Below are 57,671 nucleotides of genomic sequence, written 5' to 3' on the forward strand. Positions count from 1 at the left end.
CAGCGTTCATCCTGAGCCAGGATCAAACTCTCCAATAAAGTTAGTTTGTCTAGCATCTAAAATAAAAATTGACGTTTCACGTTGTTTGTTTCGTTCAGTTTTCAAAGAACTTGTCCGCCGCTTCAGAAGCGACTTCATCATATTAACATCTTAATTTTTCGATGTCAACTAAGTTTTAAAATTTCTTTTTTGTCGTTTTCTGCGTTTCCGCATCAGCGACGTTTATTAATATACCATCACAACTTTTAAATAACAAGTGTTTTTTTATAAAAATATAAAAAAAATTATCTACCCTACTTTCTTCTATAGAAGTAACTATTATCCTTACTACTGAAAATAGTTATTCTAATTGTATGCTAATACACTCCGTTCAACCAAATTGTATTTCACAATACCTTCCCAAATTTTCATTCTCTTCTATATTAAAGCTTATAATCATTATCCTTCTATAAAATAACTATACAAATTAGCCTTAAGAAAAAATCCCGTCTACATTAAACAGCCACTCGCGCGCATTATCCCCTTCCTTCTCATTCAAAAATTTACCCCCTACAAATTAACAACATTCCAATCCTAATACAAACTTAAGGATATTGTTAGAATTTTTTTACATTTAATTAATGAAAAATATCCATTTTTTGTTATATAGTAAGAAAGGACGCACTCAACTATAAATAAACCAATGGAGGAATTATTTTATGGATAGGTTAACAAAGTTTTCATTAAAAAACCGAGCTGCCATTATCATCATGATTTTTCTCATTTCCATACTCGGTGTTTATTCCGGCTCTAAATTACCTATGGAATTTTTACCGAGTATCGACAATCCAGCAATTACCGTCACAACCTTATCTCAAGGACTCGACGCTGAAACGATGACAAAGGATGTAACTGATCCTCTCGAAAAACAATTTCGCAATTTAGAACACGTCGACACCATTACTTCTTCTACATACGAGGGATTATCACGTATCGACATTGCGTATACATCAAAAGCAAACATGAAAGATGCAGCACGCGAAGTCGAAAAAGCCGTCAATACAATTAAATTACCTAAAGATGTAACCAAGCCCGTAGTTAGTCAATTAAACACTTCTATGATTCCACTCGCTCAAATTACTATCCAGAAACAAAACGGTTTTTCAAAAGCAGATGAAAAACAAATTGAAAAAGAAATCGTACCACAACTCGAAAACATTGATGGTGTTGCCAACGTTATGTTTTTCGGAAAATCCACCTCTGAATTATCTATCGTACTTGATCCGAACCAATTAAAAAACAAAAACGTAACATCACAGCAGGTACTAACTGTTTTACAAGGAAAAGAAACTTCTACTCCAGCTGGGGCAATTACTGTTAATCAGGAAGAATACAACCTCCGCGTCATTGGGGACATAAAAAATGTAAATGACATTAAAAACATCACTGTGGCACCCCAAGTGAAATTGCAAGACATTGCTCAAATTGAAATCAAACAACACTACGATACAATCTCACATATAAACGGAGAAGAAGGCACAGGATTAATCATCATGAAAGAACCGAGTAAAAATGCAGTTGCCATTGGAAAAGAGATTGATAAAAAAGTTAAAGAGATAGATAAGGAATATAAAGATCAATTTTCCATTAAACTTTTGGCTTCAACCCATGAACAAGTTGAAAATGCTGTTACTAGCATGGGAAAAGAAGTAATACTTGGAGCAATCGCTGCAACTCTAATTATCTTAATCTTTTTACGTAACTTCCGAACAACACTCATCGCTGTTGTCAGTATTCCATTATCCATTTTATTAACACTCTTTTTACTACATCAATCTAACATTACGCTTAACATTTTAACCCTCGGTGGTTTAGCTGTTGCGGTTGGACGTCTCGTCGATGATAGTATCGTTGTCATCGAGAATATTTTCCGCCGTTTACAAAAAGATTCTTTCTCTAAAGATATCATTCTCGATGCAACGAAAGAAGTCGCAGTCGCAATTACTTCTTCTACTTTAACAACGGTCGCTGTTTTTTTACCTATCGGCCTCGTATCAGGAGCAATCGGAAAATTAATGTTACCTATGGTATTAGCAGTTGTATATTCTATATTATCATCCTTAATCGTTGCACTAACAGTTGTTCCACTTATGGCTTTTTTACTACTCAAAAAAACAAAGCATCGAAAGCCAAGTTCTTCATCACGATATGTCGCTACATTAAAGTGGGCTCTTTCTCATAAATTCATTATTCTACTTACTGCATTTTTATTATTTGTAGGATCAATTGCAGCTTATATATTACTACCGAAAGCAAACATAAAATCTGAAGACGACACAATGTTATCTATTAACATGACATTTCCAGCCCATTATAATGCTGAATCTCAAAAACAAAAAGCATTTGATTTTGAAAAAAAATTACTTTCTAATTCAGATATAACAGACGTTATTTTACGAATGGGATCTAGCGCAGAAGATGCACAATGGGGGCAAACAACTAAAAATAACCTCGCTAGTATATTCGTAGTCTTTAAAAAAGGTTCTGATATTGATCAATATATTAAAGAGTTAAAAAAGGAAAATAAAACTTTTGAGCCTGCTGAACTTGATTATATAAAAACAAGTTATTCAAGCTCTGGCGGCGGCAATAACTTACAATTTAACGTAACAGCTACTAACGAAGCGGATTTAAAAGAGGCGGCTACTATCGTTGAAACAAAACTAAAAAGCATGGATGATCTTTCTAAAGTAAAAACAAATTTAGAAGACTCTAAGAAAGAATGGCAAATTCATATTGATCAAACAAAGGCTGAACAACTAGGTTTAACACCAGAAATAGCTGCGCAACAAGTAGCATTCCTTATGAAGAAATCACCTATTGGCGAAATTACAATTAATAATGAAAAAGCTACTATTATGATAGAACACAAAAAAGAAAACATTAATAAACAAGAAGATATTTTAAATACAAACATACTATCACCTATTAATGGACCACTACCTTTAAAAGACATCGCAACTATTTCAGAAAAACAAACACAAACAGAAATTTTCCATAAAGACGGAAAAGAAACAATCCAAATTACAGCCGAAGCTTCAAATGAAGATTTGAGTAAAGTAAACACAGCAGTAAATAAAGCGATGACTGACTTAGATTTACCTGGTGGTGCAAAAGTAAATATCGCAGGAGCTACTGAATCTATGCAAGAGAATTTTACAGATTTATTCAAAATTATGGGGATTGCAATCGGGATCGTATATTTAATTATGGTTATCACCTTCGGGCAAGCACGTGCTCCTTTTGCAATCCTATTCTCCTTACCATTAGCTGCTGTCGGTGGTATTTTAGGATTAATCATTTCACGAACACCTGTTGATGTAAATTCCTTGATCGGCGCATTAATGTTAATCGGGATTGTTGTTACAAACGCTATTGTATTAATAGAAAGAGTCCAACAAAATCGGGAACATGGAATGGAAACTAGAGAAGCCTTACTTGAAGCAGGTTCTACTAGACTACGCCCAATTATTATGACAGCTATTACAACAATCGTTGCTATGCTCCCACTCCTATTTGGCCAATCCCAAGCAGGAAGTATGGTATCAAAAAGTTTAGCCGTCGTTGTCATCGGCGGTTTGGCAGTCTCAACTGCTCTTACATTAGTAGTCGTTCCAGTTATGTGTGAACTATTAGATAAAATCGGGAGAAAAAGACGCTCCCGTAGGAAAATAAGCACTTCTACAGAAACACCTGATATTTAAAAACAAAAGGCGTTATCTTCACAAATGAAGATAACGCCTTTTCTCTATTTAGTCATATAATCCATCATTTTTTCCACATATTGCTCTATAGGTTTACTAGAATCCACAATAAGGTATTCATTATTTGAAGGTCTTTTACTACCATTTAACCACTTTTTAAAACCTACTTCCGACTCCACCTTTTCAATTTGACTGATCATACGCTTACGTGTTTGCAGTCTCCTATTAATCTCTTCCATATCATTAAGATAACACTCAATATATTTATATTTCACACCATGTTTATTTGATAGTTCAATCCCTTTTTCAACCATTCCCTCATATAAACACGGACTATCCAATATAACACTATGCCCTTGTTCTAAATAAGAATCAATCAATACCCATTCGGCATCATACGCAAGCCCACCAACAATCGTTGATTCAATTCCTTTTACTTTTAATGATTTTAACAACGCGGATTTCAAAACATCATGATCTATAATTACAGCACCTGTTAATTTCGCTATATACTTAGAAACTGTCGATTTTCCTGACCCAGGAAAACCTGACATTTGCAGAAAAAACAAATTAAAGCTCCTCTCTAAATTACATCTGTTCTTCTTTATAATTAATCACAAATTCAACAATCATTACATCCATTCCTTCTATATTAAAATACAAAAGAACCCCCTACCTATAAATAGAGAGTTCTTCTTTATAATTTATGCCGCTTTTACCTTTTTCGTTGTTTTACTTTTTCTTTTCGTTCCTGTAAAGCGCTTGTGTAATATAGATGCTATCAAGCGTGAAATAACATTGAATAGTAATACCATAATAATTAATACAGCTGCAGATTTTGTCGCAATCAACTTCGCATCTGGAATAACTCCTTCAGAATTTAATTTCCAAATGTGAACCGCTAATGTTTCAGCTGGTCTAAACGGATTTAAAGGATGCGCAGGACTTGAGAAATCCGCTGCTGAATTTAAAATCGGGGATGTTAAACCCGCTGTGTAAATTAATGCTGCCGCTTCCCCAAATATACGACCCGCCGCTAAAATAATCCCTGTAATAATTTGTGGTAATGACGATGGGATAATAATACGAGCGATTGTTTGCCACTTCGTTGCACCTAATCCAAGACTTGCCTCTTTTACATTCTGAGGAACTTCTGAAATCGCATTTTCACAAACACGCGTTAAACCTGGTAAATTTAAAATAGTTAAAGCAAGAGCACCACCCATTACTGTGTATCCCCAACCTGTCATTGTAACGAACACTAACAAACCAAATAAACCAACAACAATAGAAGGTAAAGACGCCATCGTCTCTATACATAGACGAACAAAATTTAAAAAACGTCCTTGTTTTGCGTACTCCGCTAAATATATTCCAGCACCTAATCCAAGAGGAATAGATATAATAAGCGTTATAACAAGCATGTAGAAGGAATTGAATAACTGCGGACCAATCCCACCACCAGCTCTTGTATTGCTTGGTTCTCCAAACAAGAAATTAGGATCCCAAAATCCCCATCCCTTTTGTAAAATCTCAAATACTAAGAACACTAGCAAAGCTACAACTAAAGCCGCAACCGCATAAAAGATACCCGTCCAAACTTTATTTACCGTTCTTGCATTCATTATTATCGCTCACCTCTTTGCCCAATCGCTCGAATTACTAAAATAAACAGGAATGAAATAACAAGTAAAATCATCGCTAAAGTCCATAGCGCATTGTTCCAAGCAGTTCCGTTCAATGTATTCGTCATGTCCATTGTTAAAATACCAGTTAACGTCGCTGTCGGACTATATATTCCTTCTGGTAATTTAATCGTATTCCCGATTACCATTTGAACCGCTAACGCTTCACCGAAAGCACGCGCTAAGCCTAAAACAACACCTGTTAAAATCCCTTTTTTCGCAGCAGGAACAATCACTCGGCTAATCGCTTGCCATTTCGTTGATCCTAGACCATAAGAAGCTTCTAAATAATCAAATGGAACAGAACGTATTGCATCAGAAGCGATACTAGCAATAGTAGGTAAAATCATAATACTTAATACAACAATACCTGCAATTAAACTAAAGCCTACTCCCCCAAACGAATCACGTAATAGTGGTACTAAAATCGTAACACCTAATAATCCGTATACAACCGAAGGAATACCAACTAACAATTCTAGAACAGGCTTCAATACTTTATTTCCAAACTTTGGCGAAATTAAATTCATGAATATAGCAAGAGCTATAGCAATTGGTGCACTAATAATAACCGCGCCTAACGAAACCACCGTTGAACCTACAATGAAAATTAAAGCCCCGAAGGATCCTTGCTCAGCATTTGGATTCCATTTTGTCGATGTTAACATCTCAGTAAATGAGATACCACTTTGTGTAAAAGATTGAATACCTTTCCCACAAATAAACGCAATAATAGCTAATGTAATTAAAACAATAAAAATACCACAAAACGTAACAAGTGATCTTCCTATATATTCACTTTTCACGTAATTAATTTGTTTTTTCCCCTTCATCACAGGACAGACCCCACTTCACAGATTGAAATGAACAGGACTGGCCTTGCAGCCAGCCCCATAAAATTTTATTACTTATTTAATTTAGACATTGGAATGTAGCCCATATCTTCTACTTGTTTTTCAAAATCTTTACCTTTTACATAATCGATGTAAGCTTTCGTCGCTTCCTTCGCTTCACCTTTTGTTACCATATATTCGTAAGACCAGAATGGATATTTACCAGACGCGATGTTTTCAACTTTCGGTTCAGCACCATCAATTTTGACTGTTTGTAGTGCGCCTTTTTTCTCGCCCACCATGTAAGACATTGCTAAATAGCTCACCGAACCAGGAGTAGAGTTAATCGCTTGCTCTACTGCACCGTTAGAATCTTGTGTTGTACCAGTTCCATCATTAATTTTCGCGTCTTTCATAATCGTTTTTTCAAATGTAGCACGTGTACCAGATGAAGCTGGACGATTAATTACATTGATTTTTTCATCTTTTCCGCCAACTTCTTTCCAATTTGTTACTTTTCCAGTGAAGATATCTTGTACTTGTTGCATTGTTAAGTTATCAACTTTTACATCTTTATTTACGACAAGAGCGAATGCAATACCCGCTACCTTGTTATCTACTAATTCTTTCGCCTTTTCAGCATCTTTTATTTTATCTCCGGACGGAACATCTGAATTACCAATTTGTACTGCACCAGATGCTACTTGGTTAATCCCAGTTCCACTACCGCCACCTTGAACTTGAATAGAAACTTTTGAATTTTTCTCCATGAATTTCTTTCCAGCTTCCTCCGCAAGAGGTAGAAGAGCTGTAGAACCAGCCGCTGCAATCGTACCTGATAATTCTTGTTTTGTATTATCGCTTCCTTTAGCAGTGTCTTTACTAGTTGTATCTTCTGCTTTCCCACAACCAACTAATGCTCCTGCTACCACTAAAGCTGCTAAAGAAAATTTAATACCTTTTTTCATAACCATGTCTTGTACCCCCATTTGGATTATCACTTTTCGAATTCATTTTCTTTCGAACACAAATTCATTGTAGGACAACAATATTATGTGAGTGTTAAGCAATTTTTAATTTTAAGTAAATGACGATAATAATCCTTAAAAGCTAGAAATCCCAACATTTATAGTTAAATAACCAAACAAAAACCACACTAACTACGCTGCAATGTAAATATATTCTTAACAATGTAAATTCAATGTAAATGTTTTTCTCTCTTTTTCCCTTTTCGTTAAAGTTACATTTACAATTCCGCTGTATTTTGTAATTTTTACACACCTAATTCATGCACATTAAAAATAATTTCAGTAATATTTTTTAGTACAACTAAATAAATTGGAACAATTCTAAAAATAAATGAATATTTTTAAAGTACTAATTGACAACATAATCCAATGTAGTCTACTATATTACTAACAAAAAGTTTACCTTAGGAAACTTTTTAAACTCAAACTAAAAATATAGAGATGAGGTAACTTTTATGGTATCGGCTAATATAAAACCACTTTCCGAATTTAAAATAGGAGAGTTTGTACAAATTGAGAAGATACAATTAGAAGGAACTATGAAACGACGCTTATTAGATTTGGGATTTATCCCGGGGGCGACGATTAAAGTATTGCAACGCAGTCCACTTGGAGATCCGGTCGCTTATCAAGTGAGCAACACAACTATTGCACTGCGTAAAGAAGAAAGCTCCCTTATTTTCGGGGTATTAATAGGAGATGATTTCAGATGAGCAAACATCGTATCGCTTTAGCTGGTAACCCGAATACAGGGAAAAGTACATTATTTAATACTTTAACAGGCTTAAAACAACATACTGGAAACTGGACGGGAAAAACTGTTTTAAAAGCTGAAGGAGAATATGAACATAACGGAAGTAATTATACATTAATAGATTTACCGGGAACTTACTCACTATACTCAAATTCCGCAGACGAAGAAGTAGCGAGGGATTATATTATATTTGAAAAACCAGAAGTAACTGTAGTTGTTATAGACGCAACTGCTATGGAAAGAAATTTAAATTTAGCACTTCAAGTGATGGAGATGACAAATAATGTAGTCATTTGCATTAACTTAATTGATGAAGCCGAGAAAAAAGGCATCGTTATTGATGAAAAGAAATTAGCAAAATCACTTGGTGTGCCTGTCGTTAAAATTTCAGCACGTAACCGAGTAGGTATTGGTCATTTGCTAAATGTTATTGCAAAAGTAGCAAATAAAAAACTAATTCCAACACCAATTAAAATTACTTACAGCGAAAAAATCGAAAATATGATTCAGGAATTAGAACCACAAATTTATAAAGTGTTCGGTGATACGTATCCAGCACGTTGGATTGCGTTACGTATATTAGATGGAGATAAAAATTTCTTAACTACACTTCAAAAACACCATAATGAACCACTTGTAAGGGAGGTCGTAATTAATGGAATCTCACTCAGCCAGTAAAGCTCTTCCATTAGACTATATTATTCAACATGCACAAACACTTTCAAAAGAAGATATACGAGATGATATAGTCGGAGATATTTACCGAACATCTGCAAGCATATGTAAAGAATCTGTCCAATATACAAATACTGATAAATTATATCGTTCCGAAAAACTAGATAAAATTTTCACATCTCCAATCTGGGGATTCCCAATTATGCTCGGTATTTTATCTATTATTTTTTATCTTACAATTGCAGGCGCTAACGTACCATCTGATATGATTGCCGAATTCTTCGGATGGGCCGAAGGATATTTAACATCTTGGTTCCAAGCAGCGCATGCACCTAAATGGTTACATGGCATTTTAATACTTGGTTTGTTCCGTGGTATCGGTGCTGTTATTAGCGTTATGTTACCACCTATGGCAATCTTTTTCCCTATGTTCGCGCTATTAGAAAACTATGGATACTTACCACGTGTCGCGTTTAATATGGACCGCTTATTCAAACGATCCGGTGCACACGGGAAACAATCTTTAACAATGGCAATGGGATTTGGTTGTAATGCAGCAGCCATTATGTCAACACGTATCATTGAATCACCACGTGAACGTATGCTAGCAATTTTAACGAACAACTTCGTTCCTTGTAACGGTCGCTGGCCTATGTTAATTTTAATGGCTTCACTATTTATGGCTGCTGGTTATACAGGCAGTATGCAAACATTGGTTACTGCTGGCGTTGTAGTTGGAATGGTTGTACTTGGTGTTATTATGACATTAACTGTTTCTTGGGTACTATCAAAAACAGCCTTAAAAGGGGTTCCAACTCACTACACACTTGAGTTACCTCCGTACCGCAAGCCAAAAGTTTGGAATACAATTGTTCGCGCAACACTCGATAAATCAATCTACGTTTTAAAACGAGCTATAGTTGTTGCTGCCCCTGCAGCTGCATTAACTTGGTTACTTGCTAACATTTTTATCGGTGACACAAGCTTACTTATGTATTTTGTAAATTTCCTAGATCCATTTGCTAAAATGTTAGGACTTGACGGGTTTATTCTAGCTGCATTCATTCTTGGACTACCTGCTAATGAAATTGTAATCCCAATTTTATTAATGTCTTACTTATCAACTGGGGCTTTAACTGAAATAGATGATTTTAATCAAATTAAAAATCTATTCCTAGAAAATGGTTGGACTTGGTTAACAGCGTTAAACACAATGTTGTTCTCACTTCTTCATTTCCCGTGCGGAACAACACTGGTTAACATATACAAAGAAACAAAAAGTGCAAAATGGACATTCTTATCGTTTGCAATCCCTACCGTTATCGCCATTGTTGTTACATTCCTCTCTACACAATTGGTACATTGGTTAGGGCTTGTATAAAACAAAGCATACATAGAAGGCATCCCCCTTCACATATGCTTTGTCCGAAAGAAACCTGAAAATCATTCAGGTTTCTTTTTTTGTACATCAGTATTCCACGGCTGCGCTCCATACGTTGTGAGTTTTTTATGAATGAAATATATAGCCCCCGGCAGCACCGCCATTAATATCGTGCAACTAATTCCTAATCCAGTAAACAACTTTCATCACCTTATTTCACTCTTTTCGGTAAAGCTGAACCTGAATGTTCAATTGTTGGATGAACGTGAACAGTAATTTCAGCATTACTAAAGTAATTTTCGCCTTGATCCCAATCCTTACTTATTTTTGTCCATTCTTTATAATTATGTCTCTTATACACTTCCCCTAACTCTAATACATCTACCTTATATTTTTTTTGAACAAGCTTAATCGATTTTTGAATACGCTCCTCCATTTCTTCCGATATATCCTTCTCTAAACGTTTTTCATTCAAAACCTTTTTATGATCACTAAAGTGCAACTCAGCTATTGTACCTTCCAGAAATAAATGAATATTAAATTTCGGTTTTGTAGCATTCGTTGTGGATACTTTAATTTTTCGACGTAACTTATGAATTTCATATGTAATAAGTTGATCCTTTTTACGAATGGTAAAAAAACCTCCAATTTTTTTACCTATTATATAATTCATCCCTAATGTTTCTTCCCCACTCAAATTGCCTACACACTTATTATCCTTTCCACGAAACAATGCTGCACCGTTCATTTGTACCCCTTGTTTTGTTAGTTCAAGAATAGGTAATACAAAACTTCGGTTAGAGATCATCTTTTCCTGCACCTCACCAATTCTTGCAGCCTCAATCATTTGGGCATTTTTTGGAGGGTGTTCAGCTAACATATCAATATACTGCGCCGGTAAATTTTCAGGCTTGGCACTTTGTTTTAAAATAGCTTCGGCATTTTTATTAGAAACGAACAAACGAATATTTCTTCTCATCTCATGATCGCGAATATATACATCTAACGTATTTTGTAAAATGTATGGATGTGAAAGTAATTCTTCAGAGAAAATAATCACTTGTATATGAGGGAAAAATAATGTACGACTAATTTTTTTGGCGATTATTCTTATTTGTTCAAATACACTATCTGCTTTTGCACTAACATTAATATAATTTTCGCTATCCCCACCCCCTTGTCCACCCTGTTGAGACAATTTACTAGGGAGTACCATCTGATAGGTTCCTTTCATAATTGGATTCGCTTTCTTCTCCTTTACGATATCGTAAGCCGCTCCTACTACAAATCCTCTTTCTTCTATCTCTTCTAACTCAGAACACCCACTCATAAATCCAGTTAAAGCCATAACCATTATAATTTTAAGAAGGTGTTTCATTTCCACCATTCCTTCTTTTTATTTTATATACAATTAAAACGAGCAAAGGCGCTAACACAACAAACCCCATATCTATCCAAGCTAAATAAGTCCCATAACTTGACAAAGCATTTAAACTACTAGGTATCATATTCACCATAAAAATAATAGGGGCACTTACGAAAATAAAAATATGTTTCTTCACTTTCGGAAACATAGCACAAAACAATAAAGATGCGACATCATAATACATTGCTGTAGTGTTATAAATAGTAATAATCCAAGTCGTAAAAAAAATCGCATCAAACCTTTCTAAAAATCCTCCACCAATTTCAATTTCTTTCCCTAATTCAATTGTTGGATATGTCAATCCACGTGTTGTCATATAAGTAAAAACACTAATACAAGTTACATAAATTAAAATGTATGACAGCACGTTTACCATCACCGCTTTCGCGACTGCCATTGGCGCTTTTTTCGCTGTCTTATCATTCAGCAAAACCGCATAAAATAACGCTACTTCAAATCCAATAAACGTAAAAATAGAATTTTTAACTCCAACAGCATATTGACTTACTTTCGTTTGAAAAGCTGGTAGTAAATTATTTATTTCCATTAAATTTATATTCAATAAAGAAAGAAGTACTATCGCAATTAAAACAATAGGTAAGAATAAAACATTTAACCTTAATAAGGCTGCTCTTGATCCTGCTATTCCATAAATAACAACTAATAAGAAGAAGAAAGACAGTAGTTGTATTGGTGTATCACTAAATAAATACGTTTGAGAAATAACTGAAATCATTCGCGATTCATATGCTGTCAAAGCAGCAAACGTTAATACTAAAATACTACTAATTGTGTATGCAACAGGCTTCGTCAAATGCGCACTCGTATATTGAACAAAATTTTGTTTTGGAAATAAGATAGCCACTCTCGTCACAAACCAACCTAAAACCGCGCAGATCAATCCACCCAAAAGCAAGATAATCCAACCGTCCGAAAATAAAGTTTGGTTAGCGATATCTCTTGGCATAGACAATGCCCCTATACCAATAATGGTCGATGATACCGCAAACCCAATTTCACGAGATCCAATCTCTTCATCGCCATACTCAAATGGTTTCACTTATTTTCGCTCCTTTGGACGTATTGTAGAATCTTTTGTTTGTAAGTACTCTGGTCTATCTTTCAACATCGATTTTGGCATGCGAATAAATTCTTCTTTCCAATCTTTATAAAATGCAGGAGCAATTGGAGTTGTATACGGTATACCAACACTTGTTAAATTTGTAATATGAATAGCAAGTGCGATCAGAGCTAGAATGATCCCATACAGCCCAAAAGCCGTTGCAGCTAATACAAAGACGAAAAGTAAAATTCGGAACGTAATCGTAATACTATATACAGGAAGCGAAAACGTAGCAATCGCAGTAACTGCAATAATAATAACTAAAAACGGATTTACAATCCCTGCATTTACCGCAGCTTCTCCAATTACAAGACCTCCTACAATCCCTATCGTTTGTCCCATCGGTTTCGGCAATCGGATTCCAGCTTCTCGTATTAATTCCATAGTCAAGGCCATCATTAACGTTTCAATATATGCAGGAAACGGAACACCTTCCCTCGCACCTGCAATTGAATAAGCCAGTTTAGAAGGAATAAGTCCTTGATGATAAGATACAAGTGCTACATACATAGCTGGTAACAAAACCGCAATTATGCCTGAACCCATACGTAAAAATCTTAATAACGTTCCAATCACCCAGCGCTCGTAATGATCTTCTACAGATTGAAAAATATCAACAAACACAAGTGGTGCAATAAGAGCAAACGGGGATCCGTCTACTAAAATGGCCGCCTTCCCTTTCGCTAATGAGGCTATAATATTATCAGGCCTCTCTGTATTCAAAAACTGTGGAAATGGGGATAAATTATTATCCTGAATTAATTGTTCAATCGTACCTGTTTCCAAAACGACATCTGTCACTATTGATTGAAGACGGCGATCTAACTCTTTTACAATGTGAGGATTAATAATATCTTCTATATATACTAGGGTTACTTCTTTCTGCGATCGCTTCCCCATAATATAAGATTGGAACCTCAACTTTGGATCGCGTAAACTGCGTCGGATTAACATTTTATTCACATTAATATCTTCATTTAATCCAACTCTCGGTCCGCGTATTAAATCTTCTGTCACTGGTGGTTCTAAACTTCGCTTCTCCCAGGCCCTACTATTAATAACGATAGCGGTTTGAATATTATCAATTAATATAACTGTATCTCCCGCTAATATCGCATTCATAATATCTGGAAACTTCGTCTTTACACCCACTTCTGCGATAGAAATAAAACGATCCAATAACGTTTGAACAACAGCTTCCTCATTTATAATTTCTTCGTATTGCAGTGTGCGAATGACATATTTATAAACATTATCCTTATCTGTCAATCCACATAAAAACACAACCGCACAACGTGTAAAACTCCCAGCAAGAGCAACTTCTCTAATTGTTAAATCATTAGGTGAACCTAACTCATCCCTAATTTCTTTCATAACTTCAAATAAGTTACCTTCAAGCTCTAACAATTTCCCCACCTAGCTTCCTTTTCAACAAGTTTTTAGTTAGATTCCGCTAATAGAAGGAAATATATACAAAAAAAGAGCTATCTCTTTTCAAAGATAGCTCTAATAAAGTAAAACTTTAATCAACCCTCACCAATCGGGCTTTTACGGACAGTTTAATCCCCACCTAACTTCTTTGCTTCCGCTGAATTTTGAGGTGGGGGTCTTACTGCCCGTTAATGCAGGATAAACGAATTACTTTTCTACTATTATAGTGTTTTTCTTTATAAATACACCTTTTGTAAATCCACTAACTACAAACATCACAATTATATTAATTAACAATGCGACTATACCTACATTCAAATCTTTTATATACTGCGGGAAACTCGGAAACATCGTGGCTATAGTTGAACCAGATAAGGTAATATATGCGACCACTAATAGCCCAACTCCCATTCCTGCAATCGCCCCTTGCTTCGTAATAATTTGACGTGGAAACAAGCTACATACAAGTGCAGGGAAAAGTTGTGTAACGATACTGTATCCCATTAATAGAAGTGCTCCTATTGTTTCTCCTCCTTTAAATGTAAATAAAACTGCCACGAGCGTTACTACAGGCACAAATAATTTTGCCATCTTAGCAACTTGTCTATCTGAAGCAGACGGGACTATCGTTCGGTAAATATTTTTTGCTAACAGTGTAGAAGCCGCCATAACAAGCATAGACCCTGGAACCAATGCCGTTAATACTCCCGCACTACCAATAATTCCAATAAACCAAGGATCAAAAGTTTGTAAAGCAAGACGGAATAACGAAAGATCTACATCCGCTCCCTTTAACCCAGGAACTTGCAATATAGCAGCAAATCCTGCAAAAAATACGAAAAGTAAAACTAAAGAATACAATGGCATAATTGCTGCATTTTTACGAAATACTTTTTCATTTTTTGCAGAAAAAGCAGAAGCAAATGTATGAGGCCACATATAAAAACCGAGGGCCGTTAATATAATAGTAGAAACAAACCAAGAAATACTCATTCCTTCTTCAGGTAAAGATAAAAATCCCGGTTTCGCTGCCTCTACAGCCTCAAACATCGGCTGAAATCCTCCATAATAATGATACGGCAAATATATACCTAAAAACATAACGATAAACAGTATCATAATATCCTTCAAAGCAGCCGTCCAAGCCGAACCATGTATACCTGAAACCATTACATATATAGTTATAACAATAGCACCGATCCATACTGCAACAACAGGTGACACCCTTCCGTAAGAAGCTTCTGAAACGATAATTCCCAGTCCTTTTAACTGTAAAACAAGATATGGGATGATGGAAACAACACCAACAATCGAAACAATAAGTCCAAGCGCTTTACTTCTATATTTCTTCGCAAAAAAATCTGACTGTGAAACAAGGTTATGCTCTTTCGCATACTTCCAAATGGGTGGCAATAAAAAATACGATAAAAGATAAGCTAAAGCACCATATCCCAAAATATAAAAGGTAGGTGCTCCTTTACTATATGCCCAGCCGCTTCCCCCTAAAAATGTAAACGTCGTATAAATTTCACCTGCCATAAGGAGAAAAACAAAAATAGTGCCAAATCCTCTTCCTCCAACTGACCATTGTTCTAAATTCATATCTTTTCCATGTTGTGCCCGAATCCCTAAAAATAGTGCGAGAAACAAAAATAAAATAATGATAAGTAATGCAGTCATTTTACATCCTCCTTATTAGCAGGATCAAACACGTACACAAGCCCCATACAAAAAGATGTAATAAACACTGATAATAATACCCAAAATAATAAAAATGGCATCCCTAATACGTAAGGAGTAACTGAATTCGCAAATATTGGCCCAACTACTAAACAAAGAACTGGGATAAGCGCTAGAATGTGTATTTTCTTCATCTCATTCTCCTTTACTTATAAAGTTCATAATGGCTGATACAAAGACTTCCACTCCAATCGGTAATGCATCTTCGTCAATCGTAAAACGAGGGTGATGGTGAGGATATATAATACCTTTCTCTTTATTTCCCGCTCCAATAAAAAAGAATGTCCCCGGTGCCTTTTGTAAAAACGCTGAAAAATCTTCTCCAGCCATCGTCGGCTGTAAACGAACAACTCTATCCCTTCCATAAAGTTGTAATGCCGTTTGTTCAATAAGCTCTGTAGCTTCATAATCATTTACAACTGGTCGATATCCATATTCATATGAAAATGTATATTTCGCTCCGTAAGATTCCGTAATATGCTTCACAATCCGCTCAATCTTCTTCTCTGTTTCACCTCGTAATTCATGTCTTAAACTTCTTACTGTCCCTTCAATCTCAGCTTGCTCTGGTATTACATTATGAGTTGTCCCAGCATGAAATTGCGTAACAGATATTACGAGAGAATCTAATGGATTCGTGAGGCGAGATACAATTTGCTGAAGTTGCGAAACGACTTGTGTTCCGATTGCAATACTATCCACCGTTTCATGAGGGATTCCAGCATGTCCACCTTTTCCCTCTATCTTAATTTTAAAAACATCCGGTGCAGCCATTGCAGGACCATAAATAACACCTATCTTCCCAACCTCTAACGACGCCCAAAGGTGAGCACCAATAATATAATCCACACCTTCCATTACACCTGCAGCAACCATCTCCTCTGCACCACCAGGAAAATTCTCTTCAGCATGTTGGAATAGAAAACGAATCTCCCCTTTAATCTTCTCTCTTTCTTCTACCAACTTATGTACAACCCCAAGTAATATCGCTATATGTCCATCATGACCACATGCATGCATTACACCTTTATATGTAGAAATAAAATCAAACTCATTTTCTTCATGAATAGGAAGAGCATCCATATCGGCTCGAATCGCAACTGTTTTGCCCGGATGTTTACCTACTAGCTTTGCCATCACACTATATTTAGTCGGCCGTGACACTTCTAAATATGGGAATTTCCGAAGTATATCGAACACAAACTGCGATGTTTTCTCTTCTTGAAAAGATAACTCTGGATACTTATGAAAATGCCTTCTCCACTCAACTAACTGATTTTTTGACAAAACAAGTTCCTTTGCAACATCCATTTCTCTTCTCCCCTTCTTCACCAAGTTAAATGTTATTATAACGTGAATCGTTAACTTTTAAAAGAATCTTCTGAATTTTCAGTGTTAATAAACCAAAAAGAAAAAGCCATCCCAAAGATGACTTTTTCATTATTATAAAATAGTAATTGCTTGTTTTCCCATTTGCTCCCAAGCTTTCTCAAATTCTGCTCGCGGAACAGCCAAACGTGGATTATTTTTAAGAGGATCATTTACATATACAAAGTTTTGATCATATCCAATTACTACTGCACTATGCTCATAATATGTAATTTTCACTTCGCCTGAACTCGTATTCCATGTTTCAAAACTACTTTCAGCTAGCGGCTTAAACGTCGTATTAATAATGACCCATACCGGAGAGCCAGAACTAATTACTTTATATATATCTTGCATGTCTCTACCTGTTAAATTAATTACTTTTTCGGGAACATATTTTTCTGCTAAATCAAAGATTGGTTTATTGTATACACCATATCCAGGCTCTGCCTTTGTATAAATATTTCCCACAAATCCCTCGTAAGGATTTCCACGCAAACCATTTTGTTCAAATGGAACACGATGAATTTCGCTAGCAAGTTGCATCTTATCTACTTGTACACCTTTATATTGCAGCAACATAGCTAAACTTGTCACTTCACACCCTCTGGGCAATTCTGGTAATTGTTTAATAAACGGAACATCTTCAATCATAGCTGCTTCTTTCATTTCAGATAGAAACTCTAAGCGTAGAACTTGCGCCTTTTGCATGATTTTATCTTTTCCTATAAAAAATGCAGCAGCAAGTATAATCCCAAAAACAAAAAGATATTTTAACTTTTTCATTATAAACAAAACTCCATTAATTATTATTTTACAGATACACCTCTTATCATTGTACCCTTCTTCTTACTAGTTTGCTAGAAAGATCATGTGAATTATCGCTCATAGAATTAATTATAAAAAATTCTAATTATTTTTAATAAAAAGAAAAATGAATATACATTTACAGAATATTTTGCTAAAATCAAAATTGTTAACATAGTGAAGATATCACCATGTTAACAAACATTCTTAGAGTATTTAGTCATAGTTCGTTTTTTTACATACTCCATTCATTTCATAGCAAATAAACCGAGTGTGTGTTGCATCCCCCACTAATGATTAAAAACTCAGAATAAAACGAAGTTCACACATTCAAGAAAATACGGGGTGAGGGGCATATGAATCAACAAATTGAACAAACAGATTTAAAACGAACAATGAAAAGTAGACACCTATTTATGATTGCACTCGGCGGTGTTATCGGAACCGGGTTATTTATGGGATCTGGTCAAATTGTCCATAATGCCGGACCTGGTGGTGCTATTCTCGCATTTTTAGTCGGTGGATTTGTTATGTATTTAACGATGTTATGTCTTGGTGAATTATCCGTCGCTATGCCAGAAGCAGGTTCATTCCAAAGTTATGCAAGCAAATTCATTTCACCTGGTTTTGGATTTGTTGTCGGTTGGATGTATTGGTTAAATTGGGCTGTTACAGTTGGCGTAGAGTTAACAACTGTAAGTATTTTAATGAAACGCTGGTTTCCAGACGTTTCTTCCTGGATTTGGTGCGTTACATTTGCAGCAGCACTCTTCCTCGTAAACGCTTTATCAGCAAAAGCATATGCAGAAGCAGAGTTTTGGTTCGCAAGTGTAAAAGTCGCAACAATTGTTATTTTCATCGTACTTGGCGGCGCTGTTATGTTCGGTCTACTAGACTTTAATGGAAAGCCAGCTCCAATGCTTCATAATTTCACTGAAAATGGCGGGCTATTTCCAAATGGTGCATTAGCTGTTCTTCTTACGATGATTACAGTAAATTACTCCTTCCAAGGAACAGAATTAATCGGAATCGCTTCAGGCGAAAGTGAAAATCCTGAAAAAACAATTCCAAAAGCAATTAAAAACACAATTTGGCGAACTCTCTTCTTCTTCGTCTTAGCGATATCAGTTGTTGTAGGTTTACTCCCATGGCAAGAGGCTAATCTAGTCGAAAGTCCCTTTGTACTTGTATTTGATGTAGCCGGTGTCCCATATGCAGCAGACATTATGAACTTTGTTATTATTACAGCTGTATTATCCGTTGCTAACTCTGGTCTCTACGCAAATTCTCGTATGCTGTGGGCGATGGCAAAACAAGGAATGGCAAGTCCAGCATTTACGAAATTAACTAAAAAAGGTGTACCGCTAAATGCATTAATTTTCAGCCTAATTTTCGCTAGCCTGTCCTTACTAACAAGTGTATTTGCGGCAGATACTGTCTTTCTAGTTTTAACATCTATTGCAGCAATGGCTGCCGTTGTCGTTTGGATGTCAATCGCCGCTTCACAGTTTTTCTTCCGTAGAAATTTCGTGAAAAACGGTGGCAACATAAATGATTTAAAATATCGTACACCGCTCTATCCACTAGTTCCAATCGTAGCGTTTTCGCTGAATTTCATTACATTTGTTAGTTTGGCTTTCATTCCAGATCAAAGAATTGCTCTTTATTGTGGCATTCCATTTATGATTATTTGTTACATTTTATATCAAGTTAAATATAAAAAAATTGTCACACTTGAACAGCCACGAACTGTCATACAAGAAATAAACTAAATATACAAAATATTCAGCTATCTTTCTTATGATAAGATAGCTTTTTTCTATTTCTTGGATATCCTGGTATAACTTTATTTATCTTAAAATTTTCACAATCACGTTTTTCTCTGGAAAATAGTTTACAATGTAATCAAGTTACAAATGATATTCACCTTAAAAAGTGTGCATTTGTGTCTATTTTTTAACAATATATCAAAAACTATTGCCTTCTATAAATTAATAGGTTTATATTGTTTTATTGGCATAGTTTCAATCCAAGGAGAAAGGAGATTTTCAATCGTGCAACTAAAGAAAGCGTTTTGGAAGTTGGCTTCGCTTCTTCCGTTATCATTACTTCTGTTCCTCGGTGGCTGTGATAAAAAACTCGCAGTATTAAATCCGCAAGGACCTGTTGCAAAAGCACAGTATGATTTAATTGTTTGGTCATTCTTGCTTATGTCATTAATTATCGCAATTGTATTCATTCTGTTTACAGTCATCTTGATTCGTTATCGTGAAAAACCAGAGAATATGGACTATGAGCCACCTGAACAACACGGTAACACATTACTAGAAATTATTTGGACGCTTGTTCCTGTTATTATCGTTATCGCATTATCGATTCCAACAGTAAAAGCAACTTATGCTTCGGAAGAGGTTCCGAAAGAGTCCAAACATATTAAACCAGTTGAAATTTATGTTACATCTGCAAACTGGAAATGGTTATTCAGTTACCCAGAGGAAAAAATTGAAACCGTTAACTATTTAAACATCCCAGCTGGTGTACCAATTCAATTCAAACTGACTTCTGTCGGCCCAATGAATGCTTTCTGGGTACCAGAACTTGGTGGTATGAAGTACACAATGGATGGCATGATTATGGATCTTTATTTACAAGCTGATAAGCCAGGTTCTTACCTAGGCCGTAGTGCGAACTTCTCTGGTGAAGGATTCACACACATGGAGTTCGAAGTTGAAGCAAAAACTAAAGAGAAATATGACAAGTGGGTTAAAGAAGTACAAGAAACTGCTCCTAAACTAACAGAAGCTAAGTACAACGAAATTGTTAAACCTGGTGTAGTTGGTCGTATGACATTCTCTAGTCACCACTTAAGTTATGTAGATCCAAAATCACTTGAATATTGTGATTACAACTACTACAAAAACAAAAAATAATAGCTATTATTCCAACAGATTGGAGTGAACACAGTGAAGCTTGATGAATTCTTTGTCACAGGTGACCCGATTATTTACGGTGCAGACGCTTCTATCGTTCTTGTGACATTAGCAATCATTTTCGTACTAACAAAGTATAAAAAATGGAAATGGCTTTGGGACGAATGGTTAACAACTGTTGACCATAAAAAAATCGGAGCTATGTATATTATTTCTGCGGTTATCATGTTATTCCGTGGTGGTATGGATGGTTTAATGATCCGTGCACAGTTAACATTCCCAGAAACAACTTATTTAAACGCTGAACACTATAACGGGATCTTTACAACACATGGTACAGTAATGATTCTTTTCATGGCAATGCCATTCGTTATGGGATTAATGAACCTTGTAGTACCATTACAAATTGGTGCTCGTGACGTTGCATATCCGTTCTTAAATGCTTTAAGTTTCTGGTTATTCTTTGTCGGAGCAATGTTATTCAACATCGCTTTCGTAATCGGTGGTTCTCCAGACGCCGGGTGGACTTCTTACTTCCCAATGGCAGGTACAGAGTTTACTTCGGGCGTAGGAAATAACTACTACGCAATTGCATTACAGATTTCAGGTCTCGGTACGCTAATGACCGGTATTAACTTCCTTGTTACTATCTTAAAAATGCGTACACCTGGTATGACTTTAATGAGAATGCCAATGTTTACTTGGTCAATCTTAATTACAACAATTATCATTATTTTCGCTTTCCCAGTATTAACAGTTGCTCTTGCATTAATGACATTTGACCGTCTATTCGATGCTCACTTCTTTACGATGGCGAGCGGCGGTATGCCAATGTTATGGGCCAACCTGTTCTGGGTATGGGGTCACCCTGAAGTATATATCGTTATTTTACCGGCATTCGGTATTTTCTCTGAAATCATTAGTACATTCTCACGTAAACGTCTATTCGGTTACAGTGCAATGGTATACTCAATGGTTGCAATTTCTTTACTAAGTTTCGTCGTATGGCTTCACCACTTCTTCACGATGGGTGCAGGTCCAGCGGTTAACTCATTCTTCTCGATTTCGACAATGGCGATTTCGATTCCAACCGGGGTTAAGATCTTTAACTGGTTGTTTACACTGTATAAAGGACGTATTCGTTTTACAGTTCCAATGCTTTGGTCATTGGCATTTATTCCAAACTTCGTAGTCGGTGGGGTTACAGGGGTTATGCTTGGAATGGCAGCAGCTGATTATCAATACCATAACAGCTACTTCCTAATCGCTCACTTCCACTACGTATTAATCGCAGGTACAGTATTCGCTATGCTTGCTGGATTCACATTCTGGTATCCAAAAATGACTGGTCATATGTTAAATGAACGCCTAGGTAAATGGACATTCTGGATCTTTATGAGCGGATTCAACATCTGTTTCTTCCCAATGTACTTCTTAGGTTTAGACGGTATGACTCGTCGTATGTACACTTACTCTGAAAGTCTTGGATGGGGATGGCTAAACCAAATCGCATCTGTTGGTGCGGTAATGATGGGTATCGGCTTCCTACTTCTTTGCTACAACGTAATTTGGAGTGCACGTCACGGTGAACGTGACACAACTGGAGATCCATGGGATGGTCGTACACTTGAATGGGCAACTCACTCTCCTGTACAACATTACAACTTCGCGAAGCTTCCTGAAATTAAAGAAGCTGATGCTTTCTGGTACATGAAAAAACGCGGAGAAACAGTTACACCAGCAGCAGAAGATATTAAACCAATTCACATGCCAAGTAACTCTGGTGTGCCTATTATTGCGTCTGGATTCTTCGGTCTTGCAGGTTTCGCATTAGTATTTAGCTGGTTCTGGCTTGCAGCAATCGGTGGTATTGGTATTTTAGCTTGCTTAATCTATCGTTCATTCGATTATGATGAAGGCTACTATATCAGTGTTGATGAAATTAAAAAAACAGAACATATAGCATGAGGGGTGAAATGACATGGCGGCTTTAGATAAAAGCTTACCTTTGGAATATCAATCCGAACAAAGCAGATTGAATATCCTAGGATTCTGGATTTTTCTCGGGGCTGAAATTATGCTGTTCGCAACACTTTTCGCCTCTTATCTAGTCCTTGCTGGTCGTACGGCAGATGGCCCAACACCAGCGCAATTGTTTGAACTTAAAACGCTTTTAATTCAAACATTACTACTTTTAACAAGTAGTTTTACATGCGGTATCGTAATTCATGAAATGCGTAAGCATAACCAAAAAGCGATGCTTGGATGGTTCGTCCTTACATTACTTTTAGGTGCAGGTTTCCTATTCTTCGAGATCGAAGAGTTCATTATGTACATTGGTGAAGGCGCAACAATTCAAACAAGTGCTTTCTTATCTGGATTCTTCGTTCTTCTTGGAACGCATGGAGCCCACGTAACAGGCGGTATCATTTGGGCAATTTGTGTTATTATCCAAATTTTAAAACGAGGTTTAACACCAGTTACAGCTCGTAAAGTATTCATTATCAGCTTATACTGGCATTTCCTTGATCTTGTTTGGGTCTTTATTTACACACTAGTTTACTTGAACGGGATGGTGGCGTAAATGGCTCAAAACAACAATCAAGCAAACGGACATGCGCATAGCGGATTCCCTTGGTCACACGTTTTCGGATTTATTTTATCGCTTGCATTAACGTTTCTAGCGTTATACGTGGCACTTTACACAACATTGCCACTTTCAACAGTCTTAACAACTATTATCATAATGGCTGTTGCGCAAGCATTGTTACAATTAATTATGTTCATGCATTTAAAAGAAGGAGAAGGAAGAGTTCAAATTCTTACAATGATATACAGTTTCTTCGTTGCAACTGCAACAGTTGGTTTAACTGTATGGATCTTCTTCTCAATGTAATGTACATGAAAAAGACTGCTGAGATTCCTCAGCAGTCTTTTTTTATCCCCTCTATTACATCCACATTACGGAATTAACAGCATAATCATGAAAAATATACTTATTATGACAAATGTTAAGAAAAGTCTTTCTTTATGAAATCGAATCCATATGCGTTGCTTTTCTACCTATTATATGGCTAAATAGGTACTATATTTATTTGAAGGGAGAGAACGCAATGGAACATCATACTTCTGTTCTATCACTTATGGTTGTCGTTGCAATCGCGTTTTTCGTTCCCCTTTTGTTACAACGCTTTAAATTAAAAGCACTTCCTGTGGTCGTTGCAGAAATTATTGCAGGAATCTTTGTAGGTAAAAGTGGGTTTAATATTATTGAGCCAGATATATGGCTTCAAGTTTTATCAACATTAGGATTTATCTTCCTCATGTTCTTAAGCGGTTTAGAAATTGATTTTTCTATCTTTAAACAAAAAGGGAAAAAAAATACGACAAACGAACCAAATACATTTCAGGCAGCAAGCATTATCTTCTTATTTATTTTCATCTTATCTTATGCCCTATCATTACTATTCGTATGGCTAGGATTCGTAGATAATGCAATGTTCATGACTTTAATTATTTCAACTATTTCTTTAGGTGTTGTTGTACCAACATTAAAAGAGAATAACCTAGGAAAAACTGCAATCGGACAAATCATTTTATTAGTTGCTGTTATTGCAGACTTAGTTACAATGATTTTACTCGCTGTTTTCGTCGGATTAAATTCCGAAAGCGGCCAAAGTATGTGGCTCTTACTTATTCTATTCGGTGCCGGTATTGTCATTTACTTTATAGCAAAACGCTTTAAAAACATTCCATACTTAGATAGTTTAAAAGCTGGTAGTGTACAAATTGATACACGAGCTGTTTTTGCACTCATTTTAATCTTAGTTGGGTTATCGGAATCTGTTGGAGCAGAAAATATTTTAGGGGCCTTCTTAGCAGGTGTACTCGTATCGTTATTATCACCAAATGAAGATATGGTGGAAAAACTTGATTCTATCGGCTACGGTTTCTTCATCCCTATTTTCTTCGTAATGGTTGGTGTAAATCTAGAGGTGTGGTCTATTTTCAAAGAACCTTCTAGCATGCTAATGATCCCAATCTTAATTGTAGGACTCTTTATTTCAAAACTCTTACCATCACTCGTCTTAAGAAAATGGTATCCACGTAATATCGTACTTGGAAGTGCAATTTTATTAACATCGACACTTTCTTTAGTTATTGCGGCTGCACAAATTGGTGAAAAACTGGAGATCATCAGTCCAAGTTTATCTGCCTCTCTTATTTTAAGCGCAGTTATTACTTGTATTTTTGCACCTATATTGTTTAAAAAAATGTTCCCAAAAGTAGAAACACCAAAACCAAAAGTAGCTATTATTGGCGCGAGCAGAATTACCCTTCCGTTATCACTAGATTTAAAACGAGAAGATTATGACGTAACGCTATATATGATGCGTCAAAACAAAATAAATGATGAAGAAGCGAAATCGCACGACTTCCCTATCGTGAAATTGGATGACATCACAATCGCATCATTAACTGAACAAACAGCATTTGATGCAGATCGCGTCGTTGTTGCAACAAGTGATGATGAACAAAACTTATTATTGGCAGAACATGCAAAAGAGCTAGGTGTTGAACATGTTATTGCAAGTGTAGAAGATCCACTTCTACAAGAAAAAGCAACGCAAGAACATATCGCTGTATTCTCAACAATTAACTCTACACGTATTTTATTACGTGCGCTTATTGATAAACCTAGTCTCGTTCGCTTAATTACAACAGCAAACGAAACAGTCCGTGAAGTTGAACTACGGAGCAATAAATATAACGGCGTTGCACTTCGTCGCCTTCCGTTTTTAGGTGATGTACTAGTCATTCAAATTTATCGTGGAAATAAAGCATTAATCCCACATGGGGATACAAGACTACAACACGGTGATACATTACTTGTAACAGGCTCAAAAGAACATATCGATACACTAAAAAACATATTAGAATAAAAAAATGCCCCTCACATAATTGAGGGGCATTTTTTCCATTTCATATGGTAAAATGTTACTATCACATATTATGGGGATGGATTACACTATGTCTATTATAACTTTAGCTCTCTTATTATTAGCCGAAATACTCGTTGCCATTATTCTCATCGGTGTTAGTATTGAGATTTGTAGTTACGGATGGAAAAAATCGAATGGAATAAAATATTCTTGCCTCCTACTTTCACTCCTTCTCGGAACTGCTAGCATACTCGGACTTCTCGCCGCACCTGCCTATTTCTTTATACAATTAACAGAAAAAGCGTTATAAGAAAGGATGTTAATATGATTACCTTGAAAAATATTGAGGGATCTGAAACTTACGTATTACGTCAAAAAATTTTACGCCCCAATCAAACATTAGCAGATTGTAAATACCCTTCCGATTATGAAACAGACACCTTCCACTTAGGCGCATTTATAAACGATGAACTAATTAGTATCGCTTCCTTCTCAAAAGAAATATATCCCGACTTACCAACGGGTATTCATTATCGTCTACGAGGAATGGCAACATTACCTGCATTTCGAAACAACCGTGCTGGAAGCTCCTTAATTCAGAAGGCGGAACAAATCTTGCAAGAACGCCAAGCAAATATATTATGGTGTAATGGCCGAATTACTGTAGCTGACTATTACAAACACTTAGGCTTTCAGGAATATGGTGAAATCTTTGAAATTGAACCGATTGGCCTTCATAAAGTACTATATAAAAGAATATGAGAAAAGCTTTCCTCAATATGGGAAAGCCTTTCTTATATTTCAATCTTCTCTTCTTATTTTTTCATATATATGTATATAAACAAACTTGGAACTAAAAAACAAGCAAACATAATAAGTCCTGTCATACTAATTTCCTTTATCGAAATATCTGGTGTTACAACGATACAAATAGCTAAAATCCCAATAATAATACCCACCGGAATGAATAATAGCTTCATAAAATAACGACGCGACACTCCGCCCGTATGCTCATACACTTCCACTGAATTTTTCAGATTTAAAAAGTTAATAATTATTATCCCGCCCATAAATACCATTAATAAATCCGAAACACTTTCATATCCTGCCCCTTGCAAGACATAGCGGTAAAAGACGATAGCTAGTATGACGATATTTTGTAAGATGAAAGCTAATCTAATATGTTTTAACCCTTCAATCATTAAACGTTCATCTTTCACGATTTTCATCCTACCACTCCTTTTCCTCCCAAAACAAATCATTCAACGTTTTATCTACTGCATAACAAATTTTTAAACATAAATCTAAAGATGGATTGTATTTCCCCTTCTCAATTAAACTAATCGTTTGCCTTGTAACGCCTACTTTTTCTGCTAATTGTTGCTGTGTTAAATCTAATTGAACACGCGCGACTTTTATTTTACTTACAGCCATTCATGTTCCTGCTACTAAAAATATAGACAAATGTATATTCTTAGAGTATTCCTGCTTCTACGTGCCCTGCCTCGCTAATCACTTGCTACTACAGTTTGCTGTGACACTTCACAGGCGTAAATTCCGATGTAGCCCACCGTACATATATACAATCTATTTACGTTAGTATTGTATATTTTTTTGCTTGTAAAAGGTTGATTGACGCATTTAAATCTCTATTCTATTACATTGCCACATTCACATGTATATACTCGGTCAGACAGCTTTAAATCCGACTTTTTTTGACCGCAACATGAACACATTTTAGAAGATGGATAGAATCTGTCCACTTGCCGTAGTTCAATTCCATATTCCCTACATTTCGTTAATAACCATGTTTTAAAAGCATAAAAACATTGTTGCGCTACAGCTTTAGATAGATGTTTGTTCTTCATCATACCTTTCACATTCAAATCTTCTACTACAATAAACGTTGGCTTGGTTTTCACCACATCATTTACAATAGACTTTACATACGCTAATCGAATATTTGCTAGCCTAGCATGTAGTTGTTGCACCCTAAGAATATTTTTGTTTATATTCGCTCTTTTATTAGTAACAGGTTGTTCACCTCTCTTTCTTATATTTTCAAATTTGCGTGATAAAGAGCGTTGTTCACGTTTTAACCGTTTTTCTATCTTTTTTACTTGTACTGTTTTATTTATATTTTTGTGAGTTTTTCCATCGCTACGTACAGCGAAGTCTTTAATTCCCAAATCAATTCCTAGACCTACTGTATTGAGAGTTGCATTTGGTTTTACCTCTTTCACTTCACAGAGTATAGACACATAGTATCTTCCTGCTCTTTGATATACTGTACCACTTTTTACAGTTGTATTTTTTGAAATATATCCATACTCTTTTAACCTTATCCAACCAATTGTAGGGACTTTTACTCTATGTCTTTCTACTGTCCAATCTGTTTTGTTGTTTTTCGGAAAGTAGCACTTCACATCTTGCTTCTTCTTTTTTTTATATCGTGGAAACTTAGATAAACCTTTAAAAAACCGCTTAAAAGCTTTATCTCCATTCATAATCGCTTGTTTTACCGCTTTGCTCGACACTTCTTTAATCCACTGGTCACACTCTTTTGTATGAATGTTGTTTAACCATTTGGAAAAGTCATAACCACTAAGAAATTTCCCCTCCGACTCATATACCTCTTTATTTTTAGAGATATACAGGTTATATACATATCGACACACCCCAATAGTTTGACGGATTTTACTAATTTGTTCAGTTGTCGGTTTGATTTCTATTAAATATGCTCTTTTTATAAGTCTTCATCCTCCGACATTTTCTTTTTGTATTTTCTCAACCCATATATTCTACAGCTAAATACATGAATGATAGATATTAAATCCTGAACAAGTTCTTCTTGAATACCCATATATTTCTTATACTGTTCTTCTGTATAATATCTTCTTCCTTTTGGGTTTCGATAAGCAGGTAAAACAACTTGATTGTCCCACCTTTGCAATGTCTTAACAGAGACATTAAGCATTTCTGAAAATTCTTTCGGTTTATATTGTTTCATAATTACTTTTCACTATATATGCCTACTTTTGTCTATGTTTTTGTTTACTGTTTCTTTCTCCTCCACCCTTATTATAATATATATTCCAATAAGTAATTTATATTTTACATTACTAATTTAAGTTTCACTTTATTATACACAAAAAAGGAGCCCCTCATAAGAAGCCCCCTCTCCTATATTATAAGAATAAATGACATCCAAATAAAATTGTAAATAAGTATAGTAACGGATGCACTTCCATCCCTTTCCCTTTCACAATTTTCAAGACTGGATACACTAAAAATCCAATTGCAATTCCATTCGCAATACTAGATGTTAACGGAATACCTATAAAAATTAAAAATGCTGGTAACGCATCTTCAAATTCATTCCAATTAATATCTCGAATGCTTTGTGCCATTAAACTACCTACTATAATTAATGAAGGAGCTGTAATAGCGGCTACACTTGATAAAGAAGCAATAACAGGACTAAAAAATGCCGTTATAATTGTTAGACCAACAACTACAATCCCTGTTAATCCAGTTTTACCACCTGCAGCAATACCTGCTGACGATTCAATCGTCGCTGCTGTTGGGCTTGTTCCAAAGATAGAACCTGTAGTCCCGCCAATTGCATCTGCAATAAACGCTTTACCAAAACGCTTCTCTGTATTGTCTGTAATTAAACCTGCTTGTTTAATTAAACCAAGTAATGCACCTGTTGTATCGAATAAAAGTACAAGTAAAAATGAAAATACAACGCCGTATAATCCGTATTCAATTACATCTGAAAAGGCATTGATTGGGTTTGAAACGATGATACCCTCTGGTAAATGAGGCATCGCCACAATTTTATCAGCAAACTTCAATTGCCCTGTAAAGAAGGCAATAATTCCTGTCACAATCATACTAATAAATAATGCACCGCTCACACGCAATGTCATTAATACCGCCGCTAATATTAAACCAATTAAAGTTAAAATAACAGCTGGAGAATGAAAATCACCAATCGTAACTAAATTAGACGGATGATCCACGATAATTCCAGAAAGGCGCAATCCAATAAAAGCAATAAATAGTCCAATTCCACCTGCAATTGCATGCTTTAAACTATCAGGAATTGCTAAAATTAACTTTTGCCTAAACGAAGTAAAAGATAATAAAAGAAAAATAATCCCCGTTACAAATACAGCTGAAAAGGCAACTACATATGTAATCCCTTCTGTCTTCTGTACAACAGAATAAGCAAAATATGCATTCATTCCCATAGCTGGAGCAATAACAATCGGGTAATTCGCGAAAATCGCCATACCTACTGTTCCAACAACGGTTGCAATAATTGTTGCTGTAAACGCTTGGTCAAATGGTACACCTGCATCAGATAATATTTTTGGATTGATGACAAGAATATACGCAAATGTAAAAAAAGTTGTGATGCCAGCTAAAAACTCTTGCTTCACAGAAGTATTATATTTTTGTAATTGAAACATGCTTATGTACCCTTCCTACACCTGAATTATTATCACACATTCTTTTTCTTACTAGTATGTGAGAAAATATAATACTTAATCTTAACAATCAATAAAAAGAAGAGTCAATATATTCCCTAATAGTTAGAATTTTAAGTTTAAGTCTGACAAGTACAGATGTAGTACAGTTCATTATGATTATTTTTGTAGCATAACAGATAGAAATGTTTTATAATTTGAAATAGTTAAATATTTAGTAAACGCATTCAAATATCGTTCACTCTACAAGGGGGATTCTTCTTATGCAGCACACAAACAAATCTGGAACTTTAAATCGTGGTTTAAAAGAACGACATATTACTTTAATGTCACTGGGCTCAGCTATTGGCGTTGGGCTATTTTTAGGATCCGCTTCCGCCATTAAACTAGCAGGTCCTTCTATTTTGCTAGGCTATATGATTGCCGGTCTCGTTATTTTTTTCATTATGCGAGCGCTTGGGGAAATGGCAATTGAACAACCTGTTGCTGGTTCTTTTAGTAAATATGCATATGATTATATTGGACCACTCGCTGGTTATATTACTGGTTGGAATTACTGGTTCTTATGGGTTGTTACTTGTATGGCTGAAATTACAGCAGCTGGTATTTACATGCAGTACTGGTTCCCAGATATCCCGCGCTGGACTTGGGCATTACTTGCTCTATTATTAATGAGCGCTTTTAACTTCTTATCGGTAAAAGTATTTGGAGAACTTGAGTTTTGGTTTGCTCTCATTAAAATTGTCACAATTATCTGTATGATAGTAGTCGGAGCTGGTATTATTTTATTCGGATTCGGAAACGGTGGTATCGCTACTGGTATTTCAAATCTTTGGTCACATGGTGGCTGGTTCCCAAATGGATTTTCTGGGTTACTACTCTCCATGCAGATGGTACTATTCGCTTATTTAGGCGTTGAATTAATCGGTGTTACAGCTGGTGAGGCTCAAAATCCGAAGAAAACACTCGCAAAGGCAATCGATAACGTATTTTGGAGAATTCTACTCTTTTACGTTGGGGCATTATTCGTTATGATGGCAATTTATCCATGGAACGAACTTGGTGAGAAAGGCAGTCCATTCGTATTAACATTCCAACAAATTGGTATCGCAAAAGCAGCAGGTATTATTAACTTTGTCGTATTAACAGCAGCTCTTTCTTCTTGTAACGGTGGTTTATTTAGTACAGGCCGTATGCTATATACATTAGCTCAGCAGAAAAAAGCTCCTGAAAGATTTGGTCGTTTAAATAAAAATGGCATTCCAAGCCAAGGAATTGTAGCAACTGCTATCGTTTTACTAATTGGTGTTATATTAAACTATCTCGTACCTGCAAAGGTATTTACATGGCTTACTAGCATTTCAACTTTCGGTGCAATTTGGACTTGGGGAATTATATTAGTCGCTCAAATTAAATTCCGTAAAAGCTTGCCTACTCAAAATAAACAAAAGTTATCGTATAAAATGCCTTTATACCCATTAAGCTCATATTTCTCACTCGTTTTCCTTGTATTAGTATTAGGTATAATGGCGTATTCAGAAGATACACGAATTGCATTGATTGTCGGCCCAATTTGGCTTATCGGCTTAGCAATCGTATATTACATGAAAGGGTTTCATAAGATTGATGAAACACCTAACTCAAAAATTAGTTAAGCAAAACATCCCTTCCTTATTACTTGGAAGGGATGTTTTTATATCTATATAAATATTTCTCAACAAATTTCACGGTATTTTTACAATTTTTTAATATTTTTTATGTTTTCCGTCTTTATTTTTACAGAAAAATAAATTACATTATTAAAGCACATATATTTATTATTAGGGGGATTCTTCTATGAAGAATAAAAAATGGATTACATTTTCTTTAGCAACAGCAATTACACTAAGTATAGGGACCTCGTTCATACCGTCTACTTATGCCGAAAGCTCTGTAGACCCAGCTCCTGAAATTGCTGCAAAAGTTGTAAATCAAAACAATGGGAAGAAAGTATTATTCGATAATACACACGGTCAAACTGCTGGGACAGCTGACTGGGTTATTGACGGCGGCTTTTCTGACTTCGGAAACGGCATTGCAAAAAACGGATATCACGTAAAGGAACTTCGTAAATCAACACCTATTACGTACGAAGACTTAAAAGATTACAATGTATTTATCGTTCCAGAAGCTAATATTCCTTACAAAAAATCTGAGCAGGACGCTATGTTACAATATGTAAAAAATGGTGGTAGTATCTTCTTTATTGCTGATCATTACAATGCAGATCGTAATAAAAATCGCTGGGACTCTTCTGAAGTATTTAATGGATATAGACGCGGTGCTTGGGATAATCCAGCAAAAGGAATGTCTAATGAAGAAGCTAATTCACAAGCTATGCAAGGAGTAGAAAGCTCTGATTGGCTCTCTGACAACTTCGGTATTCGCTTCCGCTACAATGCACTTGGTGATGTTTCAGCGAAAACAATTGTATCGCCTGAACAATCTTTCGGAATTACAAAAGGTGTTTCGTCTGTAGCAATGCATGCTGGTTCTACTCTAGCAATTACAAACCCAAAACTAGCAAAAGGACTTGTTTACCTTCCAGAAAATCCATCAAAATGGAATAACGCTGTTGATAGTGGCGTTTATAATGGCGGTGGTATTGCAGAAGGCCCATATGCTGCTATCGCAAAAGTAGGACTTGGAAAAGCTGCCTTTATTGGTGACTCTTCTCCTGTTGAAGATGCTACGCCAAAATACGTTCGTGAAGATTCTGGCCAAACAAAGAAAACTTACGATGGTTATAAAGAAGAAAACGATGCGATTTTATTAGAAAACATCGTAAATTGGTTATCAAATAAAGAGACATTTACAAGTTTAGATCAAGTAAATGGTTTACAACTTGATTCACCTACAGCTCTACAAACATTTGAACAGCCAAGCTTATCAACAGAACCACAACCTGAACCTTGGAGTGCACCAAATGCAGGTTATCAATGGTTTAATACAAATACTTTTAAACCAGGTTCATACGGTTATAACGGTGCGGTAACAACAAGCGACTACGTCGTTACACACCCTAGCATTCTACCAAACAATGAAATTTTCCAAATGAAGATTCAAGTAAATAACTTACTACCTAATACAACGTATAACAACTATTCTTTAGGTATCTTCACTACTGGTGGAACACAAGTGGCTAAAGTACAAAATGCAAACGGCACTTGGCCATCTACTTTCGGATATAGTAGTGCATTTTCTTTCACAACAAACAGCTTAGGCTCTGCTGAGAAAGTTGTAAATGTACAGATTGATTCAAATACAACTGGACAAGCAACGCTTCGTCTACGCCAAAATACAACAACGAAATATAATGAAACTGTAACGATTAATAAGAAATAATAAAAAAGGCAATCCATACATGGATTGCCTTCTTCTCACTTCTCTTCCTTCGAGAAAAACATTCTTGAAATAACGATACCTATACTACCGACGATTAGGAATAACACTGCCCTAATCATCATCGATACCTCTGGTAAGTCAAGTAAGAATAACTTCCCTACTGTTACGACTAAAACGACTAAACCAGCATATAATATTTCATTCATATTTCTATTTCTTCCAAACCAAACCGCAAATAATGCATATACCATCCATAATAACGATACTGATACACTAATTACGCTTCCATCTGCAGATAAAACTTCACCGATTCTCGTAATTGTAATAAATACAATTATCATAAACCAATAGAGCACTATAGAATACATATATTTGCCGAAGCTCGCTAATACTTCTTTCGCTTCTCTCATGCAATAATAGAACGTTCCTATTAAAATAAGATGAGCAACAAAGCCTGCCGAAATAAATTGATCAAACGGGCTAAAAATAGTCTGTATCATTCCAATTGCGTAAACCGTCGCACTAACATACAATTTTATCTGTTGTTTTACTTTAATAGAAGTGACCATGCCGAGGAAACCTTGTAACAATAGTACAATCGCTGCATTCACTAAACTATACTCATATAAAATTGCTAAACTAAATGCTCCCATTGCGAAACCAAATAAGAGATTTGTAAATGTAGAATGTCTATTTTTCCTATATTCACATACGAACATAGCGGCATGCACGAGTGCACTAATAATTAATCCCCATGTTGTAAAATCAGGTATTTTTGAAATAGCTAGTATAAAGAACACTGCATTCGCACTAAATATCGCCAAACGTGGTTCTAGTATAAAACTTCTCTCCGTAAACATATGCCAAAATAATAGTAAATGAATCAAACCATATACAATCGTTAACTGTATTTGCAAGTTCTCTACTAACATTGACATAACAGCAAAGAAAACGAAAAGGACAATGGCAGCAACAGCGTAAGAAATCATATATAAGTATTTATAACGATTTTTCAACGCATACCATAATAAACTAAGTGTTAATACTGTCTCATATCCAAAGAAAATATAAGGATTAGGAGTCGTACTATTTAACAAGAATGGTACGAAGAACGCACCGACCGCTACGAAAATAGTGAGATATTCCGATTGATATCTTTTCGCTAAATAAATCCCTAAAATAACCCATGCAATATTACAGAGAAACGCGACACTTGCCGGAATAAATCCATATAAATAATGTGCTGCAAACGTCGTTAGAACAATCCCGGTAATACTTCCTCCAGCTAATACTAATCCTAACGCTTGCCGCTCTCTTTTAATTTGAATATCTCCTATATAATACAACCCGATAGATAATGCGATACCAAACACAATTCGTATCGCTGGTGTTAATAAACCAGCATCTACCCCTGCTTTAAATAACCAGATCACTCCAAGCAACATAATACCGACAAATACACGCGGTAACCACGTCTGACAAAACTTAATAATATTAAATGGCTCTGGTTTAAAAGCCGATATATCTACTTGTTTTAACTCAGGTTCTTGCAAAGGCTCTTTTATCTTAACTATTTCTTCTTTTGGCTTTTCCTCCATTACCGTTTCAATATATTCTTTCTTGTTCTTACTAACATGTTGCTGAGCGTTTTCTACTTCTATTTCCCTCTGCTTTACTTTTAATTCAGCAAGTGCTTCTTGAATTGTTTCAATTGCCGTTTCGAGTGCTTCTATTTTCTTATCCAAATCCTTCTTCATACGCTCCCCCCTTATTCGTAACTCTCATTGAACCTATATATTACCAATTATCTTTATCATACTCTTAGTCTATTCATTTTCAATAGTATTTTTCCAAAAAAAGAAAGGTGTCTTCCCAAAATAGGAAAACACCTTTTTACTCATTTATTCTTATTTAGAAAAATGCTAACGATAAAACCAAGACACATGCCTACAATAGCTGGAACAATCCACCCAACACCTTCTGTATAAAACGGGATGTATTTTAATGCTGACGTCCACTGATTCATCATTACATTTTTATTTAAAATGTCAATTGCACTAAATATCGCTACAACCAAAACAGTTACTGCATATACGTATGCATACTTTCCAATATACTGATGGAATAACCCTAGAATAATAAGCGTTAACGCAATTGGATAAATAAATCCAAGAATTGGTACTGATACTTTTAAAATTTGCGTTAACCCTAAATTAGCTAAAATCATACTAACAACGCTTACTATAAATGCCCACAATTTATAAGATACTTTCGGAAATGCACTCGCAAAAAATTGACTACAAGACGTAACAAGTCCAATTGAAACACATAAACACGCGATAGTAAAAATAAGACCTAATAAAACGACTCCGCCCTGTCCAAATAATGTAATCATAACTTGTGCTAACACTTTCGCACCGTTATCAAATGTTCCTAATGAGCCACTAATTGCCCCCACATATCCAAGGATGACATAAATAATAGATAATAATAGTCCTGCCCCAATTCCAGCAATACTCATATATTTCGCTAAACCTTTATCATCTTCAATACCCTTTGCACGTAATGCATTTGCAATAACAATTCCAAAGATTAAAGCAGCTAACGCATCCATTGTTAAATATCCATCTAAAAACCCTTGAAACATAGGAGCTTGGCCATAGTTCCCTATTGGTTCTTTCATATCTCCTACTGTTGTAAACATACTCTTTATAAAAATGAGTGCAATCATACATAATAATAACGGCGTCAAGACTTTTCCAAACAACCCCATTAATTTAGATGGGGATAAACTTAACCAGTAAACAATACTAAAGAAAATAACTGTGTAAAACAATAATAATCCGTTTCCTGCTTCAGGGAATAACTGACCTGGCCCCATTTCAAAAGCTAAACTTCCCGCACGGGGTATACCAAGCCCAGGTCCAATAAATACATACACGATACATGGAAAAATAATTGCAAATGAAGAATGAACCCTACCCGCTAACGTTTGAAAACTTCCTGCTTTTGCAATAGAGATAACACCTAATATAGGAAGACCTGTTGCTGATATAATAAACCCTACTAATGAAATCCAAACATGTTCTCCTGCTTCATACCCAAGGAAAGGTGGAAATATCAGATTCCCTGCTCCAAAGAACATAGAGAATAACATAAGGCTAATAAGTAAAATTTCTTTTTTCTGTAACAATTTCATTTCTTTCTCCTTCTTTAATTTCATCTTTTATGAAATCAATTTCACATATAAAAAAGTACAATAACCCGCTTCCTTACAAAGAAAACATAGTCCATAGTCTATCACAAAAGAAACACCCATTCTATAGCTATTCCTCTTTTCCAATTTCTTCTGAAAAATCAACCTTTATTGACTTATAATAGTTAATAAAGTAAAATATTAAATGTACAAAATTATTAACTTTGTTTTTGTTTGTGTCAGGAGGAAAATAACATGGAATCAGCGATACAACTAGAAAGAGAACAACAAAGAAAAAAGAAACATCCTCCAGGTTTATACTTACTCTTCTTTACAGAAATGTGGGAAAGATTTAGTTACTATGGATTACGAGGATTATTAACATTATATTTAACGACAGCTTTAGTAAGCGGTGGTCTTGGGTTTAGTCCCGCATGGGCACTCTCTATTTACGGATTTTATACTGGAGCCTGTTATTTCACACCAATGATTGGTGGATACTTAACAGACCGTTTTCTAGGTAGACGAAAAGCAATCACAATTGGTGGTATAACAATGGCAATCGGTAACCTTACACTATTTGCCTTGCAAAACCAATTAGGCCTATACCTCGGATTAGCGCTTATTATTATCGGTAACGGATTCTTCAAACCGAACATCTCTACACTGGTTGGAGAATTATACGAAGAGAACGATCCAAAACGTGATAGTGCATTTACCATTTTCTATATGGGTATTAACGTCGGTTCATTTTTAGCTCCACTCGTTTGCGGATTTTTATCAGAAAATTTATTCAAAACAACAGTTGATGGCGTTGTACATTACGGATTCCGTTACGGTTTCTTAGCCGCTTCAATCGGAATGATCATTGGACAAATTTTATTTACAACACTATCAAATCGCTTCCTTGGTAATATCGGTAAAAAACCAACTCGCGATTTACAAACAGCTGCTGGACAACCATCAGTAGGAGATACACCATTAACAAAAAAAGAAAAACAACGTACCGCAGTTATCGTCATTTTAACATGCTTCGTTGTCTTCTTCTGGGCTGGCTTTGAACAAGCTGGTAGCTCATTAACATTATATACAAACAAATTTGTAGACCGCTCTGTGTTCGGATGGGAAGTTCCAACATCTTGGTTCCAATCGGTCAATCCATTATTTATTATTTTACTTGCTCCAGTCATTTCTGCATTATGGGCAAAACTTGCAACTCGCAAGCAGGGTGATTTAAAAATCCCAACTAAAATGGGACTTGGTATGATTTTGCTCGGTATTGGTTATATCATTCTCGTTATCGCTACATTAAAAACAGGTAGTGATGAACATAACATTACAGAAAAAGCAAACTTACTGTTTATCGTCTTTACGTATCTTTTCCATACGTTAGGTGAGCTATTCTTATCACCTGTCGGACTATCAATGGTTAGTGCGCTTGCTCCGGTAAAATTAGCATCTTTACTAATGGGTGTATGGCTAGCAAGTTCAGGTATCGCCAACATTTTAGGCGGACAACTTGCAAGCTTCACAACTTCACTTGGATACGCTGAAGTATTCACAGTTATTGGCGCTGTGGCAATTGTACTAGGTTGTGTTTTATTATTAATTTCTAAGAAATTAGTGAAATGGATGGATTAAAAAAGATGAGGAATTTCTCCTCATCTTTTTTTATGCTGTTTTACCTTTTTCAATTGCTTGTTCGTACAGCTCTTTATGTTCTTTATATTCACTTGGTACGAAACTCTTATAGAAGAATGAGAACCAGCTGTCTCCCTTTTTATACCCTTCTTCTCGAATTTCCGCTGCTTTTTTATTCGATTTAAATCCTTCAGTAAACCATTTCTTTAACAATTCATTTCTTTCATACTTAGCAGGAACTTTTAAATCATAGTTTTCAAATGCATACTTATAGCCAGCCTTTTCTACTACCTTTTTTGTAGACTTATAGCCTTTTTCATACGCTGTTTCATATGCCTTCACGTATACTTCTTTCTCTCTATTTCCAGGATTCTTTTCAGCTAGTTCTTTCCCTGTCTTTTCCCCTAACTCAGCTTGCTCTTTTTCAATTTTTTCTGTTCTTTCTTTATTCCCTACTTTGAATCCGTCTGCAAAGTTTACCTTAAACTCTGGAGCAACTTGACTATCGTCCATCGTCTCTTGTGCTAAACCTTGTTCTTTTCCTTTTTCAAAATGCGTTTTCTTCTGCTCTTCTAAAGACCATACGGCTGCATAAGTCGCTTTAAACGCTTGTTTATATGCATCAGATTTTCCAGCTACATGCACTTCTGCATCATTTTTTCCTGCTTTAAAATCAGTTTCTCCATTCTTTTGACCTTCAAGTTGACCTTTTTCCATATCAGCTTGGCGCTGCGCTTCCTCTTGCTTACGTGCCTCTTCAGCTTTTCTTTGTTCCTCGGCTACACGTTGTCTCTCTTCTTCAGCTTTACGCTGTGCTTCTGCATTACGTTGTTTTTCCGCCTCAGCGTTGCGTTGCACTTCTGCAGCACGTTGTTTTTCCGCCTCGGTATTGCGCTGTGCTTCTGCTTGTCTCTCAGCTTCTACAGCACTATTATTATTCTGGCTAGGAGCTGGGCTCGTTGCGCCACTACTAGAAGCTGGTTTATTGTGATAATGATATTCCCCGTACTGTAATCCCCATTTCTCACAATTTGTACGACACGTATGTCCGCCATTAGCATCTGTACGCCCTGGATGTGCATAAGCTGAAATCGGAGCTACCAATAACGCTATACTCGTTGTTAAAAGAAGTTTCTTCACCTGTTGTCTCACTCTTGTTCCTCCCAAAATATAGAATCCTAACTTTATTATACATAAATAGAATAATATTTAAATACAAAACCAAAATATTCTATTATTTCTCAACATTAGTAAAAAAGAAGGTGAACTCTTTAAAGAGTTCACCTTCTTTTTTACTTCTTCGCCTTCGTTCTTACTAAATCACCAGCAACAACATAACGCTTAGAATTATCCTTTACAGATACACATGTAATAAGCGTTATCTCATCTTTCCCATGATCCTCTACAACTTCCCACTTATCAGGAGTCACTTCAGATACACCAGTAACCGCATACTCATATTCATTTTCATTGTCATACAAATAAATTTTATCGCCTTTTTTCAAAGAAGCTATATCACTAAATAAAACACCTTTTTTAGACATGTTATGTCCTGCTAATGCGTAATTTCCTTTTCCCATAACTTGATTCTCTTTTACTGTCGCTGCACCTGATAATAAGTTTTTTTCAGTAGAAGCTTTTAAAACAGGCAGTTCTACTGAAACACTTGGAATCGAAATACGACCAATTACTTGTTTCTTATCTAATGATGCATTCGCTACTTCCGCCAAGTCTGGTTGATTAATTTTGGAAGCATCTACAAATTCCGTCTCATGCTTTTCATAATCCATCTTTTGAACAGCCTGCACATTTTCAGTCTGTTTCTTTTCAGCCTGATATCCATCATAAAATGGCTTTCCAATTAACACGCCACCTACAACAAATAGCAGAATTGCTACTATACTATAAATTCTTTGCTTATTCATACACAGTTCCTTTCCCTTACAAAATCTTACTCTATATAAAATGATAAAATAATATCGCTATATGTACAAGTATTAGCTTGAAAAGAAACCTTCTTGCCGATGCAAGAAGGTTTCTTTTTAAGCTAATTTATTTCTGTATAGTGATACGTGAAATACTGTCATTTGAATAAAGAAAATAGAAAATAGAATATATAATGGGTATCCAGGAAGATATTCATTAATAATAGGCGAAAAAGTTAAAAATCCAACTGCACAAGGTAACACAAACCATAACGATACAAATGTTGTTCGACAAGCTTTATCCGTAATCGCTTTTTCACGTTCATCTTCTAGCGGAAATAATAATGGATACATCCAAAAAGATAAATTCTTATATTTTTTCTTTTGAATTCTATAAAAAATTGTAACTATAATTGCTCCAATAAATAATAAAATGAATGGTACTCCATTAAACCATACTTCAAATGGGAATTTCTCGTTTTTAATTATATCTGCTAACTCTGTAATGACACTATAAAATTCAACAAATGTCCAGCATGCTAAAGCAGTATAAAGCACGTTTATGATATAAGAAAAAACAATTCTATTCATCCTCTTCCCCCTCCTTATTTAAAACAAACACGTCTTCCATCTTTAACTGAAACACATCACAAATCGTAAGTGCTAATAACAACGAAGGAACGTAATCCCCTTTTTCAATTGCAGCAATTGTTTGTCTCGTTACTCCAACCTTTTCTGCTAATACACTTTGCGTAAAGTTAAAACGAGCTCTTAATTCTTTTACTCTGTTTAAAATGGTCAAATTTACCACCTCTCACCATTATTGTATGCTATCCTTAACAAAATGTAAACTCAACTTAACATTATTATTATAAAAAAATCCAACTCTACGTATTGTAAAGTTGGATTACTTGTTAGTTTAAAATTTTAACTTTAACTGTTCTTCTACCCCAGTCATTAGCTTGAGCTGAATTTGGCATTAATAGATCAATGATATGCCCTTTTATTGCACTACCAGTATCTCCAGCAATTGCTGTTCCATATCCTTCTACATATACAGTAGAACCTAATGGGATAACAGATGGATCTACAGCAATTAATTTCATGTTTGGATTTGCAGTTAAATTATGTCCTAACTTAGATTTTACAGTTTCACCCGGTTTATAGCCGTTTTCAGATGGGTCAGCTGTATAAGCGGTTGCTGTTACGTAAAATTCTTTTCCACCTTGAGTTGGTTTCGTATCAGGCTTAGACTCTGTTTCTGTATTTTTTGCTACAGGTTCAGCTGGTTTACTAGCTTTTTCCTGCTTTTGCTTTTCAGCAATTTCTGCTTGTGCTTTCGCTAAAGCTTCTTGCTCTGCTTTTGCAGCCGCTTCTGCTTTTGCACGCTCTTCCGCTGCGATTCTTGCTGCTTCTTGCTCACGAGCAATCGTTTCTTGTACTGTCTTCATATTTGATTCAATTTTAGCTTTCTCTTCCGCTGCTAAATTAAGTTGACTTGCAACTTCATTATATTTAGCTTGAACTGTTTGTAAGTTATCTTGACGTTTTTTCAAGTTATCTTGCAGTTCAGCTTGCGCTTTTGCTAATTTTTGTTTGTCTATTACTAAAGATGCTTCTTTTTCGTCAATTGTTTTCTTATCTTCTTCAATTTGACGAAGATCTTGTTCTTGTAGACGTAAAATTTCTTTATCAGCTTCTAGAATAGTAGAAACTGCGTTCATACGTTGTAAGAAGTCTGCAAAGTTTTTTGACTCTACTACAACTTCTACTACTAAACTTGTATTTGAACTGTTTTGAACAGAAACCATACGTTTTCTCATAATATCTTTACGAGCAAGGACTTTATCCTCCAAAACGACAATTTCTTGCTTTTTTTGCTCAATCTGCTTATGTGTTTCATCAATTTTACGTTGAATAGCAGCTTGATCCTCTTTATTTTTTGCAATTGTATTATTTAAATTATGTAGTTCGTTTTCGATACCTTTAATTTCTTTACTAACAGCTTGCTTTTCTTGCTCTTTCTTTTGCATTTCTGCATCGTTTTGTTGCAATTGCTGTTGCATGTTGTTAAGTTTCTCGTCGTTTGACTCTGCTTTAACAGCGACTGTACTAGAAAGACCGATAATTCCTGCTAATACTAGACAGCTGATTCGCTTAAAATAGTTCATAATCCGACTCCCTTCTTATACAGTTATACATGATTTATTTTACAGTTTGTTTACAAAACGATTAAATACAGTTTATTTTTCGTGACGAAAAAAAGAGAATTATGAATAAAATGTAATAGATTCTTAAATATTTAACAATTCCTATATTTAAAAAATACAAAAGATGCTAAAATCCAAATATAGAGAAAATATAACTTTCGAAGGCGGTTGAAATAAATACATGTTTACTCAAAAAAAATCACTCCAACATACAATTGCTCAATTAGAAGAGCGTATACAAGAATTAGAATTAGAATTAAAACAAAAAGATATTGAAAAGCAAGAGACTATTTCTACTATCCACGATCGTGTACAAAGCGTTGTCCAAGAGCATCAACTTGTAAATAACCAACACAATACACTTCAAAGCTTAGTTCAACAATTAAGTTCATGTTTCGAAAATGTTTCAACACGTACGACACATTCCAATGAGTTAAATAATGAAATGTTACAAAAGGAACAAAGCTTAATTCAGTCTATTGCAGAAATTATTGACTGCTCTAATGAAGGAAAAGAATCCGTTCACCGCTTACTTATTGTAATTAATAAATTAGGTGAACAATCTCAACGCACGTCTAATAGTATGAATCATCTAAGCGAACGCTCAAAGGAAATCGAGCAAATTGTAGAAGTCATTCAAAACATTGCAGCACAAACAAATTTACTTGCTTTAAATGCGAGTATTGAAGCCGCGCGTGCTGGAGAGCATGGTAAGGGATTCGCTGTCGTTGCCAATGAAGTAAGAAAACTAGCGGAAAGTACAGCAGAAAGTACAAAAAACATCGGCAACTTAACGAAAAAAATTCAAGAAGAAATTGAAAAAGCATATGATAACACAAAAGATAATTTACATTTAGTTGATGAAGGTGTAGAAATGAGCGCCGATACAAATGCTAGAATTGAAAATATTTTAGTTATGATTCAAACGTTACAAAATGGTGCTACAAATGTTATTAAGGCTATCGAAAACCAAAAGTCTTGTAATGATGACATATTACGAGAATTCGCTAACACGCAACAAATGTTCCAAAAATTAAATACTACTATTATGAATCATATTCATGATGCTGAAAAAGTCGATGTTCAATTGTCTAAAAGTCTTCAAGAAACAGTAACTTCTTAATTAAAAATAAAAATCCCTTATACTGCTATAAGGGATTTTTATTTTATTTCGAATATTTATTTCTTTTCAATATTCATCCATATCTTTGTTATAATGGAAAAGTTGTTTCTTTCAACTAATAAACAAGGAGGTTATTATGGAACAATTTTACTACGTTTTAAAATATTTAATTCTCGGTCTGTTCCAAGGACTAACAGAACCAATTCCGATTTCTTCAAGTGGTCATCTCGTTTTAGCACAACATTTGCTAGGACTAAAAATAGAAGGGTTTAGCTTCGAACTACTTGTTAATTCAGCTTCATTATTAGCTGTATTACTTATTTATAGAAATGATTTAATTCGTCTAACGAAGAATGGTCTCTCTTATATATTTACAAGAGCAGAAGACGCAAAATCAGATTTCTTCTTTATTATTTATCTTGTTATTGCAACCATTCCAGCAGGTGTTATTGGTGTTTTATTTAAAGATTACATCGATCAGTACTTAAAAGGTGTGAAGATGGTTGGGATTTCCCTTCTTATTACTGCTGTCGGCCTTTGGATTATTAGAAATTTACGCGGTCGTAAAAATGATGGCGACCTTTCTATGAAAGATGCAATCATCGTCGGATTAGCACAAGCTTGCGCACTGATTCCCGGAATAAGCCGATCTGGTGCCACAATCGTAGCAGCAATGTTACTTGGTATGAAGCAAGAAACAGCACTTCGCTTCTCATTCTTACTATACATTCCTGTTAGCTTAGGTGGCTTATTGTTAAGCATTACAGACATTGCAAATGATCCAAATCTAGACACATTATTCGTACCATATGTCGTTGCATTCATCGCAACATTTATCATGACGTATATTTCACTAAAATGGTTTATGAACATTATGGCAAAAGGAAATTTAAAATATTTCTCTTTCTATTGTATTATCGTAGGTGTACTTACTCTTATTTTCTTATAAAGTAAAACTTACAAATTGAAAGCGAGTCATCTAGTGTAATAGAATGACTCGCTTTTTTATACCTCTATTAAGTTAAAATATATTATTTACTTAGAATTTTCTGAATAGTATAATATTATTTAAGTTTACTATTACAGTAATTCTATCTTTCCTACTATTATCGTAAAAGAGGTGTTTATATGTTTATAGTTACTAAACTCATTCACATTAAGTACGAATATGAAAATGAGCTACTTTATGGGCTTAAACAATATTATCCTTCCCCTGGAACGAACGGTTGTATTAACATAGAGTTTTCACATGTTCATCGTACAAATGATAAGGCAGAATATATGATTCGTCTGTTATGGAAAACACAACAAGATTACCATACATGGCTTTCTCAAAGAGAAGGCCATGTAACTTTGAAGCACAAAATACAAGGCTATATACTTTCTTCCAAATCAAATGCTACCTATGTGCATTAACCCTTCTCTTTTTATTCCTTACGAGGGGCAAAATGATAAAGTGAAACTTTAATCAGCCCTCATCAATCGGGCTGTTCACAAATAACAAGATAAGGACCCTCTTACTTTTCATACTGTAAGAGGGCTTCTCTTATGCATACACTTTCTTCTCTTGACAATACAAACGAATAACATGTTTATTTTGTTGAAATACATCATGCGTCAGACGAATAATAATAAAGTTTCTTTTTGTTTGATCATCATGAACAAAAATCTGTTCTCCCTCCTGAAAACGCCATGCACTTTCAAAAGTCGTAATATGATCCCCACTTACAGAAAAAAGTTCATATCGCATCTCTTGTACCCTCTCTCAACTTACATAATCATAATATCCTCATATTAAATTTATTATAACTTAATTCCTATAAAATTAGTAATTATTTCTATTTCGAAAGATTTTAACTTTGTATTTAAATATTTTTAGCGCTATAATGATAAACGAATTTTCATTGAAAGGAGTTTTACTTTGACTGCATATTTATTTCCAGTAAAAACAGCATTTATTTTATTCCCCTTTTTAGCAATGTTTCTTTTAATCCCTTTTTTAATATTTAATTATCGAAAATACGGTTATTTAAATAAATGGCGCTCATTTATTTTATACTCATTATTACTTTACTTATTAAATGCCTATTTTCTTGTTATTTTGCCGTTACCACAAACGTTTGATACTTGTAGCCTACAACCAGCTAATACACAACACATGCAACTCTCACCATTTTATTTCATACAAGAGATTAGTAGTCATACATCGGCAGTTTTAACGAAACCAGCTACTTATTTCTACTTATTAAAAGAGTCTGCGTTTTTACAAGTTGCATTTAATGTTCTATTAACTGTTCCATTCGGTATTTACTTACGTTATTATTTCCGACGTAGTTTCTTACAAACAATTTGCATTTCCTTTTTCCTTTCACTATTTTTCGAGCTAACACAAGTGACTGGATTATACGGTATATACAATTGTGCATACCGATTATTTGATATCGATGATTTGTTTTTAAATACATTAGGTGGCGTAATTGGTTTTATCATTGCACCAATATTTACGTACTTCCTTCCGAAGACAAACGAGTTAGATAGTCATATTGATTTGGAAACGAAACCAGTCGGATTCATTCGTCGCCTTATCGCGATGCAAATTGATTGGATTTTCTTATCTATCGTCGTACCTGTCGTTAAAAACAAAGGAAATTCTTTCTTCGTTTCTAATATGCAATCTTACACGAATATGTATGAACTCATTTTCATTACGTGTTCAATCCTTATTTATTTTATTCTTATTCCATACTTTACAAATGGAAAAACAATTGGGAAAGCATTGCTTCGCATTCATCTGAAAGGAAAATCAGATCGTATTACATTAAAAGAACTATTTATTCGCTACGGTATATTTTATTTTGCGTTAGGCGGAATCAATTATATTCTTTCTAGTAGCTCTATGTTAAATCATACAGAACCTTTAGTATTACTCGTTACATTGTTATTCCTATTTATCATTAACGGCCTATTCATTATTCATGTTTTACTGCATGTATTTAGCCGTGATAAACTACTATTTTATGAACATATTAGTCATACAAGAAATGCAATTACACTAAAAAAAGCTGACAAATAATTATTTGTCAGCTTTTTTATATACATAATGTGAAAATTTAATCAGTGGGGGTCTTACTGCCCGGCAAATAGCGGGATAAATAACTTTTCTGCATAAGGATTAAAAAACATTCCAAGTTCATCTAGAGACTTCCTCGCCTGTAAAAACGAATGAAACTCTGGATATATATCTTGTAATTGCTCATACGATAATGTATGCATTTTCCCCCAATGCGGACGCCCTTCATACTTCAGAAAAATTTTTTCCACTTCGCCAAAGTAAGCAGCATATTTCATACCTTTATACATATGAACAGCGATATACGCTGAATCTCTTCCATAGGCTGGACTAAGCCATATATCATCACCTTTCACATAGCGGCATTCGATCGGGAAGTGCACCTTATACTTTTTCTTTTCAATAAGATTTGAGATTTCTTCTACAACCGTCCTCATATACTTTGAAGGAATGCTATACTCCATTTCATAAAATGGTACCGTACGTGATGTAGCAAATACTTCATAGCTCGGGCCAATTATTTTTGTGTTTGGTACAGCTTTAGCTGATAATCGACTCACTCCTTTACTTATAGAAGGAAACCATTTACACCCTTTAGATAGTAAAGAGAACATCCTATTTTCAAGTAACTCCACCTTTAATTTATGCCATTTCAAATCACTGCCTGTATTCGTTGTTTCGTTCGTAAGTTTTACTTGTACTTCATCAGAATAAGGAAAAACGAAAAATTCAAAATGACGATGCTTCTTATATTCTTCTAGTTTGTTCATTACAGTGGATAATGACTGTTTTTCACTTTCATAAACGAGTGAATACGCTGGAATAACCTTTAATTTTATCTTTACAATGATACCTAACATTCCAAGTGACAACTGAAACGCTCTCCAATATTCTACGTTCTCAGTTTCCGAACAAACTATACTCTCACCATTAGATAAAACTGCCGTAATCTCTATAACTTGTGTTGATAAACTCCCAAAGGTAATACCCGTTCCATGAGTCCCCGTACTAATCGCTCCTGCAATAGATTGTGAATCAATATCCCCTAAATTTTCTTGCGCATAGCCTTTTTCCTCAAGTAACTTCCCTAAATCATATAACTTTGTTCCTGCCCATACTTCAGCAACCATCTTCTCTGCATCAATATTCACAATACCCTTCAATTCATCTAAAGAAACTAAAACTTCTTCCGTTTGCACAAGGGGGGTAAACGAGTGTCCTGAACCGACAACACGAATTTTCTTTCCCTTTTTTCGCGCAAGCCCCACAACTTCTACTACATCTTGTATACTTTCTGGATACATCGTATAATGCGGCGTTCCTTCTACATTCCCTGTCCAATTTCTCCACTTTTTCCCCTTTATAGAAAGCATTGGCCATCCCCCCGATATGTTGAATACTCCCCAACAATCTCTCCTTTTTTAACACGATACAAAAAAGGAAAGCGCTCACATAATTCACCAGCCTTACTATGACGAAACAAAATGGACTCTCCTATATCCACTCGTTCCTCGCCGCTATAAAAAATTGGCGTTTGTACCTCGCCAGCACCTTCTAAAGCTAATAGTTTTGCACCCTTCGGTCTCCAAACTTCAGGCTCTTTATCTTTTCCAACTGCTCCTGAAGCAATATATCCACCACCTAGGCAAGTGTAAATAAACGGGACTGGTTTACGCACAACTGGTAAAGCAAATCCGACCGCTGGATGAAATTTCACCTCTTTATAATAATCAAACAGCTTCGGAGAATAAAAAGCAGAACCTATTGTAATCTCTGAAACTGAATTATCTTTCTCAGTTGTTTTTATGCTTCCTGTTCCGCCTCCATTTACAAACCTTAGCTCAATACCAAGTTTTTGTATTGCTTTTACAATATGTTCTCTTCTTTCTTTCACTTCTAGCACTGATTTCTGCTTTAAATACGAAATCACTTTACTTTTCAGCCATTGATTCGGTATATGGTCTCCCACCCCAGCAATTTGAGCTTCATAACCCATCACACCATCTAACATTAAATATGATGACCTTCTCACCTTTTCTACTACTTTCAACGCATCCTGCACATTTTTTACTGGGGATCTTTGTACACCAAAATGAAATTGAAAGAAACGACTACTCATATCAATATCCAAACAAACACGAAAACATCCTTTAGATTTCTCAGCAATTTTTTCTAAATACACAATATGCTCTTCACAATCCACCATACAAGTTATAATGAAACCTTTCTTTGTTAGCAAACTAATTTCACACAAAGCTCTTTCATCATAAGCAGGATATCCGAGCAATAAATCATTAAATCCTTGTTCTATTAAAAATAAAACCTCTCTAGGTGAAAAGCACATAATACCTTGAAATCGATCATTTGCAGCTAAAATCTTTTGCATAATCGGAACAGAACGTAACGATTTACTCGCTATACGAATCTTCTTATTTCCACTTAACTCTATAATCGATTGAATATTTCTATCTAAAGCCACTTCATCCAAAAATGCACACGGTAATGGAACTTCTTTAAAAATTCCTCGATCCACATTTTTCTCTCCTCTTTCCAATATGTCTTATACATATTGGAAAGAAAGTATGATTTTCCTGTTTGCAAATAAAAAAAGTTTCTTCTTTACGAAGAAACTTTTTGAAACTACTTCATAGAAATAGTCGCCTCTACTGGATAATGATCAGAGTAATCATTATACGTATATTTTTGGAACCATGATGTAACAGTCCATTGTGGAGATTTCGGCTGTAACACCTTATTCTCTATATACGATGGGTTCGCATGGTCTTTGCTTGCAATAATATAATCTAAATATTCGGCAGGACTATCAGGGAAATTATATTTTGCAATACTGTTTGTCGTTGCATCCCAAGTCGCTGTATGTCCAGTATAAGATGGTACAGAAGCGTTCAATGTTTTAAACATAGATGCATACTCTGAATCATTATTGTTCTCTGCATTTATCTTATTTACGTTCATATCACCACCAATTAACACATACTCATTATTTGGTATATTTTTATTTTTAATAAAATCTTGAATTTCTTTTAATTGGTTCGTACGTACAGATGCTGGTGAAGTTTTTCCGCACATACTATCTTCAGCCTGCAAATGCGTCCCAATCACGTGAACGAAACGATCATTTTTCTTAATTTTCGTGTATACAAATCCTTTATTCGATAAATTATCTGGCCCGCATCCTTTTGCAAATACATATTGAATCTTTTCAGCGATTGGCCATTTGCTCACAATCGCAACGCCACCATCTTCAGGAGTTGAAGATGAATAGTTTCCTAACGTTTTATCCCATTCACTTCCACTACTACGACCTAATACTGCTGTTTGATTTGGATATTCTTTCTTCAAATTCCCTAATAAACGATCTGAAGCGCTATTATCAAACACTTCATTTAATATAACTACATCTTGATTCTTTATATAATCTGCCGCCCCGATTAAATCAGCACGCTCAGTTTGTCCCCAGTTCGGATATAAGTTTGTTGATAGCATATATACATTATGCGTCATCACTTTTAATGTATCATTTTGATTTGTAGACACTTCTGCTTGAGCTGACGTTCCGCTATATAAAGCTCCTAAACCAACACCTAAGCTAAGTACACCTTTTAGCAATTTACCTTTCACGTTTCATACCTCCATGTATTGTATAGTGATAAAAAGGCCAAATACTCTATTCTGAGATTTGACCTTTTTTAAATACTTAACGATTTCCGTACGTATCAAACCAAAGCTGAATATATCCAGCAGTAACACGTTGTGCATCCATTAAACGCTTACCTGTCATTGGTGTAACTTCAGCACGCCATTTATCTGCATATTCTTGTGATACAGCAGCTCTCACGAACCAATCTTTCGTATTATCATTTACAATGCCAGCGTAATCTTGTTTCGCAACTACTGCCGCTCCATGAATCCAATCTTCTGGATTCGTACCTTTCCAGTTCCAATATCCATTTCCATCCGTTACTTTATAATTATCTTTTATCGTATCTACAAAGTTTTCATATTTAGAATGGAATCCTTGTGGATACGATAGATTCGTAAAGTTTGCCGCATGCATCGGTTGGTTTACATCCCCTAAATAATGAAGAGATAATCCTAAATAGAAGAACGCTTGTTTCATATCTTTATTTTTATAAGACTCACCAGCTAATTTAAAATATTTAGCTCCTGTTTCCTTTGCTTGCTTTGCATACGGAATATAAGTTTTCCCATTGTCAGGGTCATAGAAATGTGAAGCAAATGTGCTATTATCATAATAAGGATTTTCATAGTCAGCAGCATAAATACCGTTCTCTAACTCAGTACGCCATTCATTTAATAGTGCAACTCGATCTTGTTTTACAAGTGTTGTATTACGAGACATAATATCAATTGCACGGTTTACAATCCATAAATGAGAATTCACGCCTTCTTTATGTTTATCTTCAGCAGACCAGCGCGGAATAACTCCAAATCTCTGTGCCCCATCATTTTCATGAGCAAATGCAACACTTTGTAATGGAGCAACTAATGTAATAGCTGCTGCTAAAGCAAGTACTTTCTTTTTCATATAAAATCCTCCATTTTATAATTGAATTATTGTAAACATTTTGTTAGGATCCTATGATGTCGTCCGGTTAACCTATGACTAGAATATCCCACCTTTCACGAAATTTCTATCACTAAATTAAAATATGCAAATGTTCATATCATTATAACTTTATACACAGTGAATATAATGAATGAATACACTTTCATTTTAATAAACTATTATTAAGGCTTGTCTAAACTAATGTAAAAAAAAAGTAAAGCATCTGAATGCTTTACTCTTTTTTTCTATTCGATAATATACTTGGCAATTGTACATTAACTGCTAACTTATGAATAAATCCAAACACTAGTCCAATCCCAATAAATATGTATAAGATTGTAAATATCTTTCCGAAATCAGTTTGCGGACTAAAATTCCCATCACCGACAGTCGTCAACGTGACCACACTAAAATATAAAGCGTCAATAGGACGTAATCCTTCAACTGTACTATAAAAAATCGTACCCGATATTAAAGTCAAAATTGTTAATACAAATAATACTTGAAATTCTTTATCTTTCCACGCTCGTAAACAGGCTCTTAACATTCGCTTTAAAGTTAATAAAAATGAAAGCATTAGATTCTCCCTTCCAAACAAAAATACATTGAGTCAAAGGAAAGTCTATCACCTTTCAGTATAGAAAAAAAGTAGCCCTCTTCTATTTCTAGAAAAGGGCTACTCTATTCGATTCTATCTTATTTAGGTGAAACAAGAATTTTCACTTGTGTTTTATCTTTTACAAGTGCTTCAAATCCTTCTTCAACAACTTGATCCACTGTAATTTTTTTCGTAATTAATTTCTCTGCTTGAATTTGACCGGAGCTAATCAATTTAATAACAGCTGGGAAGATGTGACGGTATCCTAAAATACCAATAACTTCTTTTTCTTTTAATACTAAGTTATTTGGAGTAATTGTTGCGTCTTTTTCCCATACACTAACAATTACAGTTTGTCCTTCGAAGCTTGTACTTTCAATCGCTTGGCGTAGTACAACTTCAACACCTGTTACTTCAAAGCTAACATTTACACCTAAACCATTTGTTAAGTTACGAATTTCAGCTAACACATCTTGAGTTGCTGGATTTAATACATAATCCGCACCTGCTAATTTCGCTAACTCTTGACGTTCTTTAGAAAGTTCAACTGCAATAACAGGAGTTGCTCCTGCTGCTTTAGCTGCTTGGATAACAAGAAGTCCAATTGGACCGCAACCAAATACCGCTACAGCTTCCCCTTCTTTTAATTTACTTTGACGTACTGCATGAACTGCTACTGCTGCTGGTTCTACAAGCGCACCTTGTTCATACGTCATTTCATCTGGAATGTGATGAACCATATCTTCTGGTACTACTGTATATTCAGAGAAACCGCCGCCTTCTCCGCCAAGACCGTGGAAAACAAGTTGTTCACAAACATTGTAATGTCCATGTTTACAAGCTTCACATTTACCACAAGAATAAATTGGCTCTACAACAACGCGGTCTCCCACTTTATGAGATGTAACTCCTTCACCAATCTCTATTACCTCACCACTAAACTCATGACCTAAAATAACAGGTGCTTTCACATGTGTTAATGGATGTTCTTCTGTTGGAATAAAAATAGGCCCTGCTAAATATTCATGCAAGTCTGTCCCACAAATACCACACCATTTAACTTTGATTTTCACTGTTCCTGGTTTTACTGTTGGTTCTGGTACTTCTTCTACTCGTACATCACGTTGATTATGCCAAAGTAGTGCTTTCATTTTATACATCCCTCTCTATGTATATACTTAACCTGGTGAAGTTTACAATTCTATTATAATACTTCTATCCATATATTTCAAAAAAACAATCACATCCCCACTAATTTTTTACAAATAACGTTCAATATTTTGTCACTTTGTACTTTTTTCCACATCTGTTAATTCAATTTCATTGCAGGTGAAATTAGCATTGTGCCATAATAGCATAGGAGAGGTGAATATCGCTTGAAATATTTTATTTACTTTATCGTTATCGTGGCATTTTTAGATACATTTTCACAATTACCTATTATGAGTACTTTCGCTCAAAGCCTTGGAGGAACTCCTCTTATTATCGGGCTAGTTGTCGGTATGTACTCATTCGCTAATATGATCGGTAATATTATTGCTGGAGCCGCTGTCGATAAATTTGGTGCAAAAAAAATCCTTTATATAAGCATGGGAATTACGAGTTTCATAGTCTTGTTATACACCGTTGTTCAAAGTGGTGAACAACTATTAGTTGTGCGCTTTATGCATGGATTTAGTGATGGCTTTTTAATTCCTGCTGCCTTTACATTTTTATCAAAACAAACAAATGCAAAAAGACAAGGAAAAGCAATGGCTCTATCTGGTGCTGCTGTTGGAACAGCCGCAATCGTAGGACCTGCTTTCAGCGGTATTATGAAAGCAACAGCTGGCGTAGAGTGGGTCTTCATTACTATTTCTATTTTAATGGCTCTTGGTACGATCGTATCTCTATTCTTCTTACCAAATAACGTATCAAGAAAAGATACATCAAGAACGCAAATGATGAACAAAGAAGATATGGTTGAACTTTTAAAATCAGAACCGTTATTACAAGCATATATTGGTGCTTTCACATTAATGTTTTCACAAGGAATTGTCACTTATATGTTACCAGTAAAAGTTGAGGCATTAGCGCTTAAAGCATCTACAACAGGCATGATGTTAAGTGTATTTGGTATAACTGCTATCCTCTTCTTCTTGCTTCCAACAAATCGTATTTATGATCGATTTAATCGTTCGAAACTAATGCTAATCGGAATTGCAGTTATGGCATTCGCATTATCTTTACTCGGATTATTTGCTACAAAAGGTATGCTCTTTATCGTAATGATGATTTATGGAATTGGATTCGCAATCCTCTTTCCGTCTATTAACGCTTTACTTGTTGAAAATACTACAGACGATAATCGCGGAAAGGCATTCGGATTATTTTATGCCTTCTTCTCATTAGGAGTTGTTGCTGGCTCCTTTACAGTCGGCGCAATCGGAGCATCACCTAGCATCAGCTTCATTATCGGGACAGCATTTTTATTAACATTTGCTGGGATGATTTATGTAAGAAGCAAAGTAAAAAAGACAATGATGGGATAATCCATCGTTGTCTTTTTTAAAATGCATATTTATATAATCCATAATACAATGGAAGCGTTGGAATAATGCCAATTAATTTAAATATAAAAGGTAATGGCTCATCTCGCTCTTCATATAAACGAAAAACAAAAACTGCAGTTAAAGTCCAACTGACGCTAAACAAGAAGATACATTTCCAAACAATCGAGGTTAATATTTGTATATCAAATACAAAACCAAAGAGCCCTATCGAATAGAACTCTTTTTGCCCAATATATTACTTTTGTGTATAACCAAATAACAATGTAAATAAATTGAGCCGTAAAGGCAATAATACATCTCTTCTTTTAAACAGAAAGTTTATAAATACTGACGATACTTCGACAATTTCCTCGGAAATATTTCCTTTCCCCACATAATTTGATACAGTACACATGAATAAACACTTGTATTACATAAAGTGAAACTTTAATCAGTGGGGGTTTTGTTCCTCCCCACTGATTATTAGTTGAACCAATCGGGCTTTTACGGGCAGTTGATCTCCCAACTAACTTCTTTACTTCCACTGAATTTTGAGGTGGGGATCTTACTGACCGTTAATGCGGGATAAACTAAAATAATAACTTACTGTACAAATTAAAAAGCACACTCTTCATATGAAGAATGTGCTTTTATGTTATTAACGTTTAATCCAAACAGCGCCTGCCGATTTATCTTCTGCCTGTCCAACAACTTGGAATTTAAGTCCAAGGTTTGGAACTTTTCTTCCTGCGTCTGCAATTTGCTTGTTACTATATACTTTTGAATCATCAAAAGTTGTAACACCTTGTAATCCAGAATAGTTAAACTGACCACGTGTTAATGAATTTACACTCCATGCTGGTGTTTTATCAAATGAAAATGCTGCATCTGCAATTTGCATGCCTGTATTACCGTATGCTGGTTTTCCGTTTAAATTACCAACTAGCGCTTCTGGATGAGAATCTACAACACCAAGGAATCCTTCACCTGGATGCACCCCAACCCAGTTATCTTTGAAACTATCATCTGCATACCAAACGACAAGACCTGTATTATACACTGGACCTTTTCCTGCTTTTAAACCATTATCTGATCCCGCATAATTTCTCCACTCTAAGTAGTAATAATGAGCTTTCTTCTCTGTCCCATCAGAAACAACAAAACCATTTAAATTCATTTTAGACTGTCCTTCTGCATCATCAGAAAATACAACTTGTCCATCAACAGTTACATTTACATTGTCCATCGCAAAACCTTTATATGTTACAGCCGGATCTGTAATATAGTCGAATTGTAGTTTCACTTTTTTGCCTTTAAATTGACTTAAATCATATGATTTATCAATCCATTTCCCATCTGTTGTATCTTTATCTCCTTGGACTACTTTTTCCCCAAGTCTATCAATTAATGTTTTCGTTCCATCTTCTGTTACTACATGTACTTCGACGAAATCGCACTCTGCTTCTAACTCATAATTTGCTTTATAATCGAATTTTGCATTTGTTCCCTTTGTTAAATCAAAGAATGGTGTCTCTAACGTTGTATGCATATCATCGCCTCTTGTACTATAATATGCATGCTTTCCAAACTCCGGTTTAATCGTTTCAACACTTTTACCTGGTAAGTTAACACGTACAACGCCTGGACGATTTGATTTCGTAACACTTTGATCAATATAGGTAGGAACTCCCACACCACTCTTAATTTTATCGTAATCTACTTCTAATATTTTTGCCCAGTTGCCACCCATATTCTTTTGTAAGAAGTCTTTATTTTGTGGTGAAAAACTAGTCGGCTCTGTTCCTGCGATTTTCCCTGTCCAACTACCTCCACTCATTAATGACCAAGCTTCGACTGGTGAACCATTTCCAGTATATTTCGTGTCATATTCATCTGGTAATCCAAGATCATGTCCAAATTCATGTGCAAACACACCTACAGCTCCATCTTCTGGTTCAATTGTGTAATCATGTGCTGCTACTTTACCACCAAAGTAATCTACCTTTGATTTCGTACCTTCAATCGCTACTGGATCTACTGCTAATTTTGAACGATGTGACCAGATCGCATCATCACCTAATTTACCGCCACCAGCTTCTTGACCAACACCAGCATGGATTACCATTAAATGATCAATTACACCGTCAGGTTCATTTTGATTCCCGTCCCCGTTTGTATCATATCTATCAAATTGATCAAACTGAGATAAATCTAGTCCTTTCTCAGCAGCTGCATGCAAAGCTTCTTTCACTAAATCACGTGCACCCTTTGGACCTTTATTATCGTGACCACTGCTACCATCAGCTCCATAATCAGATGCTTTTCCTGGAACAGTTAGCCACTCCGTTACATATCCATCTGTCGTATAACTACCACCAGACTGCTCTTCATAGTATTGTTTAAACGTTTTTACTTTTGAACCATCAAATAAAGTATACGGCTCATTACCGAACAACATCTTTTGATAATGTTCTCTACTAAAGTCTTTCGAATACATATAACCTGGTGTTTGATCAATATTATTATGTTTATAATCACTAAATTCAACGAGTAACACTAATACTTTATCCGATCGAACAGATCCCTTATATGGAGCTTGCTTTGCTTTTGAAGTTGGAACTTGCCCATTCAATTGCTTTTTATTTGGTTCTGGCTTTTGCTCAAGGCTAACATTTTTTTCAGCCTTTTTTACATTTTCCTTTTCTTCCATCTTTTTCTCTTTTACTTTTTTTGTGAAATTAGATGTTTCTTGTGAGTGAGCATCTGGAAGAATTTCTTTATTCGCCTGATCTCCTTGTTTCTTTTCAATATATTGCTCAACAGCTTTTTTCGTCTCTTCTTTAGAAGATGCTGGATTAATTGTTCCTCTTTCTTTCAGAGCTTCCGCTAAACGATCTTCTTGAATTAAATTGTAATCAATTGGTGTTGTAGATACACTATCTTTCTCTTTTGCTACCGTTTCTGCATATGCTAACGGAGCACTCATTACAGATGTACATCCGATAATTGCCGCAATTGCTAATGATGACAACACTT

Annotated in this window: 50 protein-coding genes and 4 pseudogenes (1 of these 54 running past the window's edge); 20 read left to right on the forward strand and 34 right to left on the reverse strand. The window is 35.3% G+C overall.

Going from position 1 to position 57,671, the window contains the following annotated elements:
• Positions 1 to 698 precede the first annotated feature (698 nt).
• Entirely contained in the window at positions 699 to 3,743 is a 3,045-nt protein-coding gene (locus ACTFR3_RS21750) for an efflux RND transporter permease subunit (RefSeq protein ID WP_440044807.1), read from the forward strand.
• 44 nt (positions 3,744 to 3,787) lie between these two features.
• On the opposite strand, the gene ACTFR3_RS21755 is transcribed toward ACTFR3_RS21750, so the two are convergent.
• The 4 genes from ACTFR3_RS21755 to ACTFR3_RS21770 all read right to left on the reverse strand — a co-directional run bounded on the left by ACTFR3_RS21755 (position 3,788) and on the right by ACTFR3_RS21770 (position 7,235).
• Positions 3,788 to 4,312 carry an AAA family ATPase gene (locus ACTFR3_RS21755; protein ID WP_000465755.1) on the reverse strand — a complete coding sequence of 175 codons (525 nt, stop codon included), beginning with the start codon at positions 4,310 to 4,312 and terminating at the stop codon, positions 3,788 to 3,790.
• A gap of 135 nt (positions 4,313 to 4,447) precedes the next feature.
• Positions 4,448 to 5,368, reverse strand: a complete 921-nt coding sequence (pstA, locus tag ACTFR3_RS21760) for a phosphate ABC transporter permease PstA (RefSeq protein WP_000994141.1) — start codon at positions 5,366 to 5,368, stop codon at positions 4,448 to 4,450.
• A 2-nt stretch (positions 5,369 to 5,370) separates the two neighbouring features.
• Positions 5,371 to 6,261: a phosphate ABC transporter permease subunit PstC gene (gene pstC / locus ACTFR3_RS21765; protein WP_000676677.1), complete on the reverse strand. Its 891-nt coding sequence runs from the start codon at positions 6,259 to 6,261 to the stop codon at positions 5,371 to 5,373.
• 71 nt (positions 6,262 to 6,332) lie between these two features.
• Positions 6,333 to 7,235 carry a phosphate ABC transporter substrate-binding protein PstS family protein gene (locus ACTFR3_RS21770; RefSeq protein WP_000245108.1) on the reverse strand — a complete coding sequence of 301 codons (903 nt, stop codon included), beginning with the start codon at positions 7,233 to 7,235 and terminating at the stop codon, positions 6,333 to 6,335.
• Between the two features lie 509 nt (positions 7,236 to 7,744).
• Between ACTFR3_RS21770 and ACTFR3_RS21775 the strand changes: the two genes are divergently transcribed.
• Genes ACTFR3_RS21775 through ACTFR3_RS21785 form a run of 3 tightly spaced genes read left to right on the forward strand, consistent with a single transcriptional unit; the run spans position 7,745 to position 10,099 of the window.
• Positions 7,745 to 8,002 carry a FeoA family protein gene (locus ACTFR3_RS21775; RefSeq protein WP_000252982.1) on the forward strand — a complete coding sequence of 86 codons (258 nt, stop codon included), beginning with the start codon at positions 7,745 to 7,747 and terminating at the stop codon, positions 8,000 to 8,002.
• Positions 7,999 to 8,721 (forward strand): FeoB small GTPase domain-containing protein, encoded by a 723-nt coding sequence (locus ACTFR3_RS21780; RefSeq protein WP_000033865.1) that lies wholly within the window; start codon positions 7,999 to 8,001, stop codon positions 8,719 to 8,721. The genes ACTFR3_RS21775 and ACTFR3_RS21780 overlap by 4 nt, the downstream gene beginning before the upstream one ends.
• Positions 8,699 to 10,099: a nucleoside recognition domain-containing protein gene (locus tag ACTFR3_RS21785; protein WP_440044808.1), complete on the forward strand. Its 1,401-nt coding sequence runs from the start codon at positions 8,699 to 8,701 to the stop codon at positions 10,097 to 10,099. Before ACTFR3_RS21780 ends, ACTFR3_RS21785 begins: the two co-directional genes overlap by 23 nt.
• A gap of 62 nt (positions 10,100 to 10,161) precedes the next feature.
• Here ACTFR3_RS21785 and ACTFR3_RS21790 read toward each other — a convergent pair whose 3' ends face one another.
• From ACTFR3_RS21790 to ACTFR3_RS21825, 8 genes are all read right to left on the reverse strand, one after another.
• Positions 10,162 to 10,299: a hypothetical protein gene (locus tag ACTFR3_RS21790; RefSeq protein WP_000493991.1), complete on the reverse strand. Its 138-nt coding sequence runs from the start codon at positions 10,297 to 10,299 to the stop codon at positions 10,162 to 10,164.
• Positions 10,300 to 10,310: 11 nt separating this feature from the next.
• The gene (gene gerLC, locus ACTFR3_RS21795; RefSeq protein ID WP_440044809.1) at positions 10,311 to 11,477 is read right to left on the reverse strand and encodes a spore germination protein GerLC; all 1,167 of its coding nucleotides are present in this window, start codon (positions 11,475 to 11,477) and stop codon (positions 10,311 to 10,313) included.
• Positions 11,461 to 12,585: a spore germination protein GerLB gene (gene gerLB, locus ACTFR3_RS21800; RefSeq protein WP_000802005.1), complete on the reverse strand. Its 1,125-nt coding sequence runs from the start codon at positions 12,583 to 12,585 to the stop codon at positions 11,461 to 11,463. The genes gerLC and gerLB overlap by 17 nt, the downstream gene beginning before the upstream one ends.
• A complete protein-coding gene (gene gerLA / locus ACTFR3_RS21805; RefSeq protein ID WP_002023287.1) occupies positions 12,586 to 14,064 on the reverse strand; it encodes a spore germination protein GerLA in 1,479 nt (492 codons plus the stop codon). It lies immediately after the preceding gene.
• Positions 14,065 to 14,286: 222 nt separating this feature from the next.
• Positions 14,287 to 15,759 (reverse strand): sodium:solute symporter family protein, encoded by a 1,473-nt coding sequence (locus ACTFR3_RS21810; RefSeq protein ID WP_000125937.1) that lies wholly within the window; start codon positions 15,757 to 15,759, stop codon positions 14,287 to 14,289.
• Positions 15,756 to 15,953, reverse strand: coding sequence for a DUF3311 domain-containing protein (locus tag ACTFR3_RS21815; protein ID WP_000719833.1), 198 nt, complete (start codon positions 15,951 to 15,953; stop codon positions 15,756 to 15,758). Before ACTFR3_RS21815 ends, ACTFR3_RS21810 begins: the two co-directional genes overlap by 4 nt.
• Before the next feature lies 1 nt (position 15,954).
• Complete coding sequence (locus tag ACTFR3_RS21820; protein WP_000382128.1) at positions 15,955 to 17,130, reverse strand: amidohydrolase; 1,176 nt, start codon at positions 17,128 to 17,130, stop codon at positions 15,955 to 15,957.
• Positions 17,131 to 17,262: 132 nt separating this feature from the next.
• Positions 17,263 to 17,973, reverse strand: a complete 711-nt coding sequence (locus ACTFR3_RS21825; protein WP_000734488.1) for a C39 family peptidase — start codon at positions 17,971 to 17,973, stop codon at positions 17,263 to 17,265.
• A gap of 377 nt (positions 17,974 to 18,350) precedes the next feature.
• On the opposite strand from ACTFR3_RS21825, the gene ACTFR3_RS21830 reads away from it, so the two are divergent.
• From ACTFR3_RS21830 to ACTFR3_RS21865, 8 genes are all read left to right on the forward strand, one after another.
• Positions 18,351 to 19,766, forward strand: coding sequence for an amino acid permease (locus ACTFR3_RS21830; RefSeq protein ID WP_001075757.1), 1,416 nt, complete (start codon positions 18,351 to 18,353; stop codon positions 19,764 to 19,766).
• A gap of 282 nt (positions 19,767 to 20,048) precedes the next feature.
• A complete protein-coding gene (locus ACTFR3_RS21835; RefSeq protein ID WP_001176165.1) occupies positions 20,049 to 20,924 on the forward strand; it encodes a cytochrome aa3 quinol oxidase subunit II in 876 nt (291 codons plus the stop codon).
• A 33-nt stretch (positions 20,925 to 20,957) separates the two neighbouring features.
• Positions 20,958 to 22,892: a cytochrome aa3 quinol oxidase subunit I gene (qoxB, locus tag ACTFR3_RS21840; RefSeq protein WP_000762366.1), complete on the forward strand. Its 1,935-nt coding sequence runs from the start codon at positions 20,958 to 20,960 to the stop codon at positions 22,890 to 22,892.
• 13 nt (positions 22,893 to 22,905) lie between these two features.
• The gene (qoxC, locus tag ACTFR3_RS21845) at positions 22,906 to 23,508 is read left to right on the forward strand and encodes a cytochrome aa3 quinol oxidase subunit III (RefSeq protein ID WP_000729317.1); all 603 of its coding nucleotides are present in this window, start codon (positions 22,906 to 22,908) and stop codon (positions 23,506 to 23,508) included.
• Positions 23,509 to 23,820: a cytochrome aa3 quinol oxidase subunit IV gene (gene qoxD / locus ACTFR3_RS21850; protein ID WP_000068425.1), complete on the forward strand. Its 312-nt coding sequence runs from the start codon at positions 23,509 to 23,511 to the stop codon at positions 23,818 to 23,820.
• Positions 23,821 to 24,037: 217 nt separating this feature from the next.
• Positions 24,038 to 25,867 carry a monovalent cation:proton antiporter family protein gene (locus ACTFR3_RS21855; protein ID WP_000399960.1) on the forward strand — a complete coding sequence of 610 codons (1,830 nt, stop codon included), beginning with the start codon at positions 24,038 to 24,040 and terminating at the stop codon, positions 25,865 to 25,867.
• Between the two features lie 52 nt (positions 25,868 to 25,919).
• Entirely contained in the window at positions 25,920 to 26,177 is a 258-nt protein-coding gene (locus tag ACTFR3_RS21860) for a DUF4022 family protein (protein WP_142343394.1), read from the forward strand.
• A gap of 14 nt (positions 26,178 to 26,191) precedes the next feature.
• A complete protein-coding gene (locus ACTFR3_RS21865) occupies positions 26,192 to 26,629 on the forward strand; it encodes a GNAT family N-acetyltransferase (protein ID WP_000631362.1) in 438 nt (145 codons plus the stop codon).
• A gap of 53 nt (positions 26,630 to 26,682) precedes the next feature.
• On the opposite strand, the gene ACTFR3_RS21870 is transcribed toward ACTFR3_RS21865, so the two are convergent.
• The 6 genes and pseudogenes from ACTFR3_RS21870 to ACTFR3_RS21895 form a co-directional block, all read right to left on the reverse strand.
• Positions 26,683 to 27,096: a hypothetical protein gene (locus ACTFR3_RS21870; protein WP_000706628.1), complete on the reverse strand. Its 414-nt coding sequence runs from the start codon at positions 27,094 to 27,096 to the stop codon at positions 26,683 to 26,685.
• A gap of 1 nt (position 27,097) precedes the next feature.
• The gene (locus tag ACTFR3_RS21875; RefSeq protein WP_000301183.1) at positions 27,098 to 27,301 is read right to left on the reverse strand and encodes a helix-turn-helix transcriptional regulator; all 204 of its coding nucleotides are present in this window, start codon (positions 27,299 to 27,301) and stop codon (positions 27,098 to 27,100) included.
• Positions 27,302 to 27,458: 157 nt separating this feature from the next.
• A pseudogene (locus ACTFR3_RS21880) lies at positions 27,459 to 28,617 on the reverse strand (RNA-guided endonuclease InsQ/TnpB family protein).
• Positions 28,614 to 28,721 (reverse strand): annotated as a pseudogene (locus tag ACTFR3_RS21885) (IS607 family transposase); the annotation flags it as partial. The pseudogenes ACTFR3_RS21880 and ACTFR3_RS21885, both read right to left, overlap by 4 nt.
• A 27-nt stretch (positions 28,722 to 28,748) precedes the next feature.
• Positions 28,749 to 28,877: pseudogene (locus ACTFR3_RS21890) on the reverse strand (MerR family transcriptional regulator); the annotation flags it as partial.
• Between the two features lie 178 nt (positions 28,878 to 29,055).
• The gene (locus ACTFR3_RS21895) at positions 29,056 to 30,348 is read right to left on the reverse strand and encodes an NCS2 family permease (RefSeq protein WP_071740699.1); all 1,293 of its coding nucleotides are present in this window, start codon (positions 30,346 to 30,348) and stop codon (positions 29,056 to 29,058) included.
• Between the two features lie 281 nt (positions 30,349 to 30,629).
• On the opposite strand from ACTFR3_RS21895, the gene ACTFR3_RS21900 reads away from it, so the two are divergent.
• Together ACTFR3_RS21900 and ACTFR3_RS21905 are read left to right on the forward strand one after the other, a co-directional pair.
• Positions 30,630 to 32,021: an amino acid permease gene (locus ACTFR3_RS21900; RefSeq protein ID WP_001164897.1), complete on the forward strand. Its 1,392-nt coding sequence runs from the start codon at positions 30,630 to 30,632 to the stop codon at positions 32,019 to 32,021.
• A 181-nt stretch (positions 32,022 to 32,202) separates the two neighbouring features.
• Positions 32,203 to 33,750 carry a DNA-binding protein gene (locus ACTFR3_RS21905; RefSeq protein ID WP_000791509.1) on the forward strand — a complete coding sequence of 516 codons (1,548 nt, stop codon included), beginning with the start codon at positions 32,203 to 32,205 and terminating at the stop codon, positions 33,748 to 33,750.
• Between the two features lie 35 nt (positions 33,751 to 33,785).
• Here the strand turns inward: ACTFR3_RS21905 and ACTFR3_RS21910 are convergent, their stop codons facing one another.
• Together ACTFR3_RS21910 and brnQ1 are read right to left on the reverse strand one after the other, a co-directional pair.
• Positions 33,786 to 35,507 (reverse strand): DUF2339 domain-containing protein, encoded by a 1,722-nt coding sequence (locus tag ACTFR3_RS21910; RefSeq protein WP_000710919.1) that lies wholly within the window; start codon positions 35,505 to 35,507, stop codon positions 33,786 to 33,788.
• 140 nt (positions 35,508 to 35,647) lie between these two features.
• Positions 35,648 to 36,949 carry a branched-chain amino acid transport system II carrier protein BrnQ1 gene (gene brnQ1 / locus ACTFR3_RS21915; protein ID WP_000771689.1) on the reverse strand — a complete coding sequence of 434 codons (1,302 nt, stop codon included), beginning with the start codon at positions 36,947 to 36,949 and terminating at the stop codon, positions 35,648 to 35,650.
• 252 nt (positions 36,950 to 37,201) lie between these two features.
• Here brnQ1 and ACTFR3_RS21920 point away from each other — a divergent pair, with 252 nt between their 5' ends.
• Positions 37,202 to 38,587, forward strand: coding sequence for a peptide MFS transporter (locus tag ACTFR3_RS21920; RefSeq protein WP_000443143.1), 1,386 nt, complete (start codon positions 37,202 to 37,204; stop codon positions 38,585 to 38,587).
• A 30-nt stretch (positions 38,588 to 38,617) separates the two neighbouring features.
• On the opposite strand, the gene ACTFR3_RS21925 is transcribed toward ACTFR3_RS21920, so the two are convergent.
• The 5 genes from ACTFR3_RS21925 to ACTFR3_RS21945 form a co-directional block, all read right to left on the reverse strand.
• Entirely contained in the window at positions 38,618 to 39,739 is a 1,122-nt protein-coding gene (locus ACTFR3_RS21925; protein WP_001249819.1) for a YHYH domain-containing protein, read from the reverse strand.
• A 140-nt stretch (positions 39,740 to 39,879) separates the two neighbouring features.
• Positions 39,880 to 40,512 carry a class A sortase gene (locus ACTFR3_RS21930; RefSeq protein ID WP_001041726.1) on the reverse strand — a complete coding sequence of 211 codons (633 nt, stop codon included), beginning with the start codon at positions 40,510 to 40,512 and terminating at the stop codon, positions 39,880 to 39,882.
• Between the two features lie 117 nt (positions 40,513 to 40,629).
• On the reverse strand, positions 40,630 to 41,103 hold the full coding sequence (locus ACTFR3_RS21935; protein WP_001080043.1) for a hypothetical protein: 474 nt from the start codon (positions 41,101 to 41,103) through the stop codon (positions 40,630 to 40,632).
• Complete coding sequence (locus ACTFR3_RS21940) at positions 41,096 to 41,314, reverse strand: helix-turn-helix transcriptional regulator (RefSeq protein ID WP_000154019.1); 219 nt, start codon at positions 41,312 to 41,314, stop codon at positions 41,096 to 41,098. The genes ACTFR3_RS21935 and ACTFR3_RS21940 overlap by 8 nt, the downstream gene beginning before the upstream one ends.
• A gap of 112 nt (positions 41,315 to 41,426) precedes the next feature.
• Positions 41,427 to 42,683: a 3D domain-containing protein gene (locus ACTFR3_RS21945; RefSeq protein ID WP_069357974.1), complete on the reverse strand. Its 1,257-nt coding sequence runs from the start codon at positions 42,681 to 42,683 to the stop codon at positions 41,427 to 41,429.
• Positions 42,684 to 43,167: 484 nt separating this feature from the next.
• On the opposite strand from ACTFR3_RS21945, the gene ACTFR3_RS21950 reads away from it, so the two are divergent.
• From ACTFR3_RS21950 to ACTFR3_RS21960, 3 genes are all read left to right on the forward strand, one after another.
• Positions 43,168 to 43,845: a methyl-accepting chemotaxis protein gene (locus tag ACTFR3_RS21950; protein WP_000939456.1), complete on the forward strand. Its 678-nt coding sequence runs from the start codon at positions 43,168 to 43,170 to the stop codon at positions 43,843 to 43,845.
• A 136-nt stretch (positions 43,846 to 43,981) separates the two neighbouring features.
• The gene (locus tag ACTFR3_RS21955) at positions 43,982 to 44,794 is read left to right on the forward strand and encodes an undecaprenyl-diphosphate phosphatase (protein WP_000434794.1); all 813 of its coding nucleotides are present in this window, start codon (positions 43,982 to 43,984) and stop codon (positions 44,792 to 44,794) included.
• Positions 44,795 to 44,973: 179 nt separating this feature from the next.
• Positions 44,974 to 45,261 (forward strand): hypothetical protein, encoded by a 288-nt coding sequence (locus ACTFR3_RS21960; protein WP_000471238.1) that lies wholly within the window; start codon positions 44,974 to 44,976, stop codon positions 45,259 to 45,261.
• 130 nt (positions 45,262 to 45,391) lie between these two features.
• Here ACTFR3_RS21960 and ACTFR3_RS21965 read toward each other — a convergent pair whose 3' ends face one another.
• Positions 45,392 to 45,595 carry a hypothetical protein gene (locus ACTFR3_RS21965; RefSeq protein ID WP_001268332.1) on the reverse strand — a complete coding sequence of 68 codons (204 nt, stop codon included), beginning with the start codon at positions 45,593 to 45,595 and terminating at the stop codon, positions 45,392 to 45,394.
• A gap of 171 nt (positions 45,596 to 45,766) precedes the next feature.
• On the opposite strand from ACTFR3_RS21965, the gene ACTFR3_RS21970 reads away from it, so the two are divergent.
• Positions 45,767 to 46,918, forward strand: coding sequence for a VanZ family protein (locus ACTFR3_RS21970; protein ID WP_000128025.1), 1,152 nt, complete (start codon positions 45,767 to 45,769; stop codon positions 46,916 to 46,918).
• A gap of 53 nt (positions 46,919 to 46,971) precedes the next feature.
• Here the strand turns inward: ACTFR3_RS21970 and ACTFR3_RS21975 are convergent, their stop codons facing one another.
• From ACTFR3_RS21975 to bdhA, 6 genes are all read right to left on the reverse strand, one after another.
• Positions 46,972 to 48,288 (reverse strand): D-arabinono-1,4-lactone oxidase, encoded by a 1,317-nt coding sequence (locus ACTFR3_RS21975; RefSeq protein ID WP_000948912.1) that lies wholly within the window; start codon positions 48,286 to 48,288, stop codon positions 46,972 to 46,974.
• Positions 48,276 to 49,448, reverse strand: coding sequence for an amino acid deaminase/aldolase (locus ACTFR3_RS21980; protein WP_000373754.1), 1,173 nt, complete (start codon positions 49,446 to 49,448; stop codon positions 48,276 to 48,278). Before ACTFR3_RS21980 ends, ACTFR3_RS21975 begins: the two co-directional genes overlap by 13 nt.
• A gap of 107 nt (positions 49,449 to 49,555) precedes the next feature.
• Positions 49,556 to 50,557, reverse strand: coding sequence for a sphingomyelinase C (gene sph / locus ACTFR3_RS21985; protein ID WP_000676803.1), 1,002 nt, complete (start codon positions 50,555 to 50,557; stop codon positions 49,556 to 49,558).
• A gap of 76 nt (positions 50,558 to 50,633) precedes the next feature.
• Positions 50,634 to 51,485 carry a phospholipase CerA gene (gene cerA / locus ACTFR3_RS21990; protein WP_000730995.1) on the reverse strand — a complete coding sequence of 284 codons (852 nt, stop codon included), beginning with the start codon at positions 51,483 to 51,485 and terminating at the stop codon, positions 50,634 to 50,636.
• A 253-nt stretch (positions 51,486 to 51,738) separates the two neighbouring features.
• Positions 51,739 to 52,083 carry a potassium channel family protein gene (locus tag ACTFR3_RS21995; protein ID WP_000948210.1) on the reverse strand — a complete coding sequence of 115 codons (345 nt, stop codon included), beginning with the start codon at positions 52,081 to 52,083 and terminating at the stop codon, positions 51,739 to 51,741.
• Positions 52,084 to 52,202: 119 nt separating this feature from the next.
• The gene (bdhA, locus tag ACTFR3_RS22000) at positions 52,203 to 53,255 is read right to left on the reverse strand and encodes a (R,R)-butanediol dehydrogenase (RefSeq protein WP_000645827.1); all 1,053 of its coding nucleotides are present in this window, start codon (positions 53,253 to 53,255) and stop codon (positions 52,203 to 52,205) included.
• A gap of 225 nt (positions 53,256 to 53,480) precedes the next feature.
• Between bdhA and ACTFR3_RS22005 the strand changes: the two genes are divergently transcribed.
• Positions 53,481 to 54,635: an MFS transporter gene (locus ACTFR3_RS22005; RefSeq protein ID WP_000873271.1), complete on the forward strand. Its 1,155-nt coding sequence runs from the start codon at positions 53,481 to 53,483 to the stop codon at positions 54,633 to 54,635.
• 16 nt (positions 54,636 to 54,651) lie between these two features.
• Here ACTFR3_RS22005 and ACTFR3_RS22010 read toward each other — a convergent pair.
• Positions 54,652 to 54,864 (reverse strand): annotated as a pseudogene (locus tag ACTFR3_RS22010) (hypothetical protein); the annotation flags it as partial.
• A gap of 429 nt (positions 54,865 to 55,293) precedes the next feature.
• Positions 55,294 to 57,671: the 3' portion of a M6 family metalloprotease immune inhibitor InhA2 gene (gene inhA2, locus ACTFR3_RS22015; RefSeq protein ID WP_257115856.1), read on the reverse strand. The gene runs 22 nt beyond the window's last position; 2,378 of the gene's 2,400 nt are visible here — the last part of the coding sequence; the start codon falls outside the window, past its right edge; the stop codon is at positions 55,294 to 55,296.

The sequence above is a fragment of the Bacillus cereus group sp. MYBK14-1 genome, from assembly GCF_051916885.1.
Taxonomy (GTDB): Bacteria; Bacillota; Bacilli; order Bacillales; family Bacillaceae_G; genus Bacillus_A; species Bacillus_A cereus.

What these genes read in the sequence shown, in the direction of transcription:
- ACTFR3_RS21875 (WP_000301183.1), bottom strand. Translation starts at nt 27,301, where the DNA reads ATGGCTGTAAGTAAAATAAAAGTCGCGCGTGTTCAATTAGATTTAACA.
- ACTFR3_RS21930 (WP_001041726.1), bottom strand. Translation starts at nt 40,512, where the DNA reads ATGAATAAGCAAAGAATTTATAGTATAGTAGCAATTCTGCTATTTGTT.
- gerLC (WP_440044809.1), bottom strand. Translation starts at nt 11,477, where the DNA reads ATGAAACACCTTCTTAAAATTATAATGGTTATGGCTTTAACTGGATTT.
- qoxC (WP_000729317.1), top strand. Translation starts at nt 22,906, where the DNA reads ATGGCGGCTTTAGATAAAAGCTTACCTTTGGAATATCAATCCGAACAA.
- ACTFR3_RS21920 (WP_000443143.1), top strand. Translation starts at nt 37,202, where the DNA reads ATGGAATCAGCGATACAACTAGAAAGAGAACAACAAAGAAAAAAGAAA.
- ACTFR3_RS21945 (WP_069357974.1), bottom strand. Translation starts at nt 42,683, where the DNA reads ATGAACTATTTTAAGCGAATCAGCTGTCTAGTATTAGCAGGAATTATC.
- ACTFR3_RS21905 (WP_000791509.1), top strand. Translation starts at nt 32,203, where the DNA reads ATGAAGAATAAAAAATGGATTACATTTTCTTTAGCAACAGCAATTACA.
- ACTFR3_RS21780 (WP_000033865.1), top strand. Translation starts at nt 7,999, where the DNA reads ATGAGCAAACATCGTATCGCTTTAGCTGGTAACCCGAATACAGGGAAA.
- ACTFR3_RS21770 (WP_000245108.1), bottom strand. Translation starts at nt 7,235, where the DNA reads ATGGTTATGAAAAAAGGTATTAAATTTTCTTTAGCAGCTTTAGTGGTA.
- ACTFR3_RS21820 (WP_000382128.1), bottom strand. Translation starts at nt 17,130, where the DNA reads ATGGATGTTGCAAAGGAACTTGTTTTGTCAAAAAATCAGTTAGTTGAG.
- bdhA (WP_000645827.1), bottom strand. Translation starts at nt 53,255, where the DNA reads ATGAAAGCACTACTTTGGCATAATCAACGTGATGTACGAGTAGAAGAA.
- ACTFR3_RS21825 (WP_000734488.1), bottom strand. Translation starts at nt 17,973, where the DNA reads ATGAAAAAGTTAAAATATCTTTTTGTTTTTGGGATTATACTTGCTGCT.
- pstC (WP_000676677.1), bottom strand. Translation starts at nt 6,261, where the DNA reads ATGAAGGGGAAAAAACAAATTAATTACGTGAAAAGTGAATATATAGGA.
- ACTFR3_RS21900 (WP_001164897.1), top strand. Translation starts at nt 30,630, where the DNA reads ATGCAGCACACAAACAAATCTGGAACTTTAAATCGTGGTTTAAAAGAA.
- ACTFR3_RS21810 (WP_000125937.1), bottom strand. Translation starts at nt 15,759, where the DNA reads ATGACTGCATTACTTATCATTATTTTATTTTTGTTTCTCGCACTATTT.
- ACTFR3_RS21975 (WP_000948912.1), bottom strand. Translation starts at nt 48,288, where the DNA reads ATGCTTTCTATAAAGGGGAAAAAGTGGAGAAATTGGACAGGGAATGTA.
- pstA (WP_000994141.1), bottom strand. Translation starts at nt 5,368, where the DNA reads ATGAATGCAAGAACGGTAAATAAAGTTTGGACGGGTATCTTTTATGCG.
- ACTFR3_RS21995 (WP_000948210.1), bottom strand. Translation starts at nt 52,083, where the DNA reads ATGCTTTCATTTTTATTAACTTTAAAGCGAATGTTAAGAGCCTGTTTA.
- ACTFR3_RS21870 (WP_000706628.1), bottom strand. Translation starts at nt 27,096, where the DNA reads ATGAAAATCGTGAAAGATGAACGTTTAATGATTGAAGGGTTAAAACAT.
- ACTFR3_RS21860 (WP_142343394.1), top strand. Translation starts at nt 25,920, where the DNA reads ATGTTACTATCACATATTATGGGGATGGATTACACTATGTCTATTATA.
- ACTFR3_RS21855 (WP_000399960.1), top strand. Translation starts at nt 24,038, where the DNA reads ATGGAACATCATACTTCTGTTCTATCACTTATGGTTGTCGTTGCAATC.
- ACTFR3_RS21960 (WP_000471238.1), top strand. Translation starts at nt 44,974, where the DNA reads ATGTTTATAGTTACTAAACTCATTCACATTAAGTACGAATATGAAAAT.
- ACTFR3_RS21910 (WP_000710919.1), bottom strand. Translation starts at nt 35,507, where the DNA reads ATGAAGAAGGATTTGGATAAGAAAATAGAAGCACTCGAAACGGCAATT.
- ACTFR3_RS21865 (WP_000631362.1), top strand. Translation starts at nt 26,192, where the DNA reads ATGATTACCTTGAAAAATATTGAGGGATCTGAAACTTACGTATTACGT.
- ACTFR3_RS21775 (WP_000252982.1), top strand. Translation starts at nt 7,745, where the DNA reads ATGGTATCGGCTAATATAAAACCACTTTCCGAATTTAAAATAGGAGAG.
- ACTFR3_RS21950 (WP_000939456.1), top strand. Translation starts at nt 43,168, where the DNA reads ATGTTACAAAAGGAACAAAGCTTAATTCAGTCTATTGCAGAAATTATT.
- ACTFR3_RS21785 (WP_440044808.1), top strand. Translation starts at nt 8,699, where the DNA reads ATGGAATCTCACTCAGCCAGTAAAGCTCTTCCATTAGACTATATTATT.
- ACTFR3_RS21955 (WP_000434794.1), top strand. Translation starts at nt 43,982, where the DNA reads ATGGAACAATTTTACTACGTTTTAAAATATTTAATTCTCGGTCTGTTC.
- brnQ1 (WP_000771689.1), bottom strand. Translation starts at nt 36,949, where the DNA reads ATGAAATTGTTACAGAAAAAAGAAATTTTACTTATTAGCCTTATGTTA.
- ACTFR3_RS21965 (WP_001268332.1), bottom strand. Translation starts at nt 45,595, where the DNA reads ATGCGATATGAACTTTTTTCTGTAAGTGGGGATCATATTACGACTTTT.
- ACTFR3_RS21815 (WP_000719833.1), bottom strand. Translation starts at nt 15,953, where the DNA reads ATGAAGAAAATACACATTCTAGCGCTTATCCCAGTTCTTTGTTTAGTA.
- ACTFR3_RS21935 (WP_001080043.1), bottom strand. Translation starts at nt 41,103, where the DNA reads ATGAATAGAATTGTTTTTTCTTATATCATAAACGTGCTTTATACTGCT.
- ACTFR3_RS21830 (WP_001075757.1), top strand. Translation starts at nt 18,351, where the DNA reads ATGAATCAACAAATTGAACAAACAGATTTAAAACGAACAATGAAAAGT.
- ACTFR3_RS21750 (WP_440044807.1), top strand. Translation starts at nt 699, where the DNA reads ATGGATAGGTTAACAAAGTTTTCATTAAAAAACCGAGCTGCCATTATC.
- cerA (WP_000730995.1), bottom strand. Translation starts at nt 51,485, where the DNA reads ATGAAAAAGAAAGTACTTGCTTTAGCAGCAGCTATTACATTAGTTGCT.
- ACTFR3_RS21895 (WP_071740699.1), bottom strand. Translation starts at nt 30,348, where the DNA reads ATGTTTCAATTACAAAAATATAATACTTCTGTGAAGCAAGAGTTTTTA.
- qoxD (WP_000068425.1), top strand. Translation starts at nt 23,509, where the DNA reads ATGGCTCAAAACAACAATCAAGCAAACGGACATGCGCATAGCGGATTC.